The sequence below is a fragment of the Bacillus sp. ES1-5 genome, from assembly GCF_022487605.1.
GTDB lineage: Bacteria > Bacillota > Bacilli > Bacillales > Bacillaceae_G > Bacillus_A > Bacillus_A wiedmannii.
Genome location: NZ_JAKVPU010000012.1, coordinates 115,343 through 158,216 on the forward strand (window position 1 = coordinate 115,343; position 42,874 = coordinate 158,216).

A 42,874-nucleotide genomic window follows, 5' to 3' on the forward strand; every position below is an offset into this window, starting at 1 on the left:
CACTTCAAACGGCCCAATTGTATAACCAGAGCTAATAATAATATCATCACCGCGCCCTTCAAACCAGAAATAGCCTTCTTCATCTTTCTTCGCTTTATCACCGGTAATATAATAATCACCGCGGAATTGCATCGCTGTTCGCTCATCGTCTTTATAATATTGTTTAAAGAGGGCTGGTGTTTCAAAGTGAACTGCAATATCACCAACTTCTCCTACCTTTACCGGAATACCTGCCTCATCTACAATATCAACGTGGTTGCCTGGCGTTGGTTTTCCCATTGATCCTGGTCTAATATCCATTCCTTTCATTACACCAACAAGTAATGTGTTTTCCGTTTGCCCATAGCCGTCTCTTACTGTAATATTAAAGTGTTTTTGGAACGTTTCAATGACTTCTCTATTTAACGGCTCACCTGCGGATACAGCGCTATGTAACGCTTCTAAATTGTACTCACTTAAGTCTTCTACTTTTGCCATTAATCTATACTCAGTCGGCGTACAACAAAGCACATTCACCCTATTATCACCTAATAAGTTTAAATACGTTTTTGATTCAAACTTACCGTGGTATACAAATCCTGTTGCACCTGAACCGAGAGTTGCTACAAACGGGCTCCAAATCCACTTTTGCCAACCTGGACTAGCCGTCGCCCATACAACATCATTCTCTTCAATCCCGAGCCAATTTGGAGCGCTCGTACGTAAATGAGCGTATGCCCATGCATGCGTATGAACAACACCTTTTGGATTTCCTGTCGTCCCTGACGTGTAAGATAAAAAGACCATATCTTCTTTATCTGTTTTCGCCATTTCTAACATGTCACTTTCTGTTTCTAATGCTGTTTTTAAATTGATCCATCCGTCTACTGACTGCTCGCTCAGAACGAACTTTTGAAGAGATTCCATCGCCTCTATGTCATCAAACTGTCCGATGTATGGCTCATAACTTACGATTGCTTTTACTTCCCCGTGCCCAATGCGATATTCTATATCCTTTTTGCGCAACATTTCCGAACTCGGAATTACGACAAATCCTGCTTTAATCGCAGCGATATACGTCATGTACGCTTCAATTAAACGTGGCATCATAATGAGGAGCTTGTCCCCTTTTTGCAGACCACTCTTTATAAAAGCGTTTCCAATTTTATTCGCACCTTTCATTAACTCAGCGTATGTAACTTCTCGTCTATTCCCTTTATCATCTTGCCAAATTAAAGCAAGCTTCTCTTTATCACTTGTATATTTCTCTATTTCAGAAACTAAATTATAAGACGGCGGCGCCAACAATTCTTCTCTCTTCATACAATATCCTCCTCCATTTCTATGCCTCCCTTATATAATAAAGAATTTTCAGTCAATTTTGAACCCTCTTCTTTTGACAAATTTTTTATGTCTATGTCGAAATGAATGTATAGCGGTGCAAACAACAAAAAGAAAGAGCGGGAGAACCCGCTCTTTCTAAGCCATCTTATATGGGATTATTTTTGGTAACCGCCTAATTGTTGCTCAGCTAGTGAAACTAGACGTTTAGTGATTTCACCACCAACAGAACCGTTAGCGCGAGCTGTTGCATCTGCTCCAAGTTGAACACCAAACTCTTGAGCGATTTCGTATTTCATTTGGTCTAATGCTGATTCAGCACCAGGAACCGCTAATTTATTTGTGCTACGTGACATGTTATATCACCTCCTTGTGAGTATAGAGTGTGATAAATAACATGACTTCATACACGTTTTATATATGGTAATTTATGGTTTTAGAAAAGTTCTTCGAATTTTTCTTCTTCCGCTACTACTTCTATCGTTTGTAATACCATTGTTTCTTTGTTCGCTACAGCTTCATCGATTAATGGTGCGAAATCATATTTCGCTTCAAAACGATTCGCTTTTTCACGCTTCGGCTTCGTCGCTGGGCTTGCTGGTGTGAATACTGTACAGCAATCTTCGTACGGACGAATTGAAATATCATATGTGCCGATTTCTTCAGCGATTTTAATAATTTCTAATTTATCCATCGTAATAAGCGGACGAATAACTGGATAATTTGTTACTTCGTTAATTGTATGCATACTATCTAATGTTTGGCTTGCTACTTGTCCAAGACTTTCACCAGTCGTAATTGCAAGTGCATTACGCTCCTCTGCGATACGCTCTGTAATACGCATCATCATACGGCGCATAACTGTCATTGAATAGCTAGATGGAATTTCTTTATTAATCGTTTTTTGCACTTCTGTAAATGGAACAAGGTGAAGCGTTACACGTTTACAGTACTTCGTTAACTCTTGTGCTAAATCGATTACTTTTTGTTTTGCACGCTCGCTTGTGAAAGGTGGGCTATGGAAATGAACTGCTTCCACAGAAACGCCTCGTTTCATCGTTAAGTACGTTGCTACTGGGCTATCGATACCACCAGAAAGAAGTACCATTACTTTTCCGCCAACGCCAACTGGTAAACCACCAGCTCCCATATGCTCACCACACATAATATAGCTGTAACCACTGCGAATTTCTATACGTACATTCACATCTGGATTATGAACATCTACTGTGATATCCTCTGTATTTTCTAAAATGTGTCCACCGATTTCTGGAAGTAACTCCATCGTCTTCATTGGGAAGCGCTTATCAGAACGGTGCACTGTAATTTTAAATGTTTTTACATCACCTTTTACTTGTAAGAAAGCTGCTAATGCACCTTTTTTAATATCTTCTAATTCTGATGGTACTTTCATCGCTAAGTTAAACTTATGAATACCGAATACATCTTTCAATCTTTCAGAAATTGCTTCATGGTCTTCGCCATTTAATTGGATGTACATACGGTCATGCGTTGCATCGATTTTAATATTTGGGAACTTTTTCAGTTTGAACTTTACGTTATCTTTTAATGTGCTTACAAATTTAGAGCGGTTCTTACCTTTAGTCGTCATCTCTCCATAACGAACTAAAATATATTCATATGTCATCATATTTCTTTACCTCATCACTTCATATAATTTTGGCATCGTCTCTTTCACAATACCTTCAAATTGTTTTACTTCTTCCATCGTGTTTTCTGGTGCCAAACTAATGCGAATAGCACTTGCAGCAGCGGCATGCGGTACTCCCATTGACACTAACACTCTGCTCACTTCATTTGCTTTTGAAGAACAAGCAGACTTCGTCGATACATATATACCGTGCTCTTCTAAAGCATGAACGACCACTTCTGGTTTTAAACCAACAAATGATACATTTAAAATGTGCGGTGCTGCATATGCAAGCGACGTATTAATCGTTACATCTTCCATCTCTTTAAAGAAACGGACAAGCTCTGTTTGTAAATTGTGCAAATGAGCTATCTTTTCTTTCACTTGTTCCATTGTCATGCGAAGTGCTTTCACCATCGCTACAATGCCAGGTAAGTTTTCTGTACCAGAGCGATATTTAAGCTCTTGTTGACCACCTGATAAAATTGGATCTAACCTTACGCCATCACGCACATAAAGAAGACCCGTTCCTTTTACACTGTGGAATTTATGTCCAGATATTGAGCAAAGATCAATATGAGAAGCATATAAATCAAGCGGTACTTTTCCTATCCCTTGTACATGGTCCACATGGAATCTTATTTTCGGATAGTTCGATAATAACGTTCCAATTTCAGCAACAGGCTGAATTGCTCCAGTCTCGTTGTTCACGTGAATAATTGACACAAGAATCGTATCTTCACGAAGTGCTCGTTTTACATCCTCTACCGATACAACACCATGCTCATTAACCGGTAAATATGTTACATCAAAACCGAGATCTTCTAATTGTTTATATGCTTCAAACACAGACGCGTGTTCAATATTTGTTGTAATGATATGTTTACCGCGCGAACGATTCCTCATCGCTATTCCTTTAATCGCAAGGTTATTCCCTTCCGTTCCACCTGATGTGAAAATAATCTCAGAAGGTTTAACATGAAGAAGCTGCGCTGCAATCGTTCTTGATTGTGTTAATAGACGCTCTGCCTCTCCCCCAAGCGAATGAATAGAAGAAGGGTTTCCAAAATATTTTCCAGCAACCGTTACGTACGATTGAAGGGCTTCTGGATATGGCTTCGTCGTCGCACTATTATCAAAATAGATCATCGTTCTTCCCCTTTCAGCGCTATCACATCATATAATCATATCACAAATACGTGTAATTACGCTAAGACTACTCAAAGGTTCCATTTTATCCCGATTGTGAAGGCCGATAATTAGCGAGGATGACCCTACTGACTACAGTTTCACTATATTTTAAAACGAATAACCTTACTGTATTCTGCTATTCATTATAGCAACATCGTCCCCAAAATTACACAAAAAAACAAACCCTTATGAAAGGGTTTGTTCATTGTCTACATATTCAGCTATTTTTTGAACAACGCCAGGTTCAAGTTGCTCTAGTATAGAAGCCGCTTGTTCTAAAGCTGCATCGTATTGATATTCACGGAATAATTTCTCCGCATAATTTAAGCTCTCTGCAAGGTTCTCATCGTGACTGCGGTAACGATTACCGTATTGAATTAATTTTTCAACTAAATACGCTTGTCCAATTAACTCTTCTGTCATTTCAGCTACACCATTAACAGTTGTGTACGCTTCTTCTAAACTGCTATTTACAGCGTTCATATTTAACGGTTTCACTTCTAACTGTTCATATACAGCTTGCATTGCCATTTGTCCTCTTTTTAAATCTTCCATAATGCTCTCTGGAAGACCTGGCAAATTCGACTTTTGCATAAAACGTTTCGTTTCAAAAATGATATTTCGCATTTCTTGTAACTTCTCACGCGCTTCAAATTCCTCTTTACGCATCGTTTGCAGCATTTCTTTATATTCTGCATGAAGCACTTTTAACGTTTCACATTGCTCATAAACCTCTTCTAGTTCCTCACGAATAATAGAAAAGGCAATATCTTGTTCCGCAACGCGTAATTGGAGCATTTCAAAACGTTTCGTTAAAATGTGCATTTGCTTTTCAATTACTTTTTGAGACTCAATGTCCTTATCTTGTAACTGATAACTTTGTTTCACAAGTTGTGTTTCTGCTTTTGTTTCAATCGTTTCAATGCGAATTTCTTCTAAGTCTTCATAAACAGAAAGTGTTTTTTGCTCGACATAATGTCTCGCATGTACTTCTTGTTCCAGTTGATCATAGAAGCCATCTAAACGCGTTTTTAAGTTTTCTACTTTTTCAGCTGCTTCCGTTATATGAAGCTCTTGTATATCCATTAAACATGTTTGTAGTTGCGTCGTCATATCACGAACTTCTTTAGGGACTTCCAAATACTCTAATACATAACCTTGTCTTACCATATCATTATGTCCGTGCAATAAATCTTCCAGCTGAACTGGTAACGTCGCTTGACACTCTACCAATAAATCTGGAATTTGGTGAATAATGATTTCTAAGTTTGCCAAACCTTCTTCCAAACTAATAACAATTTCTCTCGCTTTTAAATAGTCGCCATTATCTGTTGCCTCTTCAAAGCTTTTAAACTTATTAGATTCAGCGTCTAGCATTTCTTCGATTTTCTGCTCTGCTGCTCCATACATATGTCTATGAGCAAGAACACTCTTCTTCATACTACGATATGTATCACGTAACCCTTCAATTTCCGAGCTGTTTTTTTCATGGCTTTCTAACAATTGCTGTAATTCATTTAAAATGTCTGTAATACGATTATCAGCGTCATCTAAACCACTTATGGATTCATTCATCGCATGCTTTGCTTTTCGGAAGGAGAATTGCGAGGCGAATTTTCGCGCTTGCGCTAAATCTTTGTCTGCTTTCGGAAGGGTTGTTGATACAATCTCATCCCATTCTTCACGCCATTTACCAAACAGTTCTTCTGTTTGACCTGTCATATTTAAATCTTTCACCCGTTTTAATTCATCTGCCACAGGCTTATCTTTTATCTCTTGTTTCCACTGCTCCAGTGCTTCAATATCTTTATATGAACGATTTCTTATCACAAGCTCTATCATGAGCAGCACTAGAATAGAGCTTACTACAATGATAACGATCGTCAGGATAGAATCCATGCAAAAAAGCCTCCTAGTTATATCTCTTTTTTTGTCCGTTCCGTTTATGAAATGGAAGGCATTATGTATAAAAAGGGAATTCCCCTATATTTAACAACTAACAATGTACTAATCATACCATGTAATGGCTTGTTTTTGACCTAGTTTTTTTTAAAATTTCATGTTTCTTTCAATGCAATTGTAATCTTTCTCAATCTTCTGTTTGGATTATCTCCCATCATCAAATGATTGTAATAACAGGTTCTCTTTCATATGAGATACGAAATAAATTTTGCGCACAAGTGATGGTTCAATAGAAATCGCATGCACATTCCCTTGCTTTACCGCTTGCTCTACTGCCATTTCTGGAAGTAACGTAATACCCAGTCCAGCTCCGACCATCGCAAGCATCGGTTCTGCATAAGAAGTTTCAAATGCAATGATTGGTTTCGCACCTATCCCTTGAAACATATTCGTAATCATTTTCCTTACATCACAAATTTCTGGATATACGATTAACTTTTCATTTTGCAAATCTTCCATTCGGATTACCATTTTCTCTTTATAAAGATGATCCCTTGAAACTACACAAACAATTTTTTCTTCTCGCATTTCTTTTATACACGTAGCGTCTTCTACTACTGAATCGACGAACATCGCTTCAATCTTCCGTTCTTTAAAAAGTCCTATTAGTACTTTCGTATGCTCAATTTTCCATTCTACTTCGAATCCATCACCTATCACATCTTTATATCTTGATATATAATGTGCTGCCAAACTTGGCAATATGCCTATAAAAATTTTCCGCTTCTCTTGAAAATTCTTCATTTCGGCTTTCACTTCATATATGTGTTCCAAAACCGGTAACATCCTTGTTATAAATAACTCTCCAGCCTCTGTTAATTCCACTCCTTGCGCGGAACGCTTGAGTAAAGTAACCTCTAAATCCGCTTCTAACCTTTGAATTTGCTTACTAAGCGCCGGTTGAGAAATATGTAAAAGCTTACTCGCCTTTGATAAACTTCGCGTATTCTTCACTTCAATAAACGATCGTACTGCTTCCAAATCCATCGTACACACCTCTAACAAAAAGTTATAACTGTCATAAAAAATCGATATTTCCTTCTATAAACAATTACTCTTTATACTTATTTCATCAACTTACTATAACGAAATGAAAAGGGGAAAGATACTCTTGGACAAAAAACAAATGCTACTCGGATCCCTCCTATGCTTACTTGCCGTAACTGCTTGGGGATTTATGTTTCCTGTCATGGCAAATGCCCTGCAGTTTATCGATCCGTTCTTCTTCACAACTATCCGATACGGATCAGCAGCTATTATTTTTCTTATTTTGCTATTCATTACTGAAGGAAAAACTTCACTCCACTTAGAAAAAAGAACACTTTCGCTATTCTTTTACGGAACAGTCGGTTTCGCTGGATATGGTTTTCTCATTTTTTACGGCCAACAACTTGCCGGGCCTTCTGGGGCCATTCATGCTGCGATGATTCAGTCTCTTATGCCGCTCATCGCTTTATTATTGCAGTGGATAACAAAAAACAAACGCCCACAAAACTACACATTCCTTTGTATGTTCGTTGCATTGCTCGGTGTTATGCTTGTCATTTCAAAAGGAAATATTCACTTATTATTTGGAGCTGCCAGTCACCTCTCAACAAATATACTTATGCTATGCGGCGTTACTTGCTGGGTCATTTATACGAACGGCGGTGCTCGTTTTCAATCTTGGTCACCACTTCGATATACGACGTTAACTTGTTTATTCGGCTCGATTTCACTCATCGTGATTGTCACTTTCTTCACTTATACAAACATCGTTACTGTACCGTCGTTACGTACAATTATGAACGTTCGTTTTGAACTCCTTTATATGTCAATTATTGCAGGTGTTATCGCTGTATTTTGCTGGAACACAGGAAATCGCTATATTTCATCTATTAACGGCATATTATTTATGAATTTAGTTCCTGTACTTGCACTTATCGGTTCCATCTTTCGAGGTTATACAGTCGACAAAATTGAAATTGCCGGAGCCTCATTAACAATTATCGCGCTATTATGCAACAATGTATGGCAAAGGAAAGAAAGCACAAAAATCCCCACCTCAGTTCGTTAGGTGGGGATTTTTCAAATATGAACAGCTCTTGGCAATTCATAGTATATATTCGTTATACATAATGTTTGCTCCATCCATTGTTCAATTTCTTTCGTGTACATTTCTATGAAAAATGTCTCAGACGGAAAAGAATGCAGCACTTCTGATATATATTGTGGATATAAAAACGGCATATTCATCATGCCTTTTAATTGCGTCATAAACATTGTAAAAGATACCTTCTTAAACTCTTGCTTCACTTGTCCCTGTCTAATCATTTGCTCTATATAATATCTTTCTTTAGAAAAGTAAATGGTCATCACTTCGCGAATTAATGTCGTATCAAGTGAAAGCTCTCGGTAGAAGAAACGTGTCAGTTCCCTATTTTCAAATTGATATCGTAAAATCCCGCGCACCATGTGCACCATCACATCTTTAGCCGACAAATATTCTCTTTGTTCAAAGGACGTTTCAATCACATGAATATATCCTTCTAAAAAGTCAGTAATAAGCTGTTCTAATAGCCCTTGCTTTCCAGCAAAATAATATGAAATATTCGCTACATTCACATCCGCTCGCTTTGCAATGTCTCGCACCGACGTTCCATCATAACCTTTCGTGTTAAACAACGATATTGCCGCATCAATTACTTTTTGTTTCGTCTGTTTCATGCGCTCACTTCCTCTCACTGAACAGCTATAGTTTAAATTTCTTGACTTTTAAGACAAATTCCTTTAATTTTCTATCGACAAAGTCATGTGAAATACATCGTATTTTGCTAATATTTTACACATCTCGATAAAAAGGGAGTTGTTTCCATGTTTACAAAAGAAAGTTATGCAGGTTCTCGTGAAGAGCAATACGAGACAGTAATTAAACAACTGGATGCATTATTAACTGGCGAACCGAACGTAGTCGCAAACTTATCAAATGCGTCCGCATTATTAAATCAATTTTTAGATCGTGTGAATTGGGTTGGCTTTTATGTAACAGAAGGAAATCAGCTTGTTCTTGGACCTTTCCAAGGAATGCCTGCTTGCGTGCGCATTCCATTTGGACGAGGCGTTTGCGGCGTTGCAGCTGAAACAAAAACAACGCAGCTTGTAGCAGACGTTCACCAATTCTCAGGACATATCGCTTGTGATAGTGCTTCTAATTCAGAAATCGTTGTACCGATTGTGAAAGAAGAAACTGTTATTGGTGTACTTGATATTGATAGCCCTGAAAAAAATCGTTTTGATGAAGTAGATCAGCGCTATTTAGAAAAATTTGTGGAAACACTCCTAAAACATATTTAAAAAAGAAAAGAGCGAGTTATCGATTGCGTACATCCCGTACGAAACCGATAGCTCACTCTTTTTTATTGGTTACTAACAGTAGATATCTTCTTTAGTGCCTCCTCTAAATCAGAAACGATATCCTCCCATGATTCTAAACCGACAGATAAACGTATTAAATTATCGTAAATACCCATTTCTTGTCTTAGCTCAGCTGGAATCGCAGCGTGCGTCATCGTTGCCGGATGCTGAATTAACGTTTCTGTATCCCCTAAACTTACCGCAATTGTAATAAAATGAAGATCATTGATAAACGCTTGCGTCTCTTCTTTTCCGCCTTTTACTGAAAAAGAAATCACACCGCCGCCTCGTTTCATTTGGCGAGATGCTAACTCCCCTTCTGGATACCAAACACCTTCTACCGCATCATGATTTTTCAGAAACGATACAATTTTTTCGGCATTATCACAATGGCGGTCCATTCTTACCGCTAACGTCTTTAATCCGCGTAATAATAACCATGCATCAAACGGCGCCATAATACCGCCGATATCTTTTCGCATCGGGCGAATTTTTTCAGCTAACGCTTTCGTTTTACAAATCGTTACACCCGCCACAACATCACCATGACCGCCAATATATTTTGTCGCACTATGAACGACCGCGTCACAACCAAGCTCAAGCGGTCTTTGTAAATAAGGTGAACAAAACGTATTATCAACAACGACAAGTAAGCCATTTCGCTTCGCAACCCGAATAACTTGTTTTAAATCGATTAATTTCATCGTTGGATTAATCGGTGTTTCAACGAAAATAACCTTTGTATTTGGACGGATTTTATTTTCGACATCATCCTCTGTCTCCATATCACAAAACGAATGCGTAATCATAAATTTCTCTTCTAACACTTCTAAAAAACCGTACGTGCACCCGTATAATCCATTTGAACAAATAATATGATCTCCAGCTTTTAGAAAGCCAATTAACGTTGCTGAAATAGCTGCCATTCCTGATCCGAAAGCAAGTGCTTCTTCTCCTTCTTCTAACACCGCCATACGTTCTTCAAATAATTTTACAGTTGGATTTCCAAGTCTTGAGTAAATATAAGACGGATCCACTCCCGCAAAACTCGCCTCTCCTTGCTGCGCAGTCTCAAATGTAAATGTAGACGTTTGAAATAACGGTGGTGTTAAACTTCCTTTATGTTCCTCTGATGTATACCCGTGATGAATTAACGCTGTCTCCATATGCTTCTTTTTCATAAAAACATCCCCTTTATGTTTTTATTGCCGCATATTCACCAGTAAAAACTGATGAACGTTTTTACTACATTTTATGTAAGCGTTTTATTTGTGTTTCTATCTCTTCTTTTATATTGTTTTAAATTCCTTCTTATATTAATTTCCAAAATTTATATGCATAAAACAAAAACGTACTCGCTTGACGAAACTCTGGGTAAAAGATATAATAGCGTTTGTGTAAAATAAAAAGGCAGCCTTGTAATGTGAGTTTATCGTTTGTATTTTGTTCCTCTACGGAGGTGTATCTCGTAACTCCCTGCTGCTGGAGCGAAGGTACATGAAAACAAAATGCCCGTAAATATCGATTACGTCTGTTTTTATTTTACGTAAATAAAAACATTTTTAAAGGAGGAGTCAACTATGGCTCGTTATACAGGTCCAGCTTGGAAACTGTCTCGTCGTCTTGGAATCTCTCTAAGCGGCACAGGAAAAGAATTAGAAAAACGCCCTTACGCACCAGGTCCTCACGGTCCTAACCAACGTAAGAAACTTTCAGAATACGGTTTACAATTACAAGAGAAACAAAAACTTCGTCACATGTACGGCATGACTGAGCGTCAATTCCGTCGCACATTTGACCAAGCAGGTAAAATGCCTGGTAAGCACGGCGAAAACTTCATGATCCTTCTTGAAGCTCGTCTTGACAACTTAGTTTACCGTATGGGCTTAGCTCGCACTCGTCGTGCAGCTCGCCAATTAGTAAACCACGGTCACATCACGGTTGATGGATCTCGCGTAGATATCCCATCTTACCGCGTTAAACCTGGTCAAACTATCAGCGTTCGCGAAAAATCTAACAGCCTTGTTGTTGTTAAAGAAGCGATCGAAGTTAACAACTTCGTACCAGAATACTTAACTTTCGATGCTGATAAATTAGAAGCTACTTACACTCGTCACGCTGAGCGTTCTGAGTTAGCAGCTGAAATCAACGAAGCATTAATCGTAGAGTTCTACTCTCGTTAATGACAAAAAGCCAATCCTCTGGATTGGCTTTTTTCAATTCTCACCATAATTTTTATATCCCACGTAACACAAAAATCCCAATACCCTATACTCCCCTCTAAAACAAATATTTTTTATTTAATCAAATTCAAACAAAAAGAATAACCTTCCTATTTTCATACAGAACTCCTGTTATATTATGAAATTTCCCAGAATAACAATAATATTAAGGTTTTTTAAACTTTATAACGAGGAGACATTGATATGGAATTCAGAAATGACATAAACAAAATAGCTAACCAAATCTTAGAGCGAAAAGAGTACATAACTAATGAAGAAATGACCAAGCAATCATTAATTATTCCTTTTCTTCAAAAGCTAGGTTATGACGTTTTTAGCCCTTTAGAAGTTAGACCTGAATATATTGCAGATTTTGGAACTAAAAAGGGAGAAAAAGTCGATTATGCGGTTTTCAAAAATGGAGTTCCAATTATTTTAATTGAGGCAAAATCTGTAACAGAAAATCTCCTTAAACACGATGCGCAACTATCTAGGTATTTCAATGCCTTACCTGATGTCAAAGTAGGGGTACTAACTAATGGTGTAGAATACAAGTTTTATACTGATTTAACAAATGACAATGTGATGGATGAAAAACCATTCTTCACATTCGGAATGGATAATTTAACCAATTTAGATATTGAAACAATTGAAACTTTTACAAAAGAAAATTTTGAAGCTGAAGAAATCGTAAAATATGCCGAAGAGCTTATTTATATGACCAATTTAAACTCTACAATTAAAGAATTATTTAAAAATCCTTCAGATGACTTCCTTCGTTTTCTAATTAAAGACTTTAGCTCAACTAGAATTACAAATAACGTTTTAGAACGATTTCGACCAATTGTTAAAAAAGCAATTAATCGAACACTATTAGAAATAATCAGTGATGGTTTAACACCAAAAGAAACAAAAACATCGGAGAAAATAGAAACAAGCCTAGTTGCAGCCGCTTCTACCGAAATAATTAAAGATATTAGCAAAGAAGACAAAACAGATAGAGTTTTCACTACCGAAGATGAACTGACTGCCTTTAACATTGTTAAAGAGATATTAACTGAAAATCAAAGAAACATCAGCGACCTTAAATATAAAGATACCATTAGTTATTTTTGCATCATGAATCGTGTAATCACAAAATGGTTTATACGTCTCTTCCTCGATGGAGAAGCAAAATCCTTAGTTGTAAGATTAGATTTAGAAGCTACTAAACAGCTATGCCCTAATTTTGCAGTTGAACAGGCTCCAAAATCACAGGGAGTGAGTAGAATTTTCATTGATAATGTTACTGATTTAAAAGATTTGGAACCACTTATTATTTCGTGCTATGACCAAATTTTAGCTAATGCTTAAAAAAGATAAATTTTCACTCTTCTTATAACAACCTAAAAAAGCCAATCCTCTGGATTGGCTTTTTTCGTTTATATATAAAATAAAATTATTTATTTTCCTCTTTCTGAACATATACATAAGCATCTTTCTGCTCTTTATGTACATCAACCTTCGAATTCTCTGCAAGCTGACCCGCGTTTAGCAAAGAAAAAATAATGAGCGCTTCTAGTGACATTTTGTTTTACCACTCCTTTCTAGTTGTTATACATTTATCATACCGCTTACATGTGATTTCCGTATGAACTCGAAAAGGAGATTACAACAAAAAGGTTACAGGCATGTGAATGCACGCTATAATAACCATTAAATAGGAGGTCGATTCATTTTGACAATAAATCAAATGGTTCAATTAGGTAGTGCATGTATGTTGTTTATTACTTCCGCACTTATTAATTGGTATCAGGGGAGTAATTTGATAGATGATCCCGATGAATGGAAATATAGCGCTAAGTTTACGAATTACTTTAAAGGCACCGTTTCAAATTACCAAGATATTTATCAACTCGATTTCTTTATATATGCAGCAAAATTTTATCCGGCGGCATTTATCGTTATGCTAATTAGCTTACTTTATATGCTCATATTAATTCTTTATATTCTATTTAAAAGAAAAGATCCGGCAATCTAAATTCATACATAAAAACCCCGAATCATAAACTTTTCAGCCTACAATCCGGGGTACTATTTGTTTTATATTCGTTTCTGATTAGTAACGAATTAAGAAATATTTCTTTTTACCGCGGCGAATGATTGTGAAGTTACCTTCGATGCGGTCGTTTTCTGTTACAACGTAGTCTAATGCTTGTGTACGTTCACCGTTTACGTAGATTGCGCCGTTCGTTACATCTTCACGTGCTTGACGTTTTGATGGAGAGATTTTGCTTTCTACAAGTAAGTCGATTAATACTGTATCTTCTGCAGTACGTTCTACAGATGGTACGTCTTTGAATCCTTGCTCGATTTCGCTTGCAGTTAGTTCTGCTACAGAACCGCTGAATAATGCAGCTGAAATTTTAATCGCTTGCTCTAATGCTTCTTCACCGTGAACAAGTTTTGTCATTTCAGAACCTAATGCTTTTTGTGCTGCACGTTTTTCTGGTGCTTCAGCTACTTGCTTTTCAAGCTCAAGAATTTCTTCATGAGATAAGAATGTGAAGTATTTTAAGTATTTAACAACGTCGCGGTCATCTGTGTTGATCCAGAATTGGTAGAACTCGTAAGGAGTTGTTTTTTCTGGGTCTAACCAAATTGCGCCGCCTTCTGTTTTACCAAACTTCGTACCGTCAGATTTTGTAACTAGTGGAATTGTTAAACCGAATGCTTTCGCATCTTCTTCTGATTTACGGATTAATTCAAGACCAGCTGTAATGTTACCCCATTGGTCACTACCACCGATTTGCAAGCGACAATTATGGTTTTGGTATAAGTTTAAGAAGTCGTATGATTGTAAAATCATATAACTAAACTCAGTGAATGAAATACCAGTATCTAAACGAGATGCTACTGTATCTTTTGCTAACATATAGTTTAAACCGAAGTTTTTACCGATATCGCGTAAGAATGAAATGACATCTAAGTTACCAAGCCAGTCATAGTTGTTAGCCATTGTTGCTGGGTTGTCCACGTTTTCGAACTCTAAGAAGTTTGAAAGTTGGTTTTTAATGCTTTCTGTGTAGTAAGCAACTGTATCTTTCGTATTTAATGTACGTTCTGCTTTTTTACCACTTGGGTCACCGATCATACCAGTACCACCGCCAACAAGTGCGATTGGTTGGTGACCAGCTAATTGGAAACGACGTAACATTAATACTGGTAACATATGACCGATGTGTAAGCTATCCGCTGTCGGATCGAAACCACAGTATAATTTAACGCTTTCTTTTTCTAATAATTGCTCAAGTCCCTCAGCGTCTGTTTGCTGATTAATTAGACCGCGAAATTCAAGATCTTGTAAAATACCCATATCCTACATACTCTCCTTTAAGTTCATTACTGGCGTGAAGGTTGAAAACATAAAAAAATCGCCCCTTTAAATAAGGGACGATTTTGATTATCGCGTTACCACCCTAGTTGCAGGCAAAAAAAAGCCTACCACCTTATTTACATAACGGCTTAGCACCGTCTTTTCCCTTTTGAATACAATTCAATCGAAAAAAGATGCTCTAGGGGCGTAATTCGCGATCATCTATGTGCTGATTTTCACCGGCCATCAGCTCTCTAAAACAGGGAAATGATCACTACTTCTCCCTTTCCACGCTCAATTATTCATATACTTTTCTTTATACCATCATTTATATAGGCGTGTCAAATAAGGGCCGGATTTCTCTTCTTGCCAATCCTTTACAACGCCATAAAGAGTATCGTAATAAGAGAAAAAATTGGAACTCCAACTAATAACGATACATGAAACACAACAGATAAATCATTCCCAATCGTAGCCTCCACAGGGTCTTTCACTGGAGAACCAAGAAATCCGATTAATCGATCGAAGCGACTTACCGTTTTTGGAAAATCTGGTATTCCTACATGGTCACTATCTAAATGCTGCTGTAATTTATGTTCATTCTTAAAGGGATTTTCGCTCAATTTCATCCACCTCCAGCAATTGTTTTAATTTCTTTATTCCGTTATGAAGTCTCGACTTTACTGTTCCAATCGGAATGTTTAATATCTCTGCAATCTCTTTTTGCTGCATATCATGATAATAAGAAAGGATTAGGACCGCCCTTTGCTCTTCGGGAACTTTCAAAATTGCTTCTCTTACTGTAAGCCGATCTTCGTGAGAAAATTCTTTTTCCTGAATCGGCACTAAAAATGGCAAAAGCGTACGCCACTTTTTTCTTCTATTTAATTTATTAATCATAAGACGATAACCAATTTGAAATAAATACGTTTTTATTTTACCTTTTTCAAGTTCATACATATGTTTCTTACGCTCTAGCGTCAAAAACGTATCTTGCACAAGGTCGATACTCAATTGTTCATCTCGGTTAAATCGATACAAAAATGTGTATAGCGCTGGTTTGATTAAAACATATAGTTTTTCTCCCGCCTGCTTATCTCCATTTTTGTACGCAAGCATGAGCTCTTCCTCAATCCCAATCTGCGCCATGATTTTTGATCTCCTTTATTCCTTTTAACGTTAACGAAATACGGGAAATTAAATAGCAACTTGCGACAATAATCCATGTTTGTGATTGAAGCGTAAAAAATTGAACATATGGATTTTGTATTGTATGACCACTTAAAACTAAAATATTTAATGCTTGCACACATATGCATGCATACACTGCCAGACAAGCTGAAATCGTATCAAATACATTCCAGCGAAAGTACACTTTTGTTTTTGTAAAATCAATTTTATATCCTTTTTTCCGTACTATATGTTTTCTATCAAACGGAATAATGATTGAAAACATAACAATCATCATCACGCCAGCTGTAATCATTGAAACTTTAAATCCGATTGGCATCGGTAATAGCAAACCACAAGAAAATACGACTATAATTCCAAGTAAAGCAAAAGCAAGAAGTAATTTATTAGACATAAAAAAGCCTCCCTCATCTATTCTTTCATAAATGTATACAGACGAGGAAGGCACTTCGTTCAAATATTATTTTATTTTTTTAATAATCTTTGCAGGATTTCCGCCAACTACTACATTGTCCGGCACATCTTTCGTTACGACGGCGCCAGATGCGATCACCGCGTTGTCTCCAATTGTTACACCAGGATTAATAATCGCTCTTCCGCCAATCCATACGTTATCACCAATTGTAACTGGTTTTCCGTATTCTGATCCGCTTATGCGCTCTACCGGATCAAGCGGGTGTGTCGCTGTATAAATGTGAACACCTGGAGCTAACATGCAATTCACTCCGATTGTCACCGGGCATACGTCTAAAATCGTACAATCAAAGTTCGCGTAAAAATTTTCGCCAACGTGAATGTTATAGCCGTAATCACATCTGAAAGAAGATTCAAGATAAATGTTATCTCCAGTCGTTCCGAATAATTCTTTTACGATTTCGCTACGCTCTTTTAATTGTACTTCTGGCGTATCATTGAATTTTCTCGTTAATACACGTGCTTGCGCTCTCTCTCGTACTAAAACTGGATCAGCCGGTATGTACATTTCTCCTAATATCATCTTTTCTTTTTCTGTTTTCATCCCACTATCCCCTTTAACTCGTATATATAAGTTTATGATACCATAAAAAAGAAAGGTCTGAACGTTATTTCGTTCAGACCTTCCTTTCTTAATCTTCCATCGTTGATAAGTCACCTGTCGGTAAGTTTAATTCCCACGCTTTTAATACGCGGCGCATAATTTTACCACTTCTCGTTTTCGGTAATTTATCTTTAAATTCAATTTGTCGTGGCGCTGCATGAGCTGCTAGGCCTTTTTTTACAAATTGACGAATCTCTTCTTTTAATTCATCAGATGGTTCATATCCAACGCGAAGCGCGATAAATGCTTTAATGATTTCACCACGTACTGGATCTGGAATGCCGATTACACCAGCTTCCGCAACAGCCGCATGCTCGATTAATTTGCTTTCTACTTCAAACGGACCAACTCGCTCACCTGACGTCATAATTACATCATCAATACGCCCTTGGAACCAGAAGTATCCATCTTCATCCATATAAGCAGAGTCACCTGATACGTACCAATCTCCCGGCATAAAGTAAGATTCATACTTTTGCTGGTTATTCCAGATTCCACGCATCATCGCTGGCCAACCTTTACCAATTGCTAAGTTACCCATTGTGTATGGAGGAACTTCATTTCCTTCATTATCAACAATCGCTGCTTTCACACCTGGAATTGGTTTACCCATTGAACCTGGACGAATTTCCATACAAGGGTAGTTACAAATAACTTGTCCACCTGTTTCTGTCATCCACCACGTATCATGAATACGAAGTCCAAATGCGTTCATACCCCAGCGAATTACTTCTGGATTTAATGGCTCACCAACGCTTAATACGTGGCGCACTTGTGATAAATCATATTTTTTAATTGTATCTTGTCCAGCTCCCATTAACATACGGAACGCTGTTGGCGCGCTATACCAAACTGTTACACCGTAATCTTGCAATGCTTCATACCATGCTTCTGGACTAAAGCGCCCGCCTAAAACAACATTTGATGCCCCAACTAACCACGGTGCAAAAATACCGTAAGCTGTTCCAGTTACCCAGCCTGGATCAGCTGTGCACCAATATACATCGTCTTCTTTTAAATCTAATACCCATTTCGCCGTTTGATGGTGCTGCACCATTGCATTTTGCGCATGAAGCACACCCTTTGGCTTACCAGTAGAACCAGACGTGTAATGTAAAATTAAACCGTCTTCACGGCCTAACCATTCAATATGTAATTCTTTTGAAGCTTGTTCAAATAAAGGATTGAACGCTACTGTTTTACCGCCTTCTTCTACATTATCTCCAACAAGGAAGACTGTTTTTAAAGCAGGTAAATCATTTAATGGTACGCGCTCTAACAATTCAGGCGTTGTAATTAACACCTTCGCTTCACTATCTTCTAAACGATCGCGAACTGCGCCTTCCATAAATGCTTCAAATAGCGGACCAACGATCGCCCCTAATTTCACTGCACCAAGAAGTGCAAAATATAATTCTGGAGAACGCGGCATAAAAATAAAAACGCGATCGCCTTTTTCTACATCGCCATAATTTTTCAGGACGTTTCCTGCTTTATTAGAAAAATCCTTCATTTCCTTAAATGTATACTTCTCTTTTCGCGATCCATCTTGATAATAAAGGGCTACTTTATTTTTACGATCGGATTTCGCATGCTTATCAATTGCCTCATACGCCATATTTACTCGGCCTGTTTCATTCCAAGTAAAGTTTTTATTAACCTCTTCCCAGTTAAAATTCGCGTATGCCTCATCATAATTCGGCAAATTATTTTCTCCTTTAATGACAGGAAGCGTTTCTACTTTCATACTTTACATCCCCCTCCTATGTATTCTATTATCTATTATAATGACATTATTTAAAATTTTCAGTATTTTTGTTGATTTTTAGACAAATTTTTAATGACAAATTTCGATTCACATCGCATATATTATAAAGTACGATATTAATAGATTCACAAACCCTCAAGGTGGTGAGTAATACATTGATTCATAAAAAAATATATAATGCTAGAAACTTAAAAACAGCGAAAGGCACTTTAATTATTGAAGGTCCTGTCTCTACACATAACTTAGAAATATATGAATTTCATCCCGATTTAGTTGCGTTTCGTCCTGCCGAGCAGCAATATAAAGCAATTGTCGAAATTTCTAAATTACCAGAAGCTCGTCTCATTATTGCTAGACATGACCAAACGATTGTTGGATATGTTACATACTTGTATCCTGATCCACTCGAACGATGGTCAGAAGGAAAGATAGCAAACTTAATTGAACTAGGGGCGATTGAAGTTGTCCCTGCCTTCCGCGGTTGCGCTGTCGGAAAAAACTTATTAGAAGTTTCCATGATGGACGACCATATGGAAGATTACATTATATTGACGACTGAATATTATTGGCACTGGGATTTAAAACAAACAGGCTTAAATGTTTGGGAGTACCGAAAAGTAATGGAAAAAATGATGAATGCTGGTGGCTTACAATGGATGGCTACAGATGATCCTGAAATTTGTTCACATCCTGCTAACTGTTTAATGGTCCGCATCGGGAAACGCGTTGATACGGATTCTATTCAAGCATTTGATCGTCTACGTTTTCACAATCGTTTTATGTATTAATAAAGGGGGCAACTGGAATGATTGTAGAAGAAATTATGAATCAAGATGTGGTGACACTACATCCAAACGATACAATCGAAACAGCAATCCGAACGATACGCACGAAAGGCATTCGGCACATTCCAATTGTCGATCAAAATAATCATGTCGTAGGCATTATTTCTGATCGGGATGTAAGAGATGCAAGTCCGTCTATTTTAGATGAACAAGTTTCACTCGATATGCTGAAGCAACCACTTAAACTTATTATGAAACATCCTGTAATGACTTGCCATCCTCTCGATTTCGTTGAAGAAATTGCTACTTTATTTTTTGAAAATAAAATCGGCTGTCTTCCTGTTACAAAGGCAGGAAAGTTAGTTGGAATCATTTCTGAATCTACTGTCCTGCACACGTTAGTGAAATTAACAGGAGCACATCAACCGAGTTCACAAATTGAAATTCAAGTAAAAAATGAACCTGGTATTCTTGGAAAAGTCGTTGCTATTTTTAGTGAGTTACAAATCAATATCGTGAGCGTTCTCGTCTACCCAGCAAAAGATGAGAATGATAAAGTACTCGTTTTCCGCATTCAAACGATGAATCCGCTAAAAGTGATTGATGCACTTGAAGCAGAAGGCTACCGCGTATTATGGCCGAATATCATGGGGATGCAAGCATGAGTAGCGCGTTTATTTATTCGGATGACTTTCGGGGCTATTCATTTAGCCCTGATCATCCTTTTAACCAACTGCGCGTCACACTCACGTATGATTTATTACAAAAGGGCGGTTTTATCTCTCCCTCCCAAATCATCTCACCACGAATGGCTACAGATGAAGAGATCGCCTACGTTCATACAGAGGAATACATAAATGCGGTAAAACGTGCTGGAGAAGGTAAGTTAGAAAAATCAATTGCGATGACATATGGACTCGGAACAGAAGATACACCGATGTTTCCAAATATGCACGAAGCAAGCGCATTACTCGTTGGCGGTACGTTAACTGCTGTCGATGCTGTTCTTTCCGGAAAAGTAAAACACGCGCTTAATTTAGGCGGCGGCTTACATCACGGCTTTCGCGGCAAGGCATCTGGCTTTTGTATTTATAACGATAGTTCCATCGCAATGAAATATATTCAGAAGAAATATGGTTTACGTGTTTTATATATTGATACAGATGCTCATCACGGTGATGGTGTACAGTGGTCTTTTTATGACGATCCTAACGTATGCACTATTTCACTACATGAAACTGGGCGTTATTTATTCCCTGGAACTGGCGCTGTAAATGAACGCGGACAAGGTAATGGCTATAGCTATTCTTTTAACGTTCCACTCGATGCCTTTACAGAAGACGAATCGTTTTTAAATTCATATCGAACTGTCGTAAAAGAAGTTGCCGCATACTTTAAACCGGATATTATTTTAACGCAAAATGGCGCTGACGCACATTATTACGACCCACTTACACACCTTTGCGCAACGATGAATATTTACCGTGAAATACCAAAGCTTGCTCGCGAGATCGCCAATGAATATTGCGAAGGTCGCTGGATCGCTGTCGGCGGCGGTGGCTATGACCACTGGCGCGTCGTCCCAAGAGCTTGGGCACTCATTTGGCTCGAAATGAACAACATCCAAAACATCTCAGGTTATCTCCCTCCAGAATGGATTGACGCTTGGAAAGGACAAGCTGAAACAGAACTTCCCCTCACATGGGAAGATCCAGACAACATGTATAAACCGATCCCCCGTAAACCAGAAATTGAAGAAAAGAATGCATTAACTGTAACGAAATCCCTTGAAATTATTCGGAATAATATGACAAAATCTTTGTACTAAACGAAAAGGAGGCTCGTTTTTGAATAGCCTCCTTTTATTTATTGTCGACTTTTGGCGGTAAATCGATATATTTCGAGTTGCGCTGATATATTTTATTTCATAATTAACTGGTCCAACTTTTATGAGAAAAGGTCGTGATATTATGTGGACACAACAAATAATCAACACGAAACGTGGCACATTTGAAATCTTTACAAAAGGAAATGGCGAACCGCTTTGCATTACACATCACTATTCACAATTTAATGAAACTGGTGATTACTTTGCGGATGTTTTCACTACTACGCATCGTGTATTCCTCATTAATTTACGAGACGCTGGTAACTCAGCAAAAGCCAATTCAGAAAAAGAATTAAGTATGATTGAAACAGTTCACGACTTAGAAGTAATACGAGAAGCATTGCACCTTCCAATATGGCATTTCGCCGGTCATTCAACAGGTGGTATGCTTGGACTTTTATATGCGATTACATATCCAACTTCCTTGCAATCATTAGTCGTGGCCGGAGCTGCAGCAAGTAACTATACCGAAACACCATTTTGTATTTATCACCGAGAACATCCACAGTTTCATTATATGCAAAAGCTCATCGAAAACTTAAAAAAACCCTTACCTTACTAATGAAGAACGAATGGAACTCTCTACTAAGAGGACAAAATTATCTTTGTATAAACCTGAAAACTACAACTCTTATTTTTGTAAACCAATCAAAAAAACAATGTCTTCTAGCCGTATGAATGCTCTCTTAAATCAAATGAATATCCTTCATTTGATTTAAGAGAGCATTTACCTTCCATCCAAACAAAGACCCTCATTATATGCGGAAGACATGATGTACAGTGCCCGATCCAGTATTCTATTGAGATGCATGATCGCATACGTAATGCTATTTTTGTGCCGTTTGAGGACAGTAACCATTATCCTTTTTTAGAACAAGCCAGTCGGTTTATTTCTATTACTCAAGAATTTTTTGGGATTAAAAAGAAAATTAAGGACTCGCAAAGGCAATAAGTCTAGGAAGAGAGAACAAGTTTATTAGTGCTGTTTTGCTAAAGGAGGAAAATAGGGTGAAAGAAAAATTATTAAGAGTTGGAACGACTTATATTCCAGTTACCAACGTAGAGCTTTCTTTAAACTGGTATGTAAACAAATTGGGAGCAGAGTTGAACTTTAAAGACGAAGACAAAGCTATTATTAACTTTGCAAATCAAAGCTTTTTTCTAGTTAAATCCCAAGATAATCAAACCTTAAATTTTTTTGATTTTCACGGTGAAGAACGCTTTTCTATAACATTCGAAGTTAACGGATTACATGTACTAGAATCAATTCATAGTGAATTTATTGAAAAGGAAATTCTAGTTGGAGAGATTGAAAACAGAGGGCATGCTGGGAAGAATTTTGTTTTTTATGATTTAGATGGTAATAAATTTGATGTTTGGAGTGAATTAAGTCCTATTTTCAAAGAAAAATACCTAATATAGAGTGATTTTTTACAATCAGACGTAAGTATTAAATAACATAGAAAGATACGAGGCTTATTCCATTAAAGCCTCGTTAATGAATATATTAACCTTCAAAAGAAATATTTCACACTAGAAACAACAAGAAGAACAAAAAAATCATTAAACCTATATCAAGTAATACTGCCTTTTTATCTCCTTCTTTTATACTCATCATAAAATTAGAAATTATTTTAATTCCAAAAAAGACCATCATAAATAACCCACCGAAGTGATCATTCGTAGAATCTTCATCATAAAACATTTGTATTGCACCGATAATTAATAAGATAAGTACGATATTCGTTCCAATCTTTAAAGCCTTGTTTAATTTATTATCTTTTAATGTATCTCCCAAAATGTAGCACGCCCTCTCATGCTCTCCTATGTTTTATCTCTCTTTATATTTTAACATGAATTACCTATTATTTCCTTTTCATTCGAATAACATAAAAAACCTGCCAATTACTCGGCAGGTACATTACACGTTAAAGCGATAACCAGCGCCCCACACTGTTTCAATATATTGCGGGTGAGCAGGATCTCTTTCAATTTTTTCACGTAGCTTTCTAATGTGAACAACGACAGTGGCTAAATCGCCAGCTGAGTCTAATCCCCAAATACGTTCAAATAACTGTTCTTTATTTAACACTTGGTTTGGATGCGTTACAAAGAATGTTAATAAATCAAATTCCTTCGTTGTAAACGCAATTTCTTCATTGTTTATAAAAACTTTTCTCGCTCGCTGATCGATAGAAATCCCATGAATATACAACGTATCGCGTTGCTTACTCACATTTCCTGATAATCTTTCATAACGAGAAATATGCGCCTTTACTCTTGCTACTAATTCACTCGGGCTAAACGGTTTCGTTATATAATCATCCGCTCCTAAACCAAGTCCGCGAATTTTATCTATATCTTCCTTCTTTGCTGAAACAAGTAAAATTGGAATGTCTTTTATAGCACGTATTTGTTTACAAATTTCGAATCCGTTCATTTTCGGAAGCATAATATCTAAAATAATTAAGTCATAGTCTTCCTGAAGAGCCATTTGTAGACCTATTTCTCCTGAATGCTCTACATCAACATGAAAATCACTAATTTCTAAATAATCTCGCTGTAATTCTGCGATACTTATTTCATCTTCTACTAGTAAAATTCTCTTCATTCTACTCACCACATTCCTGTACTTTTTTCAAGGAGAAGAAAATACTTGTACCTTCCCCAAGCTTACTTTCCGCCCAAATTTCTCCGCCATGTTCTTCAACAATTTGTTTCGCTATCGCTAAGCCAAGTCCACTTCCACCTGTGCTAGAATTTCGCGATTGCTCTGCACGATAAAACCGCTCAAATATATACGGCAGCGTATCAGCTTCTATACCTGATCCATTGTCCATCACTTTCACAATGACTGTATTGTTATCACTTAATACTGTTACAGTAATTTTCTTCGCTTCTTTATCCATGTATTTCACACTATTATGAATTAAATTTGATATCACTCTATTTATCTTTTCGCAATCAGCCGTTACATATAGTGGTGATGAATGTAATTGTAAGTAAACTTCTATACCTTCCTCACTTAAATCCATCTGCATCTCTTCTAATAATTCTTGCATAAACACGTTTAACTCTATCGTTTCAAACTGAAAGGGAACTCGATTCAAATCAAGCTTTGAAAACAAAAAGAGCTCATCAATGAGTGTATCCATATGCTTTGCCTTCGTATGAATGGTCGTTAAATACTTATCCATTTTTTCTGGCGTATTTGCGACTCCATCTTTTATGCCTTCTACATATCCAATAATAGATGTAATCGGTGTTTTTAAATCATGAGATATGTTTGAAATGAGCTCTTTTCGATTTTCTTCATACTGCGTTTGCATCTCTATCGACTCTTTTAATCTCTTCCTCATTTCCTCAAATCCTTGATTTAATTGCCCAATCTCATCATGGGATGTAACTGGAATTTGAAAATCTAAATCCCCTTCTTTAATTCTCCCAGTCGCATCTTTCAGTACAGAAATTGGTTTTATCACACTTCTTGAGACGAGGTAACTTAATAATCCAATAAGTAAAATAGCTAATAGTAAAAGCGATACAAACAAAATCGGAAATAACTTTTGTGTAAGATCTACAAATGAACTTTGCTTCTTTAATACAAATATACTCCCCTCTTCTTCCTGAGGAAAATAAAAATCAAATTTTACATATCGATAAAATGTATCGCCTAGTTCCGTTGTACCACGACTATTAATATTTGCTGATTCAAATTTCGGAAGGGCTTCTTTTAAAGATACATTTTCAAATATTTTTGTAGCATAAGAAATGGTTTCTCCCTTTCTTACAACTATTTTCACACCTTCTTTTTCAAGTGTTGAAACGAACGATTCATCTAATAGTTGAGATTGATTTTTCTTTGCCGCTAATTTCAATTCAATATACGTATTCTCTTCTTCTGGCGTAAGCGGCTTTTGAATATAGGAACTTTTATAGAAATTTTTCACTGATTCCAAGTCTCCTGTTATGGAAAAAACAATTAAAAATCCCGCGACTAATATGAGCGTAATGGAAACGAGAATAACAGCAATATAAGAGAATAAAAATCTTGTTTTAATAGACATATGTTACATCCTCACTTTACCCCGCATTAACGGGCAGTAAGATCCCCACCTCAAAATTCAGAGAAAGCAAAGAAGTTAAGTAGGGGATCAACTGCCCATAAAAGCCCGATTGGTTCAACTAATAATCAGTGGGGGATGAACAAAACCCCCACTGATTAAAGTTTCACTTTATCAAACCTTATTATTTATAAGCATAGAAATATATGTTCAAATACTCAAGCGATTTTATAGTAATTTTAGCTTCAGTTTATGAAAATTTAATGTTTTTATTCTACAGTTGAAATGAGGAGGTTGAAATTCCATGTTCAAAAAAACATTAAGCATGATATGTTGCGTAATTTTTTTGCAAGGATGCTCGCAAGAACAAGAGGTTAAAAAGGAGATGACAAACATGGAGACAGCGCTACTAACAGCTACTGAGAAACAAGAAACGAATACTGTTATATCGTTACTCAAAAAAGGGGCTGACATAAATATAACGGACAGTAAAGGACGTACCCCTCTTATGATTGCTACATACAAAAATGATGTAAAAACCGCCAAAGCGCTTATTGAAGCAGGTGCTGACGTAAATATACAAGATGATATGAAAAACAATCCCTTTCTATACGCCAGTGCAGAAGGTTACTTGGATATTTTAAAACTAACAATTGATGCCGGCGCAGATCCCTCGCTTACAAATCGTTACGGTGGAACAGCTCTTATCCCCGCCTCAGAACATGGCTATATTGATGTTATTAAAGAACTCCTTACGCGAACAACTATTGATGTTAACCATGTAAATAATCTCGGGTGGACCGCTTTAATGGAAGCCATCGTACTAAGTAATGGAAACGAAACACAACAACAAGTCATTCAGGTTCTTATTGAACACGGTGCGGATGTAAATATTCCAGACAACGACGGTGTTACCCCGCTAGAGCATGCGCGCGCTCATAACTTTGAAGAGATAGAGAAGATTTTGTTAGAGGGACGTAAATAAAAAGCTATTTTTTGCCATCCTCTCCCACCCTATGCTACATTTAACCCGTTACATCAATATGAATAGGGTGGGGATAAACATGAACAAACCTAAAATTGGGATGATTGGACTTGGAAGTATCGCACAAAAAGCCTATCTTCCAACACTTACAAAAGAAACAGATTGGAATTTTGTAGGGGCGTTTACACCTAACGCAGAGAAAAGGAAACAAGTTTGCCAACAATACCGCATGCAAGACTTTCATTCTATTGAAACGTTAGCTTCGGAATGCGATGCAATCTTCGTCCATAGTTCAACTGCTACACATTATGAAATCGTTTCTGAACTTCTGAAAAAAGGAATCGACGTTTATGTTGATAAGCCGCTAGCTGCTACAGTGGAACAAGCTGAGAAACTAGTCGAGTTGAGCGAAAAGTATAACCGAAAATTAATGGTCGGATTTAATCGCCGCTTCGTTCCTATGTATGTTGCCGCCAAAGAGCAAGCCCATGATATTTCATGGATTCGAATTGAAAAGCATCGCACAAATAAGGTTGGGCCATATACGTACGACTTTACTATGTTAGATGATTACTTACATATTGTAGATACTGCTCGCTGGTTAGCCAATGATGATCTTAACGTCGTTCATAATATGATGCAAATCAATGAAAAGAATGAACTTCTTTACGGACATCATACATATACAACTGCAAATGGACTGTTACTTTCTACCGCGATGCATCGCCATGCCGGTACAAATTTAGAACAAATTGAACTTGTAACGACAGGGAAAATCATTCGTGTAAAAAATATGAATACATTTGAAGTCGAACAGGAAAACTCTATTTCACAAAGCGGTTCACCATCATGGGATACGACGTTAAAACAGCGCGGTTTTGAAGATGCTGTTCATCATTTTATTGAATGTGTACACGGTGATACAAAGCCTGTTGTAGATGGATTAGAAGCATTAAAAACGCAGCAGCTGTTGCAATCTCTACTGGAGAATGTAAACAAAAATTAAAACGGATACATTTTTCAGAATTTACTTTCATTCCCATTTCCCCTTTATTTCTCTCACAAATTTCTATAGAATATGTTGATAGGAATTATAAATTTCATATTGAATCGTGGAAAGGGTGGGATTAACACATGTGGAACGAGTTTAAAAAATTCGCATTCAAAGGGAATGTAATCGATTTAGCTGTCGGGGTTGTAATCGGTGCTGCATTCGGTAAAATCGTTAGTTCTTTAGTAAAAGATATTATCACACCGTTACTTGGTATGGTATTAGGTGGCGTTAACTTTACAGATTTACATTTTGGATATGGTAAATCCGCTGTTATGTATGGTAACTTCATCCAAACTATTTTTGATTTCTTAATTATTGCAGCTTCTATCTTTATGTTCGTTAAAGTGTTCAACAAACTAACATCTAAAAGAGAAGAAGAAGAAAAGACAGAAGAAATTCCAGAACCAACAAAAGAAGAAGTTCTTCTTAGCGAAATTCGCGACTTATTAAAACAACAAAATTCTTCTAAAGATAGAGCATAATTGAACGGATAAAAAGGCATGTCCCTCTAGGACATGCCTTTTCTATATGCTATAACGTTTCCGAATTCATATGAATAAATAAAATAATACCTGCAACCATAAGTACCATAATACTACCTGCAAATAGTGTAATACCCATAAACATTAAACTTGTACTCATGTCCACTGATACACTTTCAATAAAAATAGAAATTACATACGTGATAAGGGCAATTCCTGCAAGAATACTTCCTGGAACAAATCGCTTTAAGCCATTTTGTTTTAACGTCATATATGCAAAAATAGCAGTCATACAAAGCGTAATTATCCAAAGAACGATCATCTCTTCTCCCCCCTCACAAGCCTTTTCTTTCTATTATACATGACATTGCCCTATAATAGTTAAATTTGCACTTATGTGACATATAACAAGGAATATAACCCCAGCTGTAGCGAAAGCATTACAACATACACTTACACAATGAGGAGTGGTTCATTTGGAATATACTACTGTAGGGGATTTAGAGTTAGTCGAACGATTCGATTATGTTACGATTGACTTAGACAAACAGTTTTTTTATATCGAAGTTGTAAATCTACAAAGCAATAAAGCTGTACTAAAAATATCAATTAACTTAGAAAAAGACGAAACGATGATAGAGGGAAATACAATTCAGTACGATACTTTGTACATAGAAGCATTATTACAAGGGTTAAAATGTATTGCACAAACATGTATTGATCGCAATTTAAGCAACCAAGAGGAACTGTTCGCATTTCTAGAAGAAAATTAGCTCCAATTAAAAATGGTTATTTTTCTATTAATCGATATAATTATCATATACAAATATTCTTTATAAGGGAGTGTTCATAATGATTTGGATTTCACTAATCGTATTAGCCTATTTCATCATTCTCGTCCCAATACAGTATAACTATATTAAGATGCTCAAGACAAAACAGAAAAAAATGAACAGGTCACAAACCAAACTATACGACAACATGTCTTATGAAGAATCCCAAATACACTATCATTATCAAAGTAACGTATTTACAATACCTGCTTCGCTTGTCGCAAGTATTATTTATAAGGTGAAACATGCAGCATAATATGTACGCTGTAAAATTATTGTTTGAATCTGTTCATTCTGGTGAGCCTGATCCTACGAAAATTGATGAGCATTATGAAGAGAATCACGATACACTTTTTGAAGAAAGTATTATTCTTGTTAAGGCAAACAGTATAGAGGGAGCTCACGAATTAGGTAAAAAAATCGCTATACAATCTAAAGATACATACAATAATATGTACGGTGAACAAGTGACATGGACGTTTCGAAAAGTGTTGCATGTGTTTGAATTAGACGATACACCATTTGAAACTGGAAAAGAACTATACGCAAGGTTTTTACACGTTAAAAAAAATGAAACGGTAGATACAGTAGTTAAAACATACTATCCTGAATACGAATAAAAGCTCACAGCAATCGCTGTGAGCTTTTTTATACTTACTTCGTTGAATCTCTAAATTGGATGCGGTGAGGTAAGATAACAGTGTGATCTTCCACTTTTTCTTTGTTCATATACTTTGTTAATAGACGCATTGCTACTGCACCGATATCATACATCGGTTGTACAACTGTTGAAAGTTGCGGACGAACCATTAATGCAAGGCGTGTATTATCGAAACCAAGTACTTCTACATCAGTTGGTACGTTTAATCCAGCGTCTTGTGCTGCATGGATTACACCTAGTGCCATTTCGTCAGAAGATACGAAGATTGCTGTTGGCTTTTCATCACTGCTCCAAAGCTTTTCGAATGCTTCGATACCTGAATCATATGTGTAATCTCCATCGATTATAAGATTTTCATCATATGAAATACCTGCTTCTTCTAAAGCTTTTTTATAACCTTGTAACTTCTTCGCGCTTCCCGCTTTATTAATGAAAGGACCAGAGACGAAGCCGATACGCGTATGTCCTTGCTCAATAAAGTGCTTCATTGCGTCGTAAGCTGCTTGTGTATAATCAATATTTACTGATGGCGTTTCATTTTGCTCATCAAATGACGCTGCTAATACGATTGGTACTGGCGACTTTTTGAATTCTTCAATGTGAATGTCTGTAATATCTTCACCCATGAAAACAATTCCGTCCACTTGTTTTCCAAGCATCGTATTTAATAAATGGAACTCTTTCTCTTTGTTTTGGTCAGAGTTACTTAAAATGATGTTATATTTGTACATTGTTGCGATATCTTCAATTCCACGAGCAAGTTCTGCATAAAACGTATTTGAGATATCAGGAATAATAACACCTACTGTAGTTGTCTTCTTACTTGCTAGTCCACGTGCTACCGCATTTGGGCGGTACCCTAAACGATCAATTGCTTCTAATACTTTCTTTCTTGTTGTAGGCTTTACATTTGGATTACCGTTCACAACGCGTGATACGGTAGCCATTGAAACGTTTGCTTCACGCGCTACATCATAAATTGTTACGTTCATCTCATCGCACACTCCTTCTATTTTTGTTATCTATTTTTATGTATCGGTTACTTGAATGAAAAAAAGACATCAACTCTATTTGCAGATGCCACCAATCGTCCCGAGTTCTTCCTTTTACTAATGATACGATAAAAACGCAGGCTCATACAATATTTTCCCTCAAAGTTTCGAAAAAATTCGCTTCTTTTCTCGTATTTTCGTATTTTTTATGAAAAAAAGGGCATTTTTTGTAAAAAAATAGATATCTCATAAGTAGAAACCCTATTTTAAGCAGTACGATAGTAAATGAAATTTATATCGGCGCTTTTTCTAATATATCAATCGCAACTCGAAATATATGAGCGCTTTTCCAAATATATCAATCGCAACTCGAAATATATGAGCGCTTTTCCAAATATATCGACCACAACTCCAATTATATCAGCGATTTTTTAAATATATCGACTTACCGACAGAAAACGACAATGGTAGTCATTTGATGCGCTGGATTTGGAGGTGCGCGGCGCCCTTTAGAATGCGTTACATCGGCCACGACAGGTAAATGTGTTGCTTTCTTTAAAATCAGCGCAGCGGATATAGGAAGCGTATTACGCGGAGCTCCTTCCCATCGTACCTTTTCACTTACAATAAAAAAGACAGTGTAAACACTGTCTTTTTTACAAGAAGGAAACAAACGGTTTTTCGCTGTTTTTCTCTTTTATAATAATTGCCTCGATTTTACTCTCGGACTTTATCTGCAATTGTACTTTCGCATCTTTAGGTAATTTTTCTAACATACTTTGAGCAGCCATTTGAGTAAGAGCCATTAATTCTGTTTTACCATTGTATTTAATAACGATATTCATATTTAATGTATCCATCTGGTTTTTCTTGTAAGAAACTTTAGCATTTACTGGGATAAAATCTGCCGGAGAAAAATCTTTTATTGCCTTAGCAAAATCAGTTATTTTTGTATTATCTTCTCCATGTGCTTGTTTAAATTCATCAGAAGGATATGAATACGCTTGTTCATCGATCGTACTCCAATTTCCAAGGTTCGTATCATTCTTTTGAACAGTAGCACTAGCAATATACGTACCATTTTTTAAAGAACTTGTACTTTCTTGCTTAAAGATAGCAAACGTAATTGGAGACTTATTATACTTGTCATTTTTATGAATCGCTTCAATAAGTTGCTTGGCAACTTCAGTACCTTTAGACATAGCTTCTTCATTCGATACACTGGAAGACATAGCTAAACCGATCATAATACCAGATAAACTTAGTTCGTTTGAATTCTGTTTTCCGAAATAGTCTTGTTCTATAATATTTGTCAAAACTGGCGCTTCTACTTTTGCGACTAGTTCATCAACTAACTTCTCCGGAATATACTGATTTAATTGTAGTACATGATTTTCTGTATCAAATTGCTGCGCTGCAATATTCATTAAACCATTTTCATACTCTGCTAAATCTAATTTAGAATTTGTTTTTATATTAGCTGTATTTATAACCTTTTGTTCTTTTAAAGGAATTACAGTTCTATAATAATCTTTCGAAACAGCAGTTCTCGGGATCATGCTTTTTTCTTTCGTATCCTTCTGTATAACTTCATCCTTCTTACTAATCGTATTATTACTACAAGCTCCCAGTAATAAACTTACGACCGCGAAGGATAATGCCATTTTCTTCATTACTTAAAACCTACTTTCAACAATCTAATTATTTAATTTGAACTATTAACAGTGTACCATTAAATATATTTCAACAAAAACAAAAAAAAGAAGCAAGCACCTTTCGCTTGCTTCTTTTTACTTAATATTCTCTTCTAAAGCGTCTTTTTTAATGTTCCAATGAGACGTATTCCATACTACCATCCCATCATTTATGTATAACACTTGCGGAGATTCATGTTTAATGCTGTACTGTTCTGCAACACGATTCGAAACATCTCTCGCATCTTGTACGTATAAGTAATACGCTGGTACTGCTCTTTCTTCACTACAATACGCTTGAAATTCTGTATATGCACCGTGACTGATCGGGCATGTCGTACTATGTTTAAAAAGAACATACGGCTCGTTTTTTTCTACTAATACTTCAAGCTCTTCAATTGCTTCAAGTTTTGTCATATTCATCACGATTCACCTCTCATGCGAAGTCTAGAGCGCTTCTCTTTCTTTTCAGCTTTTTTCTCAAGTCTCTCTAATTTACGCTCTTCTTTTTCAACCTTTTTCTCTTGTCTTGTCGAACGATAATGATTGTATACTTCAATTGCTGCGCTACTCCACTGTACAACTTGCGCTACTTTATCTGCATTGTTTTCAATTTCGTCCGTAACAGAATCTGATACATTACGAAGTTTCGTATTTAAAGAATGGATTGTCGTTCCAATTCCATCTACACCCGATACTACTTTATTTAATGATTGTGACTTCTGTTGAATGTCATCAGCTAACGCATTTGTTTTATGTAATAATTGCTCCGTCTCTACGCTAATCCCTTGCATTTGCTTTTCTAAACCTTCTAACGTGCTTGCAACGTTTTCTAACGTCTTTTGAACCGATAACAACGTTCTACATACATACACTACTAATACAGCGAAAGCAACCGCGATAATAGCCGCACTTACATATAAAAGAACTTGCATTTCATCACTTCCTTTATCTTTTTCATACTTTCCCCTATTATACAATCATTTTCCGTTTCGTTCTAATCCCTATCTTTTCATTAGAATTTTCATACTTATTCGTTAACTTTAACATAAATGATTCAACAAATTCCACTAAGTAGGTTACAATAGGAGAGGATACATAATTAGTAGGGAGGCTTTACATATGAAAGATCCACGCATTGAAAAGTTAGCATACAATTTAATTAACTACTCTATCCGCTTACAAAAAGGCGAAAAAGTATTAATTGAAAACTTTGGCTTACAAAAAGAACTTGTAACTGCACTTGTAAAAGAAGCATATGCAGCTGGTGGTTTCCCATTCGTTTCTTTAAAAGATCATCAAGTAGATCGCTCTTTATTAATGGGTGCTACTGAAGAACATTTTGAACAAATCGCTGCATATGAAGCAAGCGTAATGAAAGATATGGACGCTTATATCGGTCTTCGCTCTGGCGATAACATTAACGAACAAGCTGACGTGCCAAGTGAAAGAATGCAAATTCACGGTCAAACAGTTGGTAAGAAAGTTCATAGAGACATCCGCGTTCCGAAAACGCGCTGGGTTGTTCTTCGCTACCCAAATGCTTCTATGGCGCAGCTTGCTAAAATGAGCACAGAAGCTTTCGAAGACTTCTACTTCGAAGTTTGTAACTTAGACTACGGTAAAATGGATAAGGCGATGGATAGCCTTGTTACATTAATGAATAAAACAGATAAAGTTCGCCTAACTGGCCCTGGAACTGACTTAACATTCTCTATTAAAGACATTCCAGCTATTAAATGCTCAGGTCATTTAAACATTCCAGACGGTGAAGTATACTCTGCACCAGTTCGCGATTCTGTTAACGGTACAGTTTCTTACAACACACCATCTCCTTACAACGGTTATACATTTGAAAATGTACAACTTAAGTTTGAGAATGGCCAAATCGTTGAAGCAACTGCAAATGATACAGAGCGCATTAACAAAATCTTCGATACAGACGAAGGCGCACGCTTCGTTGGTGAGTTCGCAATTGGCGTAAACCCATACATCTTACATCCAATGGGAGACATCCTATTCGATGAAAAAATTGATGGCAGCTTCCACTTTACACCTGGACAAGCTTACGAAGATGCATGGAACGGCAACAACTCGAACATTCACTGGGATTTAGTATGCATCCAGCGCCCTGAATACGGCGGCGGCGAAATTTACTTCGACGACGTACTAATCCGTAAAGACGGACGCTTCGTTGTATCTGAACTAGAAGCTTTAAACCCAGAGAACTTAAAATAATGAAAAACGCTCGGAATTTTCTCCGAGCGTTTTTTTATTAATATTGTAATAAATCTTTCGCCACATCTTCTGGCACTTTAAAACTCATTTTCTTATTTTTCATTTCAACTTCGACATAAGGGACATCTTTATATACTGTCATAGTACCAATTTCATGTAACTCTTTTTTATCATTACTCGACTCCGATAATTTTTTTGTATCCTCTTGGTACATTTTAAATATTTTCCCTTGCGGAGTATCCATAGGAGCCGATTCCATTTCCCACTTATCCATTTTCATGACTTCAAACAGCTTTTCAATTTCTTTCTTATCAGTAATTACTTTTTTATCACTTGAATCCGTAAGTGATTCAATCTCAACCTTTTGTGCCTTTTCTAAGTTCATATCAGCCTTTTCCTTCTTCGCACTACACCCTATTACAAGAAAGGATGCTGTTAGCAAAAATATAAACAACATACAGATTTTTTTCATTTCTATATCCCTCCTGTACTATATAGAACTACTTTTCTCGCTTTTTGTTTGCTGAAAATGAAAATAATATAAAAGCGCCACTGCGATAGTACTTATTAATATTGGTTCATATAAGGGCAGATCCCATTTCATATATACTCTAGTGCAAATAGCAAGCACAAGAAATATTTCCAAGCAAAATAAAGGTTTTACATATTTCATTTCTTACCCACCATTTCTATTTTTACATTTGGATTCTCTTTCTCGATAAGCGCCAGAAATTCATTCATATCTTGCGGCATCGCAACCATATGTACTTTGTATGCATTCGTCGTAATTTCAAGGTATTTTCCAACTTGACGAACAACTCTTATATCTTTTAATACAACATCATCATTTAAAATACCGTACTTTAACACACCATTTTCTACTTTATGCTTTTTAATAAATACTTCCCAAACGAGTGGTACATTTACAAGGAAGCATAAGCCCATTCCAATTAACGCTGACATCCACTGCTCTTTATTTGAGATAATCATGACAAGTGGATATACAAACATAAAAACTAACGTGAGACAAACGAAAATTACTACTGACTTACTTCTTTGAATCGGAAAGTCCATACCTACACCTCCTAACCTAAATTATACCACTTTTTCCATTTTAGTCATGAAAAAAGGCCATTTCTGAATGACCTTCTTAAACGATATACCTATAGAATTTCTTATCTACCTGTAACACTGGAAAACTTTTTGGCAACTCATCTATACTCACACTTTGGAAATCATTCTTTTCATAAAAGCGATGCGCTGCTAAAAACTTCACTGTCGTTCCTAAGTAAATATCTTTCAGCTTTTTATTCTCAGCCCAGGAAATTGCTGTTTGGAGCAACTTATGTGATGCGCCCCACCCTTTTCCGCGAAATTCTTTTTTTACGAACATTTTTCTTAGCGCTACTTGCTGATTCTCAATATCTAATAAAGCTACTGTTCCAACTACTTTATCATCATAAGTTGCTACCCAAAAGTTTCCATAATCCCTTTGATAGAACGTTTCTATTTCAAGTAAGTCTGGCTGCTCTTCTTTCGTAATGGGAACATTGTACTCTTTTTGCTGAATATGAACGATAAGGTCTACTACTTCATCTTGAAACGTACTTTCATACGGAATAATGCGTATCTTCTCGTTCATCGGATCTCCTTCCACTCTGAAGCTAGTAAACTATATACAGCGATATCATGAAAATGATCATATAACCATTCTTCACCTCTTAAAATACCATCTAACTTAAATCCTAAACGCTCTGGAATAGCTCGGCTTTTCACATTCTCAACACCGCACCGAATTTCCATTTTATTTAATTTTAAATTCTCAAATGCATAGTGAAGTACAGCTTTCACGCTACGCGTCATAATACCTGTCCCACCAGCATCTTCTGCAAGATAATATCCAAGACTCGCCGCTTTCTTCCCCCAACTTACTGGATGAATACCTACCATCCCAACAAGCTTTCCTTTGTAACGTATGCCACTTTCAAAACCATCTCCCTCTGCAAACTTCTTTAACCACATCGGAAAAATCTCATCATAAGCATCAGCAGATTTCGTTCCATCTACCCAAGGGAGCCATTTTCGTAAATGATTACGGTTTTGATCTAATAATTGATATAATTCCTCTTTATGATGTTTTTCAAATAATTGTAGTTCGATATCGTCGTCTACTCGGAGTGTGAACATGTTTTTTAGTCCCCTTTTAGTTTTCTTATTATTCTAACACTTATAGATGTAAAATGTTAAATATTCACACTTTCTTTTGATTTTCTTTGTATAAAACCAGAAGAATACAATACTCCCGTAATAACTAATATCATTCCTACAGATTGTGCAGATGTTATATTGACTCCTTCAATAAAAGAAATAAGCATTGTAACAACAGGCACTAGATTAAAAAATAAAGATGTCCTTGCTGCCCCAATTTGAGCAATTCCATTATTCCACCATAAGTAACCAAGCACACTCATTCCAATTGCCATAAAGAGAATCGCTCCCCATGCCAACAAAGGAATTTCCAAAATTGGTACTATACTTTTTTGTGTAGAAGATATGATAATAAAGGCAAGTGCACCAATAATCATTGTATATGTCGTCGTTTGTATTGGATTACCAGTTTTAATAAACCTTCTGCCTAGTACACCGTATAATGCCCAGCAAATATTCCCTAATAAAATATAAAAATCCCCTTTTGAAAATGATAAATGTTGTAGTATTGTAAACGAACCCTGTGTAAGTACAAAAACAACGCCAATTAGTGCAAGTAACATTCCAATTGCTTGGCGCTTCACTATTTTCTCTCGTAAAATGACACTTGCTAACAGCGTCGTAACGAGAGGATTTGTCGCCATAATAAGTGCACCATTAATAGCTTCTGTATATTTCATTCCCGAAAAGAAAAAGAAGTTAAAGCCGAATACACCAACAATGCCTAGCAAAAGGTAATAGGTCCTATTCTGCATCCATACTTCCAAATCAAAATCTTTTCGTATTTTTAACAAACATAACATCACAAATGCAGCAATCCCAAAACGCCATGCTGCTATATGAATTGCTTCGAAATACTGCACCGCATATTTCGAAGCATTAAATGTCCCACCAGTAAATATCGCAAAACCTAATAACTGCGCATATACTTTATTTTTCATCGCCGGCCTCCAAGACTTTTTCTTCTAGAAAACCGTAATAAATTTCTAACTTCTCCTCCGTTAACTGAACAACTTTTTGTAATTGTTCCTGCTGTTCTTTTAATCGCTCCAAGTGAGTTGTTAAAATGGAAATTCTCTTTTTTACTTTCGCTGGTACTTCCTCTTTCTTCTGCCTAATTTCCTCTATAATGCATCCGTCACTTGCAAACTCAGCCATCTCTTCTAATGACATCCCAGTTTGTTTTAATGAATATAAAAATTTTAATAAACGTACATCACCTTCTGTATACTGACGAATACCACTATTTCGTGTTGGTGGTGGTAATAAACCTAATTTCTCATAGTAGCGCAAAGTGTGAATGCCCATCCCTGTTAATTCTGCTACTTCACCGATTTTATACATGTTCTCTCCCCCTTGTTTTTGCATTTTCATCTTACAACCTAGAGTTAGCTCTAGGTCAATACGGAAATAAAAATTGAACACAAAAAAAAAGACGCACAGCCACAGCTATGCGTCTTTTTTCTTACTTCTCTGCAACTTGAACTTCTTTTACGTAAGCTGCTTCGAATTTTTGGATGTCGCCTGCGCCCATGAAAATTAGAACGCCGTTTTTATGTTTCTTTAATACATCCGTTGTTGTATCTGTAATTAGTTCTGCACCGTCAATACGCTTTTGCAGATCTTCAATTGTTAATTCACCTTTGTTTTCGCGTGCTGATCCGAAAATATCACATAAGTATACTTGGTCAGCTTTGCTTAGACTTTCAGCGAACTCATCTAAGAATTTTTCTGTACGTGAGAATGTATGTGGCTGGAATACAGCGACAACTTCACGCTCTGGGTGTTTTTGACGAGCTGCTTCAATCGTTGCATTAATTTCTGTCGGATGGTGTGCGTAGTCATCGATAATAACTTGCTCTCCCATTGGCTTTTCATTAAAGCGACGTTTTACGCCTTCAAAAGTTGTTAGCTGATGCTTAACTGCTTCTACATCAACGTTTTCATAGTGGCAAAGCGCGATTACTGCTAATGCATTTAATACGCTGTGATTGCCGTATCCTGTAATTTTGAACGTGTCATAGTACGTATTACGAACGAATACATCGAAAATAGTACCATCTGTTCTCTTTTGAATGTTACGTGCTTGGAAATCATTATCTTCTCCAAATCCATAGAAAATAACAGGTACTTTCGCTTGAATTTTTTGAAGTTCTTCATCATCTCCACATGCAATAATGCCTTTTTTCACTTGCAATGCCATCTCTTGGAATGCATTGAATACATCATTGATATCTGAGAAATAATCTGGATGATCAAAATCAATGTTTGTCATAATCGCATAGTCTGGATTGTAAGACAAGAAATGACGACGATACTCACAAGCTTCAAATACAAAATACTTACTATTTTCTACCCCATGCCCTGTTCCATCTCCAATAAGGTAAGATGTAGGGTGTGCACCTTGCATTACATGGGCTAACAAACCAGTTGTTGATGTTTTTCCATGTGCACCAGTTACAGCAACACTTGTGTATTGGTTCATAAGGTCACCTAAGAAGTGATGGTAACGATGTACTGGGATGTTTAATTCTTTTGCTGCTACGATTTCTTCATGCGTATCAGGAAATGCATTTCCTGCAATAATCACTTGTCCTTCTTTTACATTATTTTTATCAAAAGGAAGGATCGAGATATTACGCTTTTCCAACGCTGTTTGTGTAAAGAAACGCTTTTCATAATCAGACCCTTGAACAGTATGCTTCATGTCATGAAGAATTTGAGCTAACGAACTCATTCCTGTTCCTTTAATTCCTACAAAATGGTAAACTGTCATCTTAAAGAACCTCCAACATTTCGAACTAATACAACGGCCTATCTATAAGACAGTATATGAATCTTTTCTTATTTTGGTAATCATCATACATTTTTGATGTAGTGAAGTTATTCTTCCCTTCACCTATCAGGATAAACTCGTACGTACTTCTTTTTTATGTCCATAACAAATCCATTATAGCAAAAAAGAAGCCGCTATACTATGATAACAGAAAAACTGATAGGGTCAATCACCTATCAGTTTTTCTCTCTTTTACATATCTTCTCTTTTTTCTAATTGAACACGCTCTAAACGTGGGTTTGGACGATATTTACGACCAGCTTTCGCTTCTGGTTTTCCATTTAATTCTACGTTATCACCAGTAAAGCCAATATTCATTTTTAATAAGCTACTTCCTACTCCGTATATATCAACAGGTACGTTTTGAGCTTCAAATTCACGAATACGCTTCTCATCAAATCCACCAGTTACAACGATGTCTACATGCTGGAATCCTTCTTCATCAAGTGCTTTACGAAGTGCGAATACAAGCGATGGGTTTACACCACGTGGATCGAATGTTCCAAGTACTTCTGGGTGGCGAATGAAGTATTGATCAATCATCGTGCGCGACGTATCTACACGTACACCTTTTAATGTTGATCCAAATTCACGCGCTACGCGAAGTGCATCTGTAATGACATCATTGTTGTAATCAATTAATACAACTAATTCATCTTCTGGGAATTTCTTATGATATGCTTTTGCCGCTTCCACAACATCACCATTAAACATTTGAATTAAAGCGTGAGGCATTGTCCCCATACCACTTCTGCCCCACCATTCATTCATCGCATGCGTCGCTTGTGCGCTCATACCTCCGATGTATGCTGCATAACCGTCACCAGCTTGTTGCGTATAATGATCGTCACGATCTCCCATGAAAATAACTGGTTTTTCTTTATCTACACTACGTGCAGCTTGGACAACGTTATATACGTTTGTCGCAACTGATGTACGACGGGCTAAAATCCCATCAATGACACCTTCTAAAAATCCGAAATTTTCATAAGGACCATGAATTGTTAACACTGTTTCAAACGGACTAATATTATCGCCATCTTTTAAAGAGTTAATTTCAAGTTCCTCAGGATTTTTTGCGAATGTTTGTAGCAATGCAATCACTTCATCTGTTCCGCAAAGAACTGCATTTTCCTTTTGGAAAAATTGCATCGTCACAACACTTTTCGGGCGAAATTCTTCAATGATTTCTCTAGTCTTTAAAAAGTAAACGGCAGAGAACCAACCTTCTCCAACACGTTCGTCAAATTTAAATGTTCTATTTGTTAGTCTATTTATTTCACCTTTTAATTTTAATTCAATTTCTTTCATGTCGCTTTACTCCCTACTTTACTATCCAACATTTTCTATTAGTATACAGCAAAACCGTTTACTATACATTTGTTTCCTGCATAGCAGCGAATTCATCCTCAGAAATAAGGACATCTCTCGGTTTCGTTCCTCTTCCTTCAGAAATAATCCCTTGCGATTCCATCTCTTCAATGAGACGTGCCGCGCGATTATAACCGATGCGGAATTTTCGCTGTACAGAAGATGTGGACGCTCCCCCTTGTTCTACAACAAATTGACATGCATCAAAGAACAATTCGTCTTCCGACTCAGCTTGTTCTGTTTTCGCTAATAAATCCTCTTGCTTAAATAAGTAGTTCGGCTTCATTTGCTTTCTCACATGATCAACTGTTTTCTCAATCTCATCATCCGATACATATACACCTTGTACACGAACCGGTTTAGACGTACCGTTTCCTAAGAATAACATATCACCACGACCAAGTAATTTCTCCGCGCCCCCAATATCAATAATCGTACGCGAATCAACTTGAGATGATACTGTAAACGCAATACGCGTTGGAATGTTTGATTTAATTAAACCTGTAATAACGTCTACAGATGGTCTCTGCGTCGCAACTAATAAGTGAATACCACAAGCACGAGCTTTTTGTGCAATACGACAAATCGCTTCCTCAACATCACCAGGAGCAACCATCATTAAGTCAGCTAACTCGTCAATAACGATAACGATATAAGGTAATGTCTCTCCTGGAATTTCTCGTCCACTTACAATGGTATTGTAACGAGTTAAATCACGAGCACCCGCGTGCGCAAACAATTCATAACGACGCTCCATTTCTTCAACTGCCCACTTTAATGCAGCTGTCGCTGCCTTTACATCCGTAATAACAGGTGCTACAAGATGTGGAACAGAATTGTATGGTGCAAGCTCAACCATCTTCGGATCGATTAACATTAACTTCACTTCATGCGGTTTCGCTTTATATAAAATGCTCGTTAAAATTGCGTTAATACACACACTTTTACCAGAACCTGTTGCACCCGCAATAAGTCCATGTGGCATTTTCCGAATATCCGTTACAATTGGATCGCCTGAAATATCAAGTCCTAGCGCAACTGTAAGCGGTGATTCGCTCTTTGTAAACACAGGACTTCGTAAAATTTCACGAAGAAATACTGGCTTACTTTCTTTATTTGGAACTTCGATTCCAATCGCACTCTTCCCTGGAATTGGTGCTTCAATACGAATATCTTTCGCTGCTAAACTCAGTTTAATATCATCACTTAAGTTTGTAATTTTATTTACTTTCACACCTGGGTCTGGCTGCACTTCGAAACGAGTTACCGCTGGACCTTGCGATACGTTAATAACATGTGCACCAACGTGGAAATTATTAAATGTTGTATTTAATAATTCTTTCTGTTCATCCAACCATTCCGTATTATCTAACGCTGCCTGCTGCGGAATTGACAACAATGTTAATGGCGGAATTGCATATGTCGGTGGTGTTTGCAATACATTTCGCATATCGTTCTCTCTTTGATTTACAACATATGCTTTCTCTTGTACTTCCGTACTTGAAGTTGGCTTTTGTACTTGCTCTGCCACTACTTGCTGCACTGGTTGTTCTTCCACTTGTGGTTTTACTACCTCTTGCTGCATTGGTTTCTCTTCTACTCGTGATTCCACCACTACTTGCTGCATTGGTTTCTCTTCCACTTGTGGTTCC

General features: G+C 36.8%; 49 protein-coding genes, 1 pseudogene and 1 other annotated feature (1 of these 51 only partly in view). Of the genes and pseudogenes, 17 read left to right on the forward strand and 33 right to left on the reverse strand.

Annotation, left to right across the window (positions count from 1 at the left end; all coding sequences use genetic code 11):
• The 6 genes from mbcS to MKO96_RS26550 form a co-directional block, all read right to left on the reverse strand.
• A protein-coding gene (gene mbcS / locus MKO96_RS26525; RefSeq protein ID WP_240589167.1) for an acyl-CoA synthetase MbcS crosses the window boundary here: on the reverse strand, positions 1-1,302 show its 5' portion. Its footprint begins 285 nt before the window's first position; only the first 1,302 of its 1,587 coding nucleotides appear in the window; its start codon is at positions 1,300-1,302; its stop codon lies beyond the left edge, outside the window.
• Between the two features lie 176 nt (positions 1,303-1,478).
• Positions 1,479-1,676, reverse strand: coding sequence for an alpha/beta-type small acid-soluble spore protein (locus MKO96_RS26530; RefSeq protein WP_000091640.1), 198 nt, complete (start codon positions 1,674-1,676; stop codon positions 1,479-1,481).
• A gap of 80 nt (positions 1,677-1,756) precedes the next feature.
• A complete protein-coding gene (gene thiI, locus MKO96_RS26535; protein WP_240589168.1) occupies positions 1,757-2,971 on the reverse strand; it encodes a tRNA uracil 4-sulfurtransferase ThiI in 1,215 nt (404 codons plus the stop codon).
• A 6-nt stretch (positions 2,972-2,977) separates the two neighbouring features.
• The gene (locus MKO96_RS26540; RefSeq protein ID WP_240589169.1) at positions 2,978-4,120 is read right to left on the reverse strand and encodes a cysteine desulfurase family protein; all 1,143 of its coding nucleotides are present in this window, start codon (positions 4,118-4,120) and stop codon (positions 2,978-2,980) included.
• 228 nt (positions 4,121-4,348) lie between these two features.
• Complete coding sequence (ezrA, locus tag MKO96_RS26545) at positions 4,349-6,061, reverse strand: septation ring formation regulator EzrA (RefSeq protein ID WP_240589170.1); 1,713 nt, start codon at positions 6,059-6,061, stop codon at positions 4,349-4,351.
• A 207-nt stretch (positions 6,062-6,268) separates the two neighbouring features.
• On the reverse strand, positions 6,269-7,111 hold the full coding sequence (locus MKO96_RS26550) for a LysR family transcriptional regulator (RefSeq protein ID WP_240589171.1): 843 nt from the start codon (positions 7,109-7,111) through the stop codon (positions 6,269-6,271).
• A gap of 124 nt (positions 7,112-7,235) precedes the next feature.
• On the opposite strand from MKO96_RS26550, the gene MKO96_RS26555 reads away from it, so the two are divergent.
• Entirely contained in the window at positions 7,236-8,180 is a 945-nt protein-coding gene (locus tag MKO96_RS26555) for a DMT family transporter (RefSeq protein ID WP_240589172.1), read from the forward strand.
• Positions 8,181-8,191: 11 nt separating this feature from the next.
• On the opposite strand, the gene refZ is transcribed toward MKO96_RS26555, so the two are convergent.
• Complete coding sequence (refZ, locus tag MKO96_RS26560; protein ID WP_240589173.1) at positions 8,192-8,830, reverse strand: forespore capture DNA-binding protein RefZ; 639 nt, start codon at positions 8,828-8,830, stop codon at positions 8,192-8,194.
• A 147-nt stretch (positions 8,831-8,977) separates the two neighbouring features.
• Here refZ and MKO96_RS26565 point away from each other — a divergent pair, with 147 nt between their 5' ends.
• Positions 8,978-9,457 (forward strand): GAF domain-containing protein, encoded by a 480-nt coding sequence (locus MKO96_RS26565; RefSeq protein WP_240589174.1) that lies wholly within the window; start codon positions 8,978-8,980, stop codon positions 9,455-9,457.
• A gap of 62 nt (positions 9,458-9,519) precedes the next feature.
• Here the strand turns inward: MKO96_RS26565 and megL are convergent, their stop codons facing one another.
• Positions 9,520-10,698, reverse strand: coding sequence for a methionine gamma-lyase (megL, locus tag MKO96_RS26570; RefSeq protein ID WP_240589175.1), 1,179 nt, complete (start codon positions 10,696-10,698; stop codon positions 9,520-9,522).
• A 399-nt stretch (positions 10,699-11,097) separates the two neighbouring features.
• Between megL and rpsD the strand changes: the two genes are divergently transcribed.
• Positions 11,098-11,700, forward strand: a complete 603-nt coding sequence (gene rpsD, locus MKO96_RS26575; protein WP_000135322.1) for a 30S ribosomal protein S4 — start codon at positions 11,098-11,100, stop codon at positions 11,698-11,700.
• 243 nt (positions 11,701-11,943) lie between these two features.
• A complete protein-coding gene (locus MKO96_RS26580) occupies positions 11,944-13,092 on the forward strand; it encodes a type I restriction endonuclease (RefSeq protein WP_240589176.1) in 1,149 nt (382 codons plus the stop codon).
• A gap of 85 nt (positions 13,093-13,177) precedes the next feature.
• Here MKO96_RS26580 and MKO96_RS26585 read toward each other — a convergent pair whose 3' ends face one another.
• The gene (locus MKO96_RS26585; RefSeq protein WP_000050944.1) at positions 13,178-13,306 is read right to left on the reverse strand and encodes a hypothetical protein; all 129 of its coding nucleotides are present in this window, start codon (positions 13,304-13,306) and stop codon (positions 13,178-13,180) included.
• A 150-nt stretch (positions 13,307-13,456) separates the two neighbouring features.
• Here MKO96_RS26585 and MKO96_RS26590 point away from each other — a divergent pair, with 150 nt between their 5' ends.
• Entirely contained in the window at positions 13,457-13,759 is a 303-nt protein-coding gene (locus MKO96_RS26590) for a YjdJ family protein (RefSeq protein ID WP_087982427.1), read from the forward strand.
• Between the two features lie 78 nt (positions 13,760-13,837).
• Here MKO96_RS26590 and tyrS read toward each other — a convergent pair whose 3' ends face one another.
• From tyrS to acsA, 6 genes are all read right to left on the reverse strand, one after another.
• Positions 13,838-15,094: a tyrosine--tRNA ligase gene (gene tyrS / locus MKO96_RS26595; RefSeq protein ID WP_240589177.1), complete on the reverse strand. Its 1,257-nt coding sequence runs from the start codon at positions 15,092-15,094 to the stop codon at positions 13,838-13,840.
• Between the two features lie 70 nt (positions 15,095-15,164).
• Positions 15,165-15,394 (reverse strand) — a binding site (T-box leader).
• 77 nt (positions 15,395-15,471) lie between these two features.
• Complete coding sequence (locus MKO96_RS26600; protein ID WP_087982430.1) at positions 15,472-15,717, reverse strand: hypothetical protein; 246 nt, start codon at positions 15,715-15,717, stop codon at positions 15,472-15,474.
• Positions 15,698-16,243 carry an RNA polymerase sigma factor gene (locus MKO96_RS26605; RefSeq protein ID WP_087982432.1) on the reverse strand — a complete coding sequence of 182 codons (546 nt, stop codon included), beginning with the start codon at positions 16,241-16,243 and terminating at the stop codon, positions 15,698-15,700. Before MKO96_RS26605 ends, MKO96_RS26600 begins: the two co-directional genes overlap by 20 nt.
• Positions 16,224-16,679: a hypothetical protein gene (locus MKO96_RS26610; protein ID WP_240589178.1), complete on the reverse strand. Its 456-nt coding sequence runs from the start codon at positions 16,677-16,679 to the stop codon at positions 16,224-16,226. The genes MKO96_RS26605 and MKO96_RS26610 overlap by 20 nt, the downstream gene beginning before the upstream one ends.
• A 66-nt stretch (positions 16,680-16,745) precedes the next feature.
• Positions 16,746-17,303: a maltose acetyltransferase domain-containing protein gene (locus MKO96_RS26615; RefSeq protein ID WP_240589179.1), complete on the reverse strand. Its 558-nt coding sequence runs from the start codon at positions 17,301-17,303 to the stop codon at positions 16,746-16,748.
• Positions 17,304-17,391: 88 nt separating this feature from the next.
• Positions 17,392-19,110: an acetate--CoA ligase gene (acsA, locus tag MKO96_RS26620; RefSeq protein ID WP_240589180.1), complete on the reverse strand. Its 1,719-nt coding sequence runs from the start codon at positions 19,108-19,110 to the stop codon at positions 17,392-17,394.
• A gap of 176 nt (positions 19,111-19,286) precedes the next feature.
• On the opposite strand from acsA, the gene acuA reads away from it, so the two are divergent.
• From acuA to MKO96_RS26645, 5 genes and pseudogenes are all read left to right on the forward strand, one after another.
• Positions 19,287-19,919 carry an acetoin utilization protein acetyltransferase AcuA gene (gene acuA / locus MKO96_RS26625; RefSeq protein ID WP_240589181.1) on the forward strand — a complete coding sequence of 211 codons (633 nt, stop codon included), beginning with the start codon at positions 19,287-19,289 and terminating at the stop codon, positions 19,917-19,919.
• Between the two features lie 17 nt (positions 19,920-19,936).
• A complete protein-coding gene (locus MKO96_RS26630) occupies positions 19,937-20,581 on the forward strand; it encodes an acetoin utilization AcuB family protein (RefSeq protein WP_240589182.1) in 645 nt (214 codons plus the stop codon).
• On the forward strand, positions 20,578-21,744 hold the full coding sequence (gene acuC, locus MKO96_RS26635) for an acetoin utilization protein AcuC (protein ID WP_000092828.1): 1,167 nt from the start codon (positions 20,578-20,580) through the stop codon (positions 21,742-21,744). The genes MKO96_RS26630 and acuC overlap by 4 nt, the downstream gene beginning before the upstream one ends.
• Positions 21,745-21,865: 121 nt before the next feature.
• Positions 21,866-22,756 (forward strand): annotated as a pseudogene (locus tag MKO96_RS26640) (alpha/beta fold hydrolase).
• A 56-nt stretch (positions 22,757-22,812) separates the two neighbouring features.
• Complete coding sequence (locus tag MKO96_RS26645) at positions 22,813-23,226, forward strand: VOC family protein (protein ID WP_000660174.1); 414 nt, start codon at positions 22,813-22,815, stop codon at positions 23,224-23,226.
• Positions 23,227-23,332: 106 nt separating this feature from the next.
• Here the strand turns inward: MKO96_RS26645 and MKO96_RS26650 are convergent, their stop codons facing one another.
• The 3 genes from MKO96_RS26650 to MKO96_RS26660 all read right to left on the reverse strand — a co-directional run bounded on the left by MKO96_RS26650 (position 23,333) and on the right by MKO96_RS26660 (position 25,871).
• The gene (locus MKO96_RS26650; protein WP_240589183.1) at positions 23,333-23,602 is read right to left on the reverse strand and encodes a hypothetical protein; all 270 of its coding nucleotides are present in this window, start codon (positions 23,600-23,602) and stop codon (positions 23,333-23,335) included.
• A 123-nt stretch (positions 23,603-23,725) separates the two neighbouring features.
• Positions 23,726-24,415 (reverse strand): response regulator transcription factor, encoded by a 690-nt coding sequence (locus MKO96_RS26655; RefSeq protein WP_044737566.1) that lies wholly within the window; start codon positions 24,413-24,415, stop codon positions 23,726-23,728.
• 1 nt (position 24,416) lies between these two features.
• Complete coding sequence (locus MKO96_RS26660) at positions 24,417-25,871, reverse strand: sensor histidine kinase (RefSeq protein ID WP_240589184.1); 1,455 nt, start codon at positions 25,869-25,871, stop codon at positions 24,417-24,419.
• A 301-nt stretch (positions 25,872-26,172) separates the two neighbouring features.
• Here MKO96_RS26660 and MKO96_RS26665 point away from each other — a divergent pair, with 301 nt between their 5' ends.
• The 3 genes from MKO96_RS26665 to mscL all read left to right on the forward strand — a co-directional run bounded on the left by MKO96_RS26665 (position 26,173) and on the right by mscL (position 28,389).
• Positions 26,173-26,853, forward strand: a complete 681-nt coding sequence (locus tag MKO96_RS26665) for an ankyrin repeat domain-containing protein (protein ID WP_240589185.1) — start codon at positions 26,173-26,175, stop codon at positions 26,851-26,853.
• 79 nt (positions 26,854-26,932) lie between these two features.
• The gene (locus MKO96_RS26670; protein ID WP_240589186.1) at positions 26,933-27,859 is read left to right on the forward strand and encodes a Gfo/Idh/MocA family protein; all 927 of its coding nucleotides are present in this window, start codon (positions 26,933-26,935) and stop codon (positions 27,857-27,859) included.
• A gap of 128 nt (positions 27,860-27,987) precedes the next feature.
• Entirely contained in the window at positions 27,988-28,389 is a 402-nt protein-coding gene (mscL, locus tag MKO96_RS26675; protein WP_000267007.1) for a large conductance mechanosensitive channel protein MscL, read from the forward strand.
• 49 nt (positions 28,390-28,438) lie between these two features.
• On the opposite strand, the gene MKO96_RS26680 is transcribed toward mscL, so the two are convergent.
• Positions 28,439-28,711, reverse strand: a complete 273-nt coding sequence (locus MKO96_RS26680; RefSeq protein WP_000636592.1) for a DUF3917 domain-containing protein — start codon at positions 28,709-28,711, stop codon at positions 28,439-28,441.
• Between the two features lie 154 nt (positions 28,712-28,865).
• On the opposite strand from MKO96_RS26680, the gene dhp61 reads away from it, so the two are divergent.
• From dhp61 to MKO96_RS26695, 3 genes are all read left to right on the forward strand, one after another.
• The gene (dhp61, locus tag MKO96_RS26685; RefSeq protein ID WP_240589187.1) at positions 28,866-29,162 is read left to right on the forward strand and encodes a protein Dhp61; all 297 of its coding nucleotides are present in this window, start codon (positions 28,866-28,868) and stop codon (positions 29,160-29,162) included.
• 79 nt (positions 29,163-29,241) lie between these two features.
• A complete protein-coding gene (locus MKO96_RS26690; RefSeq protein ID WP_240589188.1) occupies positions 29,242-29,478 on the forward strand; it encodes a DUF3949 domain-containing protein in 237 nt (78 codons plus the stop codon).
• A 1-nt stretch (position 29,479) separates the two neighbouring features.
• Complete coding sequence (locus MKO96_RS26695; RefSeq protein WP_240589199.1) at positions 29,480-29,842, forward strand: DUF4288 domain-containing protein; 363 nt, start codon at positions 29,480-29,482, stop codon at positions 29,840-29,842.
• 34 nt (positions 29,843-29,876) lie between these two features.
• Here MKO96_RS26695 and ccpA read toward each other — a convergent pair whose 3' ends face one another.
• The 4 genes from ccpA to MKO96_RS26720 all read right to left on the reverse strand — a co-directional run bounded on the left by ccpA (position 29,877) and on the right by MKO96_RS26720 (position 33,504).
• Positions 29,877-30,875: a catabolite control protein A gene (ccpA, locus tag MKO96_RS26700; protein ID WP_001103309.1), complete on the reverse strand. Its 999-nt coding sequence runs from the start codon at positions 30,873-30,875 to the stop codon at positions 29,877-29,879.
• Positions 30,876-31,531: 656 nt separating this feature from the next.
• Entirely contained in the window at positions 31,532-32,548 is a 1,017-nt protein-coding gene (locus MKO96_RS26710; protein WP_240589189.1) for a CamS family sex pheromone protein, read from the reverse strand.
• A gap of 117 nt (positions 32,549-32,665) precedes the next feature.
• A complete protein-coding gene (gene ytxJ, locus MKO96_RS26715; RefSeq protein WP_240589190.1) occupies positions 32,666-32,992 on the reverse strand; it encodes a bacillithiol system redox-active protein YtxJ in 327 nt (108 codons plus the stop codon).
• Positions 32,992-33,504 carry a DUF948 domain-containing protein gene (locus MKO96_RS26720; RefSeq protein ID WP_080349846.1) on the reverse strand — a complete coding sequence of 171 codons (513 nt, stop codon included), beginning with the start codon at positions 33,502-33,504 and terminating at the stop codon, positions 32,992-32,994. Before MKO96_RS26720 ends, ytxJ begins: the two co-directional genes overlap by 1 nt.
• A gap of 187 nt (positions 33,505-33,691) precedes the next feature.
• Here MKO96_RS26720 and MKO96_RS26725 point away from each other — a divergent pair, with 187 nt between their 5' ends.
• Entirely contained in the window at positions 33,692-34,807 is a 1,116-nt protein-coding gene (locus tag MKO96_RS26725) for an aminopeptidase (RefSeq protein WP_046956172.1), read from the forward strand.
• A 37-nt stretch (positions 34,808-34,844) separates the two neighbouring features.
• Here MKO96_RS26725 and MKO96_RS26730 read toward each other — a convergent pair whose 3' ends face one another.
• The 10 genes from MKO96_RS26730 to MKO96_RS26775 all read right to left on the reverse strand — a co-directional run.
• Complete coding sequence (locus tag MKO96_RS26730) at positions 34,845-35,279, reverse strand: hypothetical protein (protein ID WP_240589191.1); 435 nt, start codon at positions 35,277-35,279, stop codon at positions 34,845-34,847.
• Positions 35,280-35,297: 18 nt separating this feature from the next.
• Complete coding sequence (locus MKO96_RS26735; protein ID WP_240589192.1) at positions 35,298-35,480, reverse strand: hypothetical protein; 183 nt, start codon at positions 35,478-35,480, stop codon at positions 35,298-35,300.
• Entirely contained in the window at positions 35,477-35,881 is a 405-nt protein-coding gene (locus tag MKO96_RS26740; RefSeq protein ID WP_240589193.1) for a PH domain-containing protein, read from the reverse strand. The genes MKO96_RS26735 and MKO96_RS26740 overlap by 4 nt, the downstream gene beginning before the upstream one ends.
• A gap of 76 nt (positions 35,882-35,957) precedes the next feature.
• Positions 35,958-36,449, reverse strand: coding sequence for a GNAT family N-acetyltransferase (locus tag MKO96_RS26745; RefSeq protein ID WP_240589194.1), 492 nt, complete (start codon positions 36,447-36,449; stop codon positions 35,958-35,960).
• A complete protein-coding gene (locus tag MKO96_RS26750) occupies positions 36,446-36,994 on the reverse strand; it encodes a GNAT family N-acetyltransferase (RefSeq protein ID WP_240589195.1) in 549 nt (182 codons plus the stop codon). Before MKO96_RS26750 ends, MKO96_RS26745 begins: the two co-directional genes overlap by 4 nt.
• A gap of 56 nt (positions 36,995-37,050) precedes the next feature.
• Entirely contained in the window at positions 37,051-37,956 is a 906-nt protein-coding gene (locus MKO96_RS26755; protein ID WP_240589196.1) for a DMT family transporter, read from the reverse strand.
• Positions 37,946-38,359 carry a MerR family transcriptional regulator gene (locus MKO96_RS26760; RefSeq protein ID WP_087982477.1) on the reverse strand — a complete coding sequence of 138 codons (414 nt, stop codon included), beginning with the start codon at positions 38,357-38,359 and terminating at the stop codon, positions 37,946-37,948. Before MKO96_RS26760 ends, MKO96_RS26755 begins: the two co-directional genes overlap by 11 nt.
• Before the next feature lie 121 nt (positions 38,360-38,480).
• Positions 38,481-39,791: a UDP-N-acetylmuramate--L-alanine ligase gene (gene murC, locus MKO96_RS26765; protein ID WP_000219461.1), complete on the reverse strand. Its 1,311-nt coding sequence runs from the start codon at positions 39,789-39,791 to the stop codon at positions 38,481-38,483.
• A gap of 252 nt (positions 39,792-40,043) precedes the next feature.
• Positions 40,044-41,162, reverse strand: coding sequence for a nicotinate phosphoribosyltransferase (locus tag MKO96_RS26770; RefSeq protein WP_000658380.1), 1,119 nt, complete (start codon positions 41,160-41,162; stop codon positions 40,044-40,046).
• Between the two features lie 61 nt (positions 41,163-41,223).
• Positions 41,224-42,874 (reverse strand): DNA translocase FtsK (locus MKO96_RS26775; RefSeq protein WP_240589197.1); only part of this gene is annotated, 1,651 nt, incomplete at its 5' end.

Coding starts and splice junctions, on each gene's coding strand:
- MKO96_RS26655 (WP_044737566.1), bottom strand. CDS start 24,415: ATGAAGAGAATTTTACTAGTAGAAGATGAAATAAGTATCGCAGAATTA.
- rpsD (WP_000135322.1), top strand. CDS start 11,098: ATGGCTCGTTATACAGGTCCAGCTTGGAAACTGTCTCGTCGTCTTGGA.
- MKO96_RS26725 (WP_046956172.1), top strand. CDS start 33,692: ATGAAAGATCCACGCATTGAAAAGTTAGCATACAATTTAATTAACTAC.
- MKO96_RS26690 (WP_240589188.1), top strand. CDS start 29,242: ATGATTTGGATTTCACTAATCGTATTAGCCTATTTCATCATTCTCGTC.
- MKO96_RS26750 (WP_240589195.1), bottom strand. CDS start 36,994: ATGTTCACACTCCGAGTAGACGACGATATCGAACTACAATTATTTGAA.
- MKO96_RS26630 (WP_240589182.1), top strand. CDS start 19,937: ATGATTGTAGAAGAAATTATGAATCAAGATGTGGTGACACTACATCCA.
- MKO96_RS26695 (WP_240589199.1), top strand. CDS start 29,480: ATGTACGCTGTAAAATTATTGTTTGAATCTGTTCATTCTGGTGAGCCT.
- MKO96_RS26585 (WP_000050944.1), bottom strand. CDS start 13,306: ATGTCACTAGAAGCGCTCATTATTTTTTCTTTGCTAAACGCGGGTCAG.
- MKO96_RS26665 (WP_240589185.1), top strand. CDS start 26,173: ATGTTCAAAAAAACATTAAGCATGATATGTTGCGTAATTTTTTTGCAA.
- MKO96_RS26710 (WP_240589189.1), bottom strand. CDS start 32,548: ATGAAGAAAATGGCATTATCCTTCGCGGTCGTAAGTTTATTACTGGGA.
- mscL (WP_000267007.1), top strand. CDS start 27,988: ATGTGGAACGAGTTTAAAAAATTCGCATTCAAAGGGAATGTAATCGAT.
- tyrS (WP_240589177.1), bottom strand. CDS start 15,094: ATGGGTATTTTACAAGATCTTGAATTTCGCGGTCTAATTAATCAGCAA.
- acuC (WP_000092828.1), top strand. CDS start 20,578: ATGAGTAGCGCGTTTATTTATTCGGATGACTTTCGGGGCTATTCATTT.
- acsA (WP_240589180.1), bottom strand. CDS start 19,110: ATGAAAGTAGAAACGCTTCCTGTCATTAAAGGAGAAAATAATTTGCCG.
- MKO96_RS26730 (WP_240589191.1), bottom strand. CDS start 35,279: ATGAAAAAAATCTGTATGTTGTTTATATTTTTGCTAACAGCATCCTTT.
- ezrA (WP_240589170.1), bottom strand. CDS start 6,061: ATGGATTCTATCCTGACGATCGTTATCATTGTAGTAAGCTCTATTCTA.
- MKO96_RS26720 (WP_080349846.1), bottom strand. CDS start 33,504: ATGCAAGTTCTTTTATATGTAAGTGCGGCTATTATCGCGGTTGCTTTC.
- MKO96_RS26735 (WP_240589192.1), bottom strand. CDS start 35,480: ATGAAATATGTAAAACCTTTATTTTGCTTGGAAATATTTCTTGTGCTT.
- MKO96_RS26580 (WP_240589176.1), top strand. CDS start 11,944: ATGGAATTCAGAAATGACATAAACAAAATAGCTAACCAAATCTTAGAG.
- thiI (WP_240589168.1), bottom strand. CDS start 2,971: ATGATGACATATGAATATATTTTAGTTCGTTATGGAGAGATGACGACT.
- refZ (WP_240589173.1), bottom strand. CDS start 8,830: ATGAAACAGACGAAACAAAAAGTAATTGATGCGGCAATATCGTTGTTT.
- MKO96_RS26745 (WP_240589194.1), bottom strand. CDS start 36,449: ATGAACGAGAAGATACGCATTATTCCGTATGAAAGTACGTTTCAAGAT.
- MKO96_RS26755 (WP_240589196.1), bottom strand. CDS start 37,956: ATGAAAAATAAAGTATATGCGCAGTTATTAGGTTTTGCGATATTTACT.
- MKO96_RS26660 (WP_240589184.1), bottom strand. CDS start 25,871: ATGTCTATTAAAACAAGATTTTTATTCTCTTATATTGCTGTTATTCTC.
- MKO96_RS26740 (WP_240589193.1), bottom strand. CDS start 35,881: ATGGACTTTCCGATTCAAAGAAGTAAGTCAGTAGTAATTTTCGTTTGT.
- MKO96_RS26760 (WP_087982477.1), bottom strand. CDS start 38,359: ATGTATAAAATCGGTGAAGTAGCAGAATTAACAGGGATGGGCATTCAC.
- MKO96_RS26540 (WP_240589169.1), bottom strand. CDS start 4,120: ATGATCTATTTTGATAATAGTGCGACGACGAAGCCATATCCAGAAGCC.
- MKO96_RS26605 (WP_087982432.1), bottom strand. CDS start 16,243: ATGGCGCAGATTGGGATTGAGGAAGAGCTCATGCTTGCGTACAAAAAT.
- ytxJ (WP_240589190.1), bottom strand. CDS start 32,992: ATGAATATGACAAAACTTGAAGCAATTGAAGAGCTTGAAGTATTAGTA.
- MKO96_RS26615 (WP_240589179.1), bottom strand. CDS start 17,303: ATGAAAACAGAAAAAGAAAAGATGATATTAGGAGAAATGTACATACCG.
- MKO96_RS26530 (WP_000091640.1), bottom strand. CDS start 1,676: ATGTCACGTAGCACAAATAAATTAGCGGTTCCTGGTGCTGAATCAGCA.
- MKO96_RS26680 (WP_000636592.1), bottom strand. CDS start 28,711: ATGATCGTTCTTTGGATAATTACGCTTTGTATGACTGCTATTTTTGCA.
- MKO96_RS26770 (WP_000658380.1), bottom strand. CDS start 41,162: ATGAAAGAAATTGAATTAAAATTAAAAGGTGAAATAAATAGACTAACA.
- murC (WP_000219461.1), bottom strand. CDS start 39,791: ATGACAGTTTACCATTTTGTAGGAATTAAAGGAACAGGAATGAGTTCG.
- MKO96_RS26550 (WP_240589171.1), bottom strand. CDS start 7,111: ATGGATTTGGAAGCAGTACGATCGTTTATTGAAGTGAAGAATACGCGA.
- MKO96_RS26670 (WP_240589186.1), top strand. CDS start 26,933: ATGAACAAACCTAAAATTGGGATGATTGGACTTGGAAGTATCGCACAA.
- MKO96_RS26610 (WP_240589178.1), bottom strand. CDS start 16,679: ATGTCTAATAAATTACTTCTTGCTTTTGCTTTACTTGGAATTATAGTC.
- megL (WP_240589175.1), bottom strand. CDS start 10,698: ATGAAAAAGAAGCATATGGAGACAGCGTTAATTCATCACGGGTATACA.
- MKO96_RS26565 (WP_240589174.1), top strand. CDS start 8,978: ATGTTTACAAAAGAAAGTTATGCAGGTTCTCGTGAAGAGCAATACGAG.
- ccpA (WP_001103309.1), bottom strand. CDS start 30,875: ATGAACGTAACAATTTATGATGTAGCGCGTGAAGCAAACGTTTCAATG.